Raw genomic sequence first — 55,852 nt, forward strand, 5'->3', positions numbered from 1 at the left:
TCCCAGGGCTCGTCCGTTTTGGCTGTAAGTGGAGGGGATCGCGGCGACGAGGTTGAGGCGGGTGTTGATGCCGGAGTTCACGAACGCTTCGTTCGTGCGGGTGACCTGCTGTTGCACGTCCGCCCGCACGTCACCGCCGGGCAGGGAGTCCGAGTAGCCGACGAGCAGGTCGATGACGGTAGGGGTTGTTTTCGGGGTCGGAATCGTCGTCGGCGGAGTCGCGGTCGCGGCTTCCGAGGCTGTCACGTCTTGTCCCGCACGCATCGGCAGGAGATCCGCGTCGATCTCGTCCAAACGCGCCGCGCGCCCGCCGGCCGGTGAGATCGCGACCGAGACTCCGTCACCGGGCGTGACATTCCCGTGGAGGGAATAGTGCCCGTTCTGGTCGGGGACGAAGGTGAAGGAGCTCGAGGCCACGACCCCGTTCTCGTTCGCCGTGTGGCCGATCACCTCAATTGTTGGGGCGGCACTCGAGAGTGCTTCCGCGTCGAGCGTCACCGCGACCTCGGCCACGGTGACCTCCAGCGTTTCGCCGTCGAAGAGGCCGAGCCGGAGGTCGCCCTGCTTCGGCACGACGATCCGTTCCCCGGGCTTCGCCCGCGCCAGCGATGCACTGGAGATGACCGCGCGGACCGCGGCGTCCGCGTCGAGCGCGACGAACCGGCTCCGCGTCACGCCATTTTTGTCGGTACTGGTGCCGGTGCCGACCCCGGTCGGTGGCACTTCGGTCGTGAACCAGGCCCCGGTCTCGTCCGTGGGATTCGCGTGTGCCGCTTCGACGGTGGTGAGCGTGAGTGGCAGGGTGAGGCCAAGCACGAGCGCCGGGCCGATGAGTTTTCGTGTTATTCGCACAGGGACAGCGTCCTTCGGGGAGGGGGATACGAGTTTCAAGATCACGGTATCAGGTAACATGTAACCGTGAATCTGTTTTCCTTGAAGCCTGCGCCCTCGAGAGCGCTTGCCGCGGCTGCCCTGCTCGCGGTCTTCGGCCTTGCGCCAACGACCCCAGGGTTCGTCGTCTCTGACGCGCACGAGGCCCCCGCGTTCGAGCCGGTAGACGCGACCATGGCGCCGTCCCCTGCTTCGAGGCAGAAAGTTGCGGACGTCATCGGCGATGTGACGGTCACCCCGATGGAGGCGCATCCCGGGGAGAAAGTCAGGGTGAGTGGGGAGTGTCGGTTCTATGGCCAGCCTGGAACCAGCCTCAGCATCGGAATCTGGGCGGATGCCGTGGGGAACTCATTTGACTTCGGCCCCGAGATCGTCACGGATAAAGGCACCTTCGACGTTGAAGTCTCCCTCCCGCTCGACACGCCACCCGGAGTGCACAAACTGAGTTGGGCTTGTGCGCTGAACGATGCATTCTTCGAGACCGGCCCCAAGGATTTGATATTCACGGTTCTGGGCGATCCGCCCACCGCTGAGGTAGACAGCGCAAGCGCCACCACAGCCAGTGCGGCGGTTTCCGCTAGCACGTCAAGCGACGCGAACAGTGGCGGAAGCGGGAACGATTCCGAGAGCAGCGGTCGCGACACCGCAGACCCCACGAACTCCGCAGATCGCGCACCTGCAGCGGTTGCTCCCGCGAATACGCCTGCTGAGCTCGCGGACACCGGCATGAGTCCCTCCGAAACGATCGCGGTCACGGCGCTCGCGAGTGCCGCCCTTGGTGCAGGGTTGTTGCTGCGCCGGCACAGGAAAGTGAGCGCAGAGTCGTGAGGCCAACACCCGTGAGAGTGCTTGCCGGGACCGCCCTGCTTGCGGTCTTCGGTCTGGTCCCCGCGGCCCCCGGGTTCGCGGTCTCTGACGCGTCCGAGACCCCCGCGGCCGAGTCGACACCGACCCCGGAACCAACTGAAACTCCGCTCCCTGCATCGGGGCAGAAGGACGCGGACGTCATCGGTGACGTGACGGTCACGCCGATGGAGGCGCATCCCGGGGAAAAGGTTCGGGTGATCGGCGAGTGCCGGTTCTATGGTCAACCCGGAACCAGCTTGTTTATTGGCGTGTACCCCGAGACATCGGAGAAGTCGTTCTACTTCGAGCTAGATATCACAACGGATGACGGTACCTTCGGCGCTGAAGTCTCTCTTCCGTCTGACGCGTTACCAGGTGGACACAAGCTCACTTGGGCTTGCGCCTTGAACGACGCCTATTTTGAACACGGGGTCCAGAAGCAAGTATTCACGGTGCTCGGTGACGCACCGACCTCGAACGCGGACAGCAGGAGCGCTGCGGCGGCCGGCGCGTCTGCGAACTCCTCTGCGAACGCATCCAGTGATACGAACGGTGCCGGAACGGGTGGGACGCCCGCGAGTGACAGCCGCGGCACAGCTAGCTCCGCCACTCCCACACCTGGAGCAGGCGCTCCCGCGAATACGCCTGCTGAGCTGGCGGAAACCGGCGCGACTCCCTCCACCGCGGTCACGATCACCGCGATCGCGGCCACCGGGGTCGGAGCCGGGCTGCTGCTGTGCGGGTACCGGCGGGCGCGCGGCTGAGCTCGGAGACGAGCACCGCACCGGGGCTGCGCCGACGATTCGAAGCCCGTCGCGGGCCCGCCCGCATGCCCCGTTCGCGGCCGGCTCCCCGTAGGGTGAGGGCATGAGCGAGTACCGGCACGTCGTGCGCAAGTGGGTCAAGCCCGAGGACCTCAACCAGCACGGCGCGCTCTTCGGCGGCCGGCTGCTGCAGTGGGTCGACGAGGAGGCCGCGATCGTCGCCGTCACGCAGCTCGGCACCGTCGACGTGGTCACGCGCCACATGTCGGCGATTGACTTCTCGGCCCGGGCCGACCGCGGCGACCTGCTCGAACTCGAGTACCGGGTGTTCGCGTTCGGGCGCACCTCCATCACGCTGAGCTGCCGCGTCGAGAACGCGGTCACCGGCGCCGAGGTGCTGACGCTCGAGCGGATCGTGTTCGTCGCGGTCGACCGCGAGGGGCTGCCGCTCGCGCACGGCCGCACTGAGGCCACCACCGGGACCGAGCGCCTGCGCGCCCGGATCGGTTAGGGGCTCGAACCGGCCGACACCGCCATCGAGTGGCGTCAAACCGGCCGAATCGGCCGAGGAAGGGCGCGTTTGCCGCCACTCGACGAGATTCAGCACGACACGATCCAGCCCGGGCGGCGACTCAGCCCGGGGCCGGCGTCGGCCCGGAGGCGCGGCGCCCGATGAGGTCGGCGTGCAACGCCAGGGTGAGATTGGTGACGGCGAACGCCGAAGCGATGGGCGCCCCGACCGCCGCCTCGATGCGTCCCAGCCGGTAGCGGACCGTGTTCGGGTGCACGAACAGGTGCTCGGCGGTGCGCGCGATGCTCTGCTCGGCGGCCAGGTAGACGGCCAGGGTCTCGCGCAGCTGCGGCGAACGGATCGGGTCCAGCGCCGCCGCGGTGCGCTGCTCCAGCTGGCGCGGGTCGACGTGCGCCAGCACCCAGGTCGCGAGGTCGATGCGATCCATGCGGGTGGGTTCCAGGAGCGACGGGGCCCCGGCGGAGGCGGCCCAGCGCCGGGCGATGCCGAGCGCGGTCTCCGCCTCGCGCGCGCTGTCGGCCACGCGCGTCAGTTCCGCGAACGGTGCCGATGCGCCGACGAGCAGGGTGCGGGTGAGCGAGTCGATCCAGCGTGCGCTCGCCTCGCTCTCGGGTACCAGCGCGGCGAGGGTCGCCGGCGCATCGGCGTCGGCACGGCGCAGCATGACGAGCAGGGGGAGTTCCTCGGCGCGGGCGCGCTGCGCCAGGTGGTCCAGGTGCGCCTCGGTCGCCGAGGGGCCGTCGAACGGCGCGAGCTCGAGCGCGCGGACCGGTGCGTAGGCGGGGAAGCGGAACTGGGCGAGCCGGGCCCAGAACCGATGCTCGCGGGCGGGGAGCACGCCGTCGTGCAGGCTCGCGAGCAGCTGCTCGTTATCGCGCCGGTCGCGTCGGCTCGCGCCGTACTGGATGCCGTGCACCGCACCGAGCAGCCGCTCCGAGGTGTCGAGCAGGATCTCGCCGAGGCGGACGAGGGTCTCGGGGGTGCGGCTCGCGAGCGCGATGACGTGCACGCTGTCGCGCAGCGAGACGCGTCGGGTGAGCACGCGCCAGCGCCCGATCGGGACGTCGAGCTCGCGGCGGTTGGTCTGCGCGATCTCATTCCAGATGAGCTGGATCGGGGCCTCGCCCGTGCTCGCGACGACCGATCCCTCGAAGTCGTAGACGATCGCCGTGCCGTGGCAGAGCGCGCTGATGCGGGAGACCAGCGCGGGCAGCGGATCGGTCGTCGAGATCGCCGACAGCAGCGCGTTGGTGATGTCGAGCGAGGCCGCTAGGCGCTCGGTCTCGGACAGCGGCGGCGGTGCCGGAACGTCCATGTTCGGCCTCCGATCGTGCGGTTCGGAAGTACGGTTTGTGCGAACGAGAGGATTCGCCCCCTCATCTTCGCCAGAATTTGGAGAATCCACAATGCGTTGCGTGGAATGCTGCGCATTCTCCAGTGACCTCGGTGCTGCGCCCCACGAAGGTGGGATGCATCCGGAACTCAACGACGAACTTCAGGAGGAAGCCCATGAGCAGTGTCCGTGTCGCGGTCGACGTCGGAGGGACGTTCACCGACGTCTGCATCTTCGACGACGAGACCCAGCAGATGCGAGTGACCAAGGTGCCGTCGACGCCCGGCGATCCGATGATCGCCGTGATGAACGGGGTCGAGCGGGGCGAGATCGACCTCGGCGACGTCGCGCTCTTCTCGCACGGCACCACCGTCGCGACGAACGCGCTCATCACCCGCAACTTCCCGGCGGCCGCCCTCGTCACCACCCGCGGATTCCGCGACGTGCTCGAGATCCGCGACGGCACCAAGGACGACCTCTGGGACGCCTACAACGACGTCTCGGAGCCCTACATCCGCCGCAGGGACCGCTTCGAGGTCACCGAGCGCATCGACTACAACGGCAGCACCATCACCCCGCTCGACGAGAGCGAGGCGCGCGAGCTCGCCGAGCTGCTGCGCCGCCGCGGGGTCAAGACCATCGCCGTCTGCTTCCTGAACTCCTACGCCAACGCCGCGCACGAGACCCGCATGCGCGAGATCCTCGAGGAGACGATCCCCGACGCGACCGTCTCGACCTCCGCCGAGGTGCTGCCCGAGATCTTCGAGTACCCCCGCTTCAACACGGCCGTCGCGAACGCCGTGCTCGCACCCCTCGTCTCGGGGTACGTGAACCGCCTCGCCGAGCGGCTCCGCGATGGCGGCTATGCGGGAGACCTGCTCCTGCTCCACTCGGGCGGCGGATCCATGACCCCGCGGCTCGTCGAGAAGTTCCCCGTGCGGCTCGCCGCCTCCGGCATCGCCGCCGGCGCGATCTCGGCCAAGCACATCGCCCAGCAGTGCGGCTACGACAACGCCGTGAGCCTCGACATGGGCGGTACCTCCACCGACATCGCGCTCGTCGCCGACGGCGAGCTGCGGGTCTCGCAGGAGTGGCAGGTCGAGTACGGCCACCCCATCATCTTCCCGTCCATCGAGGTGCTCACCATCGGTGCGGGCGGAGGATCCCTCGCCCACATCGATATCGCGGGATCCCTGCGCAACGGTCCGCAGTCCGCCGGCGCCGATCCCGGGCCCGCCTGCTACGGCACCGGCGGCGACCAGCCGACCAACACCGACGCGAACGTCGTGCTCGGCCGGCTCGGCACCTCGCTCGCGGGCGGCGTGAAGCAGCTCGACCGCTCGCTCTCCGAGCAGGCGATCGGCCGGGTCATCGCCGAGCCGCTCGGCATGGGGCTCGAGGAGGCCGCCCAGGCCATCGTCTCGGTCGCGAACGCCAACATGGCCGACGCCGTCCGCCTCGTCTCGATCCGCCGCGGCTACGACCCCCGCGACTTCGCCCTGCTCGCCTTCGGCGGCGCGGGCGCCCTGCACGGCGCGGACGTCGCCCGCGAGCTCGGGATCCCGACCGTCGTGGTGCCCCCGAGCCCCGGCGTCACCTCGGCCATGGGCTGCCTGCTGGTCGACATCCAGCACGACTTCGCCCAGATGTACACCGGCCTCGCATCCGGCGCCGACGAGGAGGGGATCGAGCAGGCCTTCGTCGAGCTCGAGACCGAGGCCTCCGCCCGGCTTCGGCACGAGGGCGTCGCGAGCGAGGACGCGATCCTGCAGCGCAAGATCTCGATGCGCTACCAGGGCCAGTGGCGCTCGCTCCAGGTGCCCATGGGCACGGGCCCCGGCGCCATCGCCCGGGCGGTGCGCACCTTCCACGAGCAGTACGAGCGCGAGTTCGCGTTCCGCCAGGACGACGCCCCCGTCGAGGTCTACCAGCTGCACCTCGGCGCGGTCGGCAAGATCCCGAAGCCGTCGTTCCGCCCGACCGAGCCCGTCCCGCAGGCGCCCGGGGCGCCCGCCGAGCGCCGCCCCGTTTACTTCGGCGGTGACGGCTGGATCGACACCCCCGTCTACGACCGCGACGCGCTCGCCGCGGGCACCGCGTTCGCCGGCCCCGCGATCGTGAACCAGCTCGACTCCACGACGGTGGTCCCGCCGCACACCCGCGCCGAGATCGACGAGTGGCTCAACATCCGCATCCACCTCGAGGAGGTCACCCGATGAGCATCACCACCGCACCCGAGACCCGCGCCGGCGAGGCGCGCCGGACCGCGCTCGACCCCGTCACGTTCGAGGTGCTGAAGAACGCCTTCGCGACGAGCGTCGACCTCATGAGCGAGCAGATCCTCCGCACCTGCTACTCCTTCGTCATCTACTCGCGCGACTTCTCGTCGGCGCTCTGCGACAAGCACGGCAATACGGTCATGCAGGGATCCGGCGACATCGCGGTGCACGTCGGCACGCTCCACTTCCAGGCGAAGGCGGTGATCGAGGAGTTCGGCGACGACATCCACCCCGGCGACGTCTTCGCCATCAACGACCCCTACCGGGGCGGCACCCACTTCAACGACGTGTCGTTCGTGCGGCCCGTCTTCTCGGACGGCCGGATCATCGCGTTCGCGCAGAACAAGGGCCACTGGGCCGACATCGGCGGCAAGGTGCCCGGATCCTTCGACGTCTCGGCGGCCGAGCACTTCGGCGAGGGCCTGCGCATCACACCGATCCGCGTCTGGTCGCAGGGCAAGTTCCTGCACGACGTGGCGCAGCTGCTCGTCGCCAACACCCGGGCGCCCGAGCAGGCGCTCGGCGACCTGCACGCGCAGTCCGAGGCGACCGCGGTGTGCGAGCGCGAGGTGCTGCGGCTCGTCGAACGGTACGGCACCGAGACCGTCGAGCTCGCGATGCAGGAGACGCAGGACTACGTCGAGCGCACCGTGCGCCGTCGCCTCGAGGAGCTCCCGCGCGGCCGCTGGGAGACCGTCGACTACCTCGACCTCGACCCGGGCAAGCCCGAGGGCCTCGTGCCCGTGAAGATCGTCATGACCCTGGACGGCGAGGGGATCCACTACGACCTTGAGGGGAGCGCCGAAGTCGTCGACACGTTCCTCAATTCGGGCTACGGCACCACCTTCTCGGCGATCTACGCGGGCACCAAGACCTTCTTCCCCGATGTGCCGCTCAACTCCGGCTTCTACGCCGCCGTCACGGCCGACATCGGGCCGGAGGGGACCGTCGTGAACGCCGGCTGGCCCTACGCGGTCACCGGATTCTGCTCGGGCCCGTACGAGAAGCTCATGAACGGGATCTTCGAGATCTGGTCGCAGATCATGCCCGAGCGGGCCATGGCCTGCGCGTTCAACCTCGAGTACCTGCTCGTCGGCGGGCGCGACGCCCGGCGCGAGGAGAACCCGTACTTCATGTGGTACGACTGGATGGCCGGCGGCTGGGGCGGCCGCTCCTCGAAGGACGGCTCGAGCGCCACCGCGCCCGTGTTCGGCGTCGGCCTCGCCGTGCAGGCCTGCGAAGGGCAGGAGCGGCTCACGCCCGTGCTCACGACGATGCACCAGATCGGCACGGACTCGGGCGGCCCCGGCCGGTTCCGCGGCGGCTGCGGCGTCGAGAAGGGCGGCATGCTCACCGACGCCGACGCCTCGGTCATGAGCTACTGCTGCGACCGCGCGCGCTCGATCACCTGGGGCATCGAGGGCGGCCTGCCCTCGATCCCGCACGGCGTCTGGCTCAACCGCGACACCGACAGCGAGCGATTCCTCGGCTCCATCTTCTCGTCGGTGCCGGTGCAGCCGGGCGACACTTTCTACCGGCCCTCGGCGGGCGGCGGCGGGTTCGGCGATCCGCTGCAGCGCACCCCGGAGGAGGTGCTCGAGGACGTGATCGACGACTACGTGTCGATCGAGCGCGCTGCCGCCGACTACGGCGTCGTGATCCTGCCGGTCGATCCCGAGCTCGACCGCTACGAGATCGACCGCGAGGCCACCGCGACCCAGCGCGCCTGGATCCGGGCCAACCGGGCCGACTGGCTCGAAGCCGACGCCGAGTCGATCGCCGAGCGGTACCGCTCGGGCGAACTCGACCTGCTCGATGTGATCCGCCGCCACGGCGTCGTCCTCGACTGGGGCACCGGCGAGCTGTTCGCCGAGACCACCCGCCAGCACCGCGAGCAGATGCAGCGCCGCTCCGCCGCGCACTGGGGAGCCTGACCCCGCACGTCGGGGCCCGGCGATCCCTCAGCGCCGGGCCCCGACCCCACTCCGTTCCCCGGAACGGTGCAGTTGCCCGAAATGATCCGGATTCTTCCGGCATCTGCACAGTATTCGCACGCTTCGCGCCACCCCACGATTGAGGGTGTCGCGCGAGACCGGGCCCCGAGGGTCCCGTCCTCCCGACTTCGACGCGGCACGGTCCGCCGGCGAAGAACCCTGCCGCGATGCGGCGGCCGCGCAGCGACGCGTCGGCCTGCGCAGAAACGGCGCACCCGAATACCAATGGAGGTATGAACCGTGAGCCTGAACCTCACCGGGAGCAACGACGATGTCGAAGCGACCGACGCACTCGCCCGCGAGGGCAACGACGACGATCAGATGAGCCGCGGCTCGCTCGCGCTGGCCTGGTACGGCGTCGCGAGCGCGTTCTTCTTCGTCTACATCGGCGCCGCCATGGCCGCCGCCTACGGCACCGCGAACGCGATCATCGGCATCGTCCTGACGATCATCGTCTACGGCGCCATCAATGCCGTGCTGTCGAAGTACGCCATCAACAACCGCACGACGGTCGCGCAGTTCTCGCGCACGATCCTCGGCACCGCAGGATCCTCGATCGCGACGATCATCTTCGCCCTCGTCGCGATCTACTACGCCGTGTTCGAGGGATCGATCGTGGCCTACGCGCTCATGGCGGCGTTCGGCGGCCCGATGTGGCTGTGGAGCCTCGTGGTGGTCGTCTACTCGACGCCGCTCATCATCGGCGGCGTGCGCCGCTTCCTCGACAAGCTCAACGGCTGGCTCATGCCGCTGTACTTCTTCGGCCTGATCGCCGCGGTCATCTGGGCGGGCGCCGTGTACGGCTTCGGCGACGCCTGGCTCACCCACGCGCCGAAGGTCGAGCTGCCCTTCGTGTCGGGCGGTCCCGGCTGGCTCGCGACCTTCGCCGGCTACATGGGCATCTGGATCATGATGATGTTCACCATGGACTACGCCGCCCTCGGCAAGCGCAAGGATGTGAAGTTCCACCAGCGCTTCACCTTCGGACCGCTGTTCTACGTGCTCGCCTACGGCTTCTCGGCGTTCGTCGGCATCTTCCTCACCTTCACGATCCCCGGTATGGAGGTGTCCGAGACCGGCGTCGCCGGCGGCATCGTGAACCTGATGGGGATCTTCGGCCTCATCGTGATCATCGCCTCGCAGACCCGCATCAACACGGCGAACTACTACCTGGGCGCGGCGAACCTCCGGGCGTTCGGCGAGCGGGTGCTGCGACTGCGGCTGCCGAACATCGCGTGGGTGCTCATCTCGTCGGTGATCATCTTCCTGCTCATGCTGCTGCCCATCGTGCAGTACCTGCTGCTCGCCCTCGCCTGGCAGGGTGTGCTCGTGACTGCCTGGGTCGCGATCGCGCTCACCCACGTGCTGCTCGACGGCGGACGGCACCAGGAGCACGCGGCGATCGGCGACCGGCACTACCGGGCCTTCAACAGCAACGGCCTCATCTCGTGGATCGTGGGCACCGTGATCGGCCTGATCATGCTCCAGCTCGGCACGTTCGACCCGGCGCTGGCCGGAGTCGGGTCCACCTGGGGTCCGATCCTCACGGCGGTGTCGGCCGCGGTGGTCTACGCCCTGCTGTGGCGGGTGCGCCCCACCAGCCGCACCGGCCTCATCCCCGTCGTGGGAGCGGGCGCCTCGCGCTGATCGCCCCGCTCGTCAGGCACCCGTCATCCTGCGACTCCTCCGTCGCGCAGGATGACGGGTGCCTCGCGCTTCCGTCCGCGGGGCTGCCCGCGCCGGCGCGACCTAGTACGGCTCGAGATCCACCAACCGGAGGGCGAGCAGGCAGGTCGCCTTGCCGTCGAGGGTGTCGAGGGGGAGCCCGAGCAGCTGCTCGATGCGGCGCAGCCGGTAGCTCAGCGAGTTGCGGTGGATGAACAGCTCCTCGCAGGTGCGCGAGGGCTGGGCGTCGTTGCGCAGCCAGACCCGCAGCGTCGGAAGCAGCTCGGTGGTGCGCTGCTCGTCGTGCTCCAGGAGCGGGGCGAGGAACCGTTCCGCGGACTCGCGCGCGCCGCGCCCGGCGGCGGCCGCGACGACGGCGCCGAGGCCCAGTGCGGGCGCGGTCACGGGGTGCTCCACGTGGCGCACGAGGTCGAGCGCGTGCACGAGCGCGATCCGCAGCTCGTCGATGGTGCGGGTCGGCGGCCGGAACACGAGCGGCAGGTTCGGCTGCAGCTGCTCGAGCCGCTCGGTGAAGCGCAGGGGTTCGTCCCGGGGGAACTGCGCGAGGGCGATGAGCCGGTCGTCGATCTCGGTCACGCGGACGTCGTTGAACGCGTCGTGAAGCGCGATCCGGAGCTTCCACGCGGCGGCGGCGTGCTCGCCGCGCAGGTCCGCGACGACGAGCGAAGTCTCGGCCCGGCGACTCAGGCCGAGCTCGTGGAAGGCGTCCGCGACGTCGCTGCGCGTGGCCTCCGACCAGGCGATGCACCGGTTCACGAAGCGCTGCATGTCGTGGTGGCTGTTGGCGTCGACCGCCACCGATCGATTCAGCTGGAGGGCGAGGATCGAGCTGACGGGCGCGAGCAGCGCCTCGATCTCGGACGCCGAGCCGTAGAGACGCACCGCCAGTCGGCAGGGCTGGCTGAGCCCCATCGGGAGGGGCATCGCGAGCACGTCGGGCTGGGCCGCGCGGCTCTTCCCCTCGCGCCAGGTGATGCTCTCGGGGTACTGCGCGATCAGCGAGTCGAAGGCGTCGTAGACGGCGACCGGCAGTTCGAGCGCGGCGTAGATCGCCGCGAGCAGGGTCGCGACCTCGGCACCGCGGCTCGCGAGCCTGGCGCACTCGTCGGCGAGCGACCATCCGCGGTCGTAGCGGGCGATCTGCTCGGCCTCGAGCATGCCCTCCACGTACTGGTCGATCTTGAGCAGCGGCACCGACGCCGGCACTTCGAGCAGGGGCAGGTCGTGGCTCGCGCACGCCTCGACGAGACCACGGGGGAGTTCCGCGTGCGCGATCCCGACCGCGAAGCCGAGTGCGGCGACCGGGACCCGGGCGAGGCGCTCGACGTAGCCGTCCCAGATGCTCTGCTCCGAGAAGTTCATGCCGATCCCAGCGGTGAGGAGCAGCACGTTGGGGTCGAGGAACGGGGTCGGGTCGAGGTGCTCGGTCGGCGCGCAGCGCGTGATCTCCTGCGCGAGCCGCTTCGGGCCGGTGGGGGTCTCGAGGCGCAGCTGCAGGCTGTGCTCGATGATCAGATCGGAAACGCGCATCGCTTCGGCCTCTCGCATCTGCCTGAAATTCGCAGGGACATTCGTGCAGTTGCATAATAACCACGCTCCGGGCGCTCCGCGTAGCTTGGTCCGCATGACCACACAACGTCGTGACATCGCTCTCGTGAACTCGGACATGGGTGAGGCCTTCGGTCTCCACACCTTCGGCAACGACCCGGCGCTCATGCCGATCATCGACGTCGCGAACGTCGCCTGCGGGTTCCACGCCGGCGATCCCACGGTCATGGAGGCGACCGTGGCGCTCGCGAAGCAGCACGGGGTCCGCGTCGGCGCCCACCCCGGCCTGCCCGACCTCGTCGGCTTCGGGCGTCGCGAGATGAAGCTGAGCCCTGCGGAGGTCGAGAACCTGATCCGCTACCAGGTCGGTGCGCTCACCGGATTCCTGCGCGGGCACGACCTGCCCCTCAACCACATCAAGCCGCACGGCTCGCTCTACGGCATGCTCGCCCGCGACGAGGAACTGATGCTGGGCGCGGTGCGCGTGGCGCGGGACTACGGGGTGCCGGTCTTCGGCATCGCCGGGTCCGCCCACCAGCGGGTCGCCGAGCGCGAGGGGGTCGAGTTCGTCGGCGAGCTCTACGTCGACCTCGACTACGACGCCGACGGCGGGCTCATCATCCTCCGCCAACCGCACGCGACCGACCCCGCGGCCGCCGCGGAGCGCACGCGCCGCGCGGTGCTCGAGGGCGTCGTCGCCGCCGAGGACGGGACCGACATCCCCATGAGCTTCGGCAGCATCTGCGTCCACTCCGACACCCCGAACGCCGTCGAGGTCGCCCGCGCCGTGCGCGAGGCCCTCGCGTCGCTCTGACACGCCCCACCCACCGAACACCAGTCGCCGGCCCGCCGCATCGACGCGGCCCGCAACACCCACCGAGCAGAGAAAGAGACCGCACAGCCTCATGAGCACTCAGATCATCGCCCCGATCCCGGGAATCTTCTACCGCCGCCCCGCCCCCGACAAGCCCGCGTTCGTCGAGGTCGGCGACGCGGTCGAGGCCGGCCAGACCATCGGCGTCATCGAGATCATGAAGCAGTTCACCGAGATCCGCGCGGAGGCCGCCGGCACGGTCACCTCCTTCGGTCCCGAGGACAACGGAATGGTCGGCCCCGGCGACGTCATCGCGACGATCGACTGAGCCGGCCCGCCGAACGCAGACGCAGAGCAGCACCGAAGGAGCGACGAGTGAAGAAGCTGTTGATCGCCAACCGTGGCGAGATCGCGGTCCGGATCATCCGGACCGCGCGGGAGATGGGGATCGCGACCGTCGCGGTCGTGAGCGAGGGGGATCGCGGCTCCAACGCCGAGCGCCTGGCTGACGAGTCGGTGGTGATCGGGCCGGCGCCGGCCGGCCTCAGCTACCTCAACCACGACGCGATCCTCGCGGCCGCCGCCGAGACCGGCGCCGACGCGATCCATCCCGGCTACGGCTTCCTCTCGGAGAACGCGGTCTTCGCGCGCCGGGTGCGCGACGCCGGCCTCACCTGGGTCGGGCCGACCCCCGAGGCCATCGAGCTCATGGGCGACAAATCCCGTGCCCGTCAGGCGGCCATCGAGGCGGGCGTGCCCGTGCTCGCCGGCACCGACGGCGCGCTCGACACCGACGGCGACATCGAAGCGATCGCCGACGGGATCGGCTACCCCCTGGTGGTCAAGGCATCGGCCGGCGGCGGCGGGCGAGGCATCCGCCGCATCGCCTCGCGCGCGGAGGTGCGCAGCACCGTCGAGGTCGCGCAGGCCGAGGCGCTCGCCGCCTTCAACTCCCGCGAGGTCTACTTCGAGCGCTTCGTCACGGCGGCCCGCCACGTCGAGGTGCAGGTCTTCGGCGACGGCGAGACCTGGGTGCACCTCGGCGACCGCGACTGCTCGATGCAGCGGCGGCAGCAGAAGGTGATCGAGGAGGCCCCCGCGCCCGGACTGCCTGACGAGCTGCGGCAGCGGATGCGCGACACCTCGGTCGAGCTCGCGCGGCAGTCCGCCTACGTGGGCGCCGGGACCATCGAGTTCCTGTACGACCCGCAGCGCCAGGAGGTCGCGTTCATCGAGATGAACACCCGCCTGCAGGTCGAGCACCCGATCAGCGAGGCGATCACCGGGATCGACCTGGTGCGCGAGCAGCTGCGCATCGCCTCGGGCGAGAAGCTCGGGTACACCCAGGACGACATCTCGTTCGAGGGCCACGCCTTCGAGTTCCGGATCAACGCCGAGGATCCCGAGAACAACTTCATGCCGAGCCCCGGCCGGATCGAGCAGCTCGACCTCTCGGGCGGCCCGGGCGTGCGCGCCGACTTCGGCTTCTCGGCCGGGCAGACCGTGGTCCCGTTCTACGACTCGCTGCTCGGCAAGCTGATCGTCTGGGCGCCGGACCGGGAGCAGGCGCTCGCACGCGCCGCTCGCGCGCTCGACGAGGTCGAGATCAGCGGGATCAAGTCGACCGTGCCGCTCATGCGCCGGCTCGTCGCGCTCGACGACTTCGCAGCGGCGACGCACCACACGACCTACATCGAATCGGTGAGCGGACTGCTGGAGGGAAGCGCATCATGACCCTGCCCGAACAGGCCCGGTACAGCTGGGGCGGCGACGAGTTCCTGCTCGTCGAGATCGCCCCCGACATGTCGCTCGAGGCGAACTTCGTCGCCAACACCATGGCGCACGGGCTCGAGGATCAGCGGCTCGACGGCGTCATCGACATCTGCCCCGCGAACGCCTCGCTGCTCGTCCGCTTCGACCCCGACCGGCTCGCGCACACCGAGCTCATCGAGCGGCTCCGCGCCCTCGAGGGCGAGGTGCGCCGGGCGACGGTGCAGGAGCTGCCGACCCGGGTGATCGAGGTGCCCGTCTGGTACGCGGATCCCTACACCCGCGAGACCGAGACCCGGTTCCGCGAGGGGTTCCACCAGCGCCCCGACGGCACCGACCTCGACTACGCGGCCGAGGTGAACGGGCTCGCCGACGCGGACGAGTTCATCCGCCGGCACCACGAGACCCCGTGGCTCGTGTCGATGGTCGGCTTCGTCGCGGGCCTCCCGTTCCTGTTCCAGCTGACCCCGCGGGAGCGGCAGCTCCAGGTGCCCAAGTACCTGAGCCCCCGAACCGACACCCCGCCGCTCACGCTCGGCATCGGCGGCTGCTTCACCGCGCACTACTCGGTGCGCGGCGCGGGCGGCTACCAGATGCTCGGGATCACGCCGACCCCCATCTTCGATCCCGAGCAGCGGCTCGCCGATTTCAGCGACTTCATGGTGCTGTTCCGCACGGGCGACATCGTCAAGTACCGCCCCGTCGACGAGGCCGAGTACCGCGAGATCGAAGCCGCCGTCGCCGACGGGAGCTACCGCTACCGCCAGGCCCCGGTCACCTTCTCCCTCTCCGAGGCGCTCGCCGACCCCGAGGCCTCCAACCGTGCGCTCCTGGAGGCCCTCGATGCCGCTTGAGATTCAGACCCCCGGCCTCGCGACCACCGTGCAGGATCGCGGCCGCTTCGGCTACTACCGCTTCGGGATCCCCCAGGGCGGCGCGATGGATCAGTACGCCGCGACCCTCGCGAACCGGCTCGTCGGCAACGGGCCCGACTCGGCGGTGCTCGAGGCGACCTACCTCGGGCCGACGCTCACGACCGACGAGGACGTCGTCGTCGCGGTCACCGGCGCACCGGTCGACGTGCTCGTGAACGGCGCGCCCGCCGAGCAGAACGTCCGCCTCTCGCTCTCCGCAGGCGATCAGCTGTCGTTCGGCATGATCCGCGGCGGCACCAAGTACTTCATCGCGGTGGCGGGCGGGATCGACGTGCCCGAGGTGCTCGGCTCGCGCTCCACCTACCCGATCGGCAAGCTGGGCGGCTTCGAAGGGCGCGCGCTGCAGGCCGGGGACCGGCTGCCGGTCGGCGCCCCCGCGCCGAGCGATCGCGCGGTGCTCGATCGGATCCCCGACGCCTGGCTGCCGAGCTACGAGCGCCAGGTCGAGGTGCGGGTGCTGCTGGGGCTCTACGACCACAAGCTCACCGCGGAGGGGCTCGCCAACCTCACCGAGGCGGAGTGGACCCTCACCCCGGTCGCGGACCGCATGGGCCTCCGCTTCGACGGCCCGGGTGCGCCCTGGAAGGCCGAGGAGCAGCCGTTCGGCGCCGGACAGGATCCGTCGAACATCACCGACGCGGGCTACGCCGTCGGATCGATCCAGATCCCGGGCGGCACGCAGCCGATCGTGCTGCACTGCGACGCGGTCTCGGGCGGCGGCTACGCCCAGGCCGGAACCGTCATCAGCGCCGACATGGACCTGTTCGCCCGGATGGCGCCGGGGGTCACGGTGCGCTTCGCACCCGTGACGATGGAGCAGGCGCTCGCGGCGCGCGCCGAGCGGCGCTCCCGCATCGAACGAGTCTGGGCGTAGGAGGAACGCATGCCACTGGTCACCGTCAAACTGTTCGAGCACCGGCTCCAGGAGGATCCCGAGCTCGCCCGCCGTCTCGCGGTCGCGATCGACGAGGTCGTCGCCGAGCACTGCACTCCCGCGAACGGGGCGCGCCCCGACACCTGGGTGACCGTCGAGGGGGTCCCGCGCACGCAGTGGACCTTCAACGGCGAGGTCCGCTGACCGCTCCGCACGTCGCGTCGGGCCGGCCGCTCTCGCGGCCGGCCCGACGCTTTTCGGCGGGGGCTCTCCCTCCCGGTGAGATCCTCAGACACAATGGGGGCAGGTCCGGTGCCGCACAGGCGTCGGCTTCCCGCTGCAAAGGAGACTCCATGTCCACCCCCGAAACCTCCACCGAGCGGCACGCGGTCGACGCGATCCGCGTCATCTTCGGTCTCGGCGGCCTGATCGCGCTGATCGTCGGAATCCTGATCCTCGTCAACCCGCTCAAGTCGGGCGCGATCGCCCTGCAGGTCACCGCCGTGATCCTCGCGGTCTACATGGTCGGCGCCGGCGTGGTGTCGCTCGGCACGGCGATCTTCTCGAAGACGCTGAGCGGCTGGTCGCGCACCGGCAACATCGTGCTCGGCATCCTCTACGTGATCGCCGGCATCGTCGTGATGGCGAACCTCGCCGCCTCGGCCGCGTTCCTCGCCCTGTTCGCGGCGATCGCGATCGGCATCATGTGGCTGTTCGAGGGCATCTTCGCCCTGAGCACGCTGAAGAAGAGCGGCAACAGCGCCTGGACGATCATCTTCGCGATCATCAGCATCCTCGCCGGTTTCTCGCTCATGCTCACCCCGATCTGGGGCGCGGTCTACCTGTGGATCTTCGGCGGCGTCTCGCTCGTGATCCTCGGCATCATCCAGATCGTGCGCGCCTTCAAGGTCAAGGCGGTCGAAGCGGAGTAACCGCTCGCAGCCCCTCCGCGCTGAGAAGGAGATTCGGGCTCGGACGGAGATCCCCTGAGGGAGCCTCCGCCCGAGCCCGAATCTCCTTCTGCGCGTTCGGGGGCTGCCCCGCCTACCGCATCCCCTCGAGCGCGGCCGCGTCGATCGGGGTCTCCGAGAGCGCCAGCTCGATGTACTTGCGGAGCACGACGAGCTTCGCGGTGCCCGCGTCGAACTCGGCGGCCACGAAGCGGTCGGAGCGGATCAGGTTCAGCGCGCCCAGCGCCGGCATGACCGCGCCCTTCGCCGCCTCGCCGTTCGAGCCCTTCGGCACGGCGGTGCGCAGCTCGGCCATCGAGGTGAAGAGCGGCAGCACGAGCTGGCCCTTGGTCGAGCGGATGGTGCGGATCCGGGTGCCGCTGCGCTTCTGCTTCTTCGAGCCCTTCGCGCCGCCGACCTGCCCGGTCACATCGGCGACCAGGTACCCCTCGCGCAGCGCCGAGAGGAACGCGGCGAGGCGCTCGTAGTCGGGCGTCGCCTGCAGCGCATCGAGCGCTTCGCGGGCCCCGGTGTTCTCGTAGTCGGCGGTGAGGCCCTCGGGAACCCGCGGGTCTGCGGATGTCTCCTCGGGGGCCTCGGGGGTCTGCGAGTCGGGGTTCGGGGCGTCGGCCATGCCCTCGATTCTACGTTCGCCGATCAATCGTCGCCGAGCCCGCGGGCCTGCATCGCGGCTCCGGTGGCACGGGCGTGGGCCACCATGCGGATCACGAGCGGGGTCGCGTAGGCGCGCGGGTTCCGCGAGAGCCCGCGCGCACGCGCGGCGTCGCGCGACTCGGCCGCGATACGGAACGCCTCCGGCAGGGCGCGGAACGCGAGCGAGAACGCGAGCCCGACCCGATCGGGATCCACGGCGAAGCGGCGGAATGGCCGCAGGCCGCGGGTGATCGCGTCGACCATCTCCTCCGCCCGGGTGGACGCGGTGATGGCCGACGCGGCGATGACGAGCGCGAACAGCCCGCTCGTCACGGTGAGCGCCCGGATCGGGCCGTGCTGCCACGCCTGGAATGCGAAGACGAGCACGCCCACCACGGCGAAGCCCAGCGCCACCCGGAGGAGTCGGCGCCCCCGCAGGCCTGCGATCACCGCAGCGAGGAGGCCCAGGGCGAGCGCGGCGAGGCCGCAGACGAGCGCCGGGGTCGGGGCGAGGGCCTGCTGCGTCGCGACGATGCCCACCGCGAAGACGGCGAGCGCGAGCAGTTTGACCCCCGGGGAGAGCCGGTGGAGGGGGCCGCTGCCGGGCACGTAGCTCCCGATGGGGGAGCCGGCGGGAGCGCGGAGGCCGCGTCGTCGGGTCACGGTCTCACACCGTCGCCCGGTAGCGCGCGATCACGTCGGCGGGGTCGCCGTCGGCGACCACGCGTCCGCCCTCGACGAGCAGGGCGCGGTCGCACTGCGCCGCGAGCTCGAGGTCGTGGGTGGCGACGACGAGCTGCTGATCCAGCCCGAGGAGCAGCTCGCCGATGCGGCGCGCGTTGCGCAGATCGAGCAGGGTGGTCGGCTCGTCGGCGACGAGGATCCCGGGGCCGGCGGCGAGCACGCTCGCGATCGCGAGGAGCTGCTGCTGGCCGCCCGAGAGCGTGTGCACGCTGCGGTCGGCGAGCGCCGCGAGGCCGAAGCGCTCCAGCACCGCGAGCGCGGCGGCGTCGCGTTCGGCCCGCCTGCGGTGTTCGCGGCGCAGCGAGAGCGCCACGTCTTCGAGCACGGTCGGCATGACGAGCTGCGCGGCCGGCTGGGTGAAGACGAAACCGACGCGGCGGCGGACCTGCGCCCCGTCGTCGATCGTGTCGAGCGGCGAGCCGGCGGCATCGTGCACCCGCACCGCGCCCGCGGTGGGGAGCACGAGCCCGTTGACGAGCCTCGCGAGCGTCGACTTGCCCGAGCCGTTGGGCCCGATCACGGCGATGCGGCGCTCGGCGAGCACGAGGTCGAGCGGGTGCAGGATCCGGACCGGCTCGTCGCCGGTCCGGTCCGGATCCAGTGCGACCTCGGCGCCGTCGAACTCGATCACGGTGCGGCGGGTGCGGGGGTCGTCGTGCTCGCCGTGCGGCGGGCGCGGCGGGGCAGCAGGTCGGGGAACGCGCGGTGCACGCCGGTGGCGACGGCGGCCATCAGGAGGTTCTTGATCACGTCGCCGGGCCAGAACACGAGGTCGGTGGCGAACGCCTGGTCGAGCGCCATGGGGACGCGGAGCGTGAGGCCGAGGATCCCGAGCGGGTGGATGAAGACGAAGCTCGAGACGAGGCCCGCGAGCAGGATCAGGGGAATGCTCGTCGCGATGCTGCGCCGGGGGAGCCGCTCGACGATGAAGCCGGTGAGGAACGCGGCGAAGGGGAACGCGACGAGGTAGCCGACGGTCGGGCCCGCGAACACGCCGAGGCCCGCGGCGCCGCCCGAGAACACGGGGAGGCCGATCGCGCCCAGCGCGAGGTAGAGGAGCACGGCGAGGAAGCCGCGGCGCGCGCCGAGCACGGCGCCCGCGAGCATCACGGCGAAGGTCTGGAGCGTGATCGGGACGGGACCGATCGGGATCGCGGGGAGCAGCGCGCAGGCGGCGATGATCGCGGCGAAGCCGGCGATGAGGGCCAGGTCGGTCGCGGTGCTGCCGCGACGGCGCGACTGCGCGCGCTCGCGCGTCTCGGGTGCGGTGCGCGCGGCCTCGGGCTGCGGTGCGGGCTGGGTCATCTCGGCTCCGATCCTACGGTTCGCGGCGGTGCCGTGCGCGCCGCCGTCGGTGCCGCGGTGGCACCTGAACAGTGTTCACCTTACCTGAACGGTGTTCAGGTGTCGGCATGTAGCATTCGGGCATGCGCAACTCCCGCTCCGACGTCGTCGCCGCCGCCCTGCGCGTGCTCGACGCGCAGGGGCTCGAGTTCTGCTCCATGCGGCGGGTCGCCGCGGAGCTCGACGTGCAGCCGAGCGCGCTCTATCACCACGTCGCCGACAAGCAGACCCTGCTCGCGCTCATGGCCGACGAGATCGTCGGAACGGTCGACCTCGGCAGCGAGAACCCCGCCGGAATCTGCGCGGACCTGCGGCGAGCGCTGCTCGGGATCCGCGACGGCGCCGACGTGGTCGCGACCGCGTCGGCCTTCCGCCTCGGCGCGTCGGCGGTCGAGGCCCGGCTCGGCGAGCTCCTCGGCGAGGACGGCGCGCGCACGCTGCTGCTCTACGTCTTCGGCCATGCCCAGTCGACGCAGACCCAGCTGCAGGCGCGCGAGCTCGGCGTGCTCGCCGACGGGCCATCGCCGGTCGAGCTCGACGCCTCGTTCGCCCGCGGCGTCGGAATCATCCTCGACGGGGTGCGCGCGGACTGAGCGCGGCGCGGGCCGAGGCGCCGCTACTGCGCGAGCAGCAGGATCCCGGCCACGGCCGAGACCGCGGCGATGACGAGCGCGATGCCGATCAGCACGGCGTGCACGGTGAGGAACTTCGTCGCCTTGCCCTGCGCGTCGCGAGCGCGGGGATCCTGACTGACGCGCTTCCAGAACCGGGGCCAGACGACGGCGTTGTAGAGCGCGTTGATGAGCAGCAGGATTCCAGCGAAGACAGTCATGCGTCCAGCCTAGGAGCTTGGCGCGAGTCCATGTCCAAGCCCTCGGTCGAGGTTGCAGTTGTGCGCGGAATAGACCGCTATTCCATGGACAACTGCAACCTCGATGTCCGGATCGGTTGAGCGGTCAGAACAGCGTGTTCTGGTCCTCCATACCGCGCATCGCGTCGTAGTCGAGCACGAGGCATCGGATCCCGCGATCCTCGGCGAGGGTACGGGCCTGCGGCTTGATCTCCTGAGCCGCGAACACGCCCTGCACGGGGGCCAGCACGGGGTCGCGGTTCATGAGCTCGAGGTAACGGGTGAGCTGCTCGACGCCGTCGATCTCGCCCCGCCGCTTGATCTCGACCGCGACCGAGGCGCCCGCCTCGTCGCGCGCGAGGATGTCGACCGGGCCGATCGCCGTCATGTACTCGCGACGGACCAGCGTGTGACCGTCGCCGAGGAGCTCGATCTGATCGGCGAGCAGCTCCTGCAGGTGCGCCTCGACACCGTCCTTGATGAGGCCGGGGTCGACACCCAGGTCGTGGCTCGAGTCGTGGATGATCTCGAACAGCGAGACGACGAGCTTGTCGGCGGTCTTCTTGTGCACGACCTGCCACTGCTCGACGATGCCGGCGTCGCGGCGCTCGTCGTCGAGTTCGAGCTGCTCGAGCGAGCAGGGCGGGCTCATCCAGTTGAGCGGCTTGTAGGAGCCGCCGTCGGAGTGCACGAGGATCGAACCGTCGCCCTTCAGCATGAGCACGCGCGTCGCGCGCGGCAGGTGCGCCGAGAGTCGCCCGGCATAGTCAACAGAGCAGTCAGCAACCACGATTCGCACCGGAACAGCCTACCCGTCGATCACCGGTCGGCCGCGCGGGGTTCGCGCGCGGCGGAGGCGACGAGGCCCGAGAGCAGCACGATCGCGGCGAGCGGCCAGAACGCCTGCAGCAGACCGAAGTGCTCGCCGAGGAACCCGATCATCATCGGCCCGAGCAGGAATGCCGTGTAGGCGATCGCCGACACGGTCGCGACGTCCCGCACAGCGGTCGCCGGACGGTCGGCCGCGGCCGACATGCCGACGGGGAAGCCGAGCGCGCAACCGATTCCCCAGAGGGCCGCGCCGATGACGGAGGCCCAGACGGCGGGCGCGAGGATCACGATGATCACGCCGACGGTGCAGAGCAGCGCGCCGCCGCGGAGCACGGGGACCCGGCCGAAACGGGTGAGGAGCGCCGCGCCGGCGAAGCGGGTCGTGGTCATGCACACGAAGAAGACACCGAGCACCAGGGTGCCCGTCGCGTTGGCGATGCCGCGGCCGTCGACGAGCCCGAGGGGCATCCAGTCGGCGGCGACGCCCTCGGCGAGGCTCATGCTCAGGGTGATGAGACCGATGAGGAGGATCCTCGGGTCGCGCCACGGGCTGCGGCGCGGCGCGGGCTCGGCGGCGGCGTTCGCGGGGATGACGGGGATGGATCCCGTGACCGCCGATGCCGCGGTCACCGGCTCGGTGGCGCGCAGCGCAGCGTGCTCGTCGTGCGGCACGAACCGCACCGCGACGAGTGCGACGACGAGCACGAGCGCGAAGATGATCGACACGTGCACGGGCACGGGGATGCCGAGCTTCTCGGCGAGCGCGCCGAGGCCCATGGCGCTGACGCTGCCGAGGCTGAAGCCGGCGTGCAGGGCGGGCATGCGCGGGCGGCCGAGCGCGCGTTCGGCGGCGGCCCCGCTCACGTTCATGGCCACGTCGGAGGTGCTGAACGCGAACCCGTAGATGAAGAGGCAGATGACGCCCGGCACGATCGACTCGGTCCAGAAGAGCACGGTCGCGAGCGGCATCGCGACGGCCTGCACGACCGCGCCGACGGTCAGCGTGCGGCGCGGTCCGAGCCAGGTGACAGTGCGCCCCGAGATGAGGAGGCCGATGACGGAGCCCGCGGCGATTCCGAGGCCGATGAGGCTCATCTCGAACGTGCTGGCACCGAGGTGGTCGCGCGTCGCGGGGAGCCGGCTCAGCCAGGACCCGAAGCCGAGCCCGAACACCGTGAAGATCGCGAGGACGCCGCCGACCCACGCTCGGGGTGAGTGGGCGTAGTGCGGTGCGGTCTGGGACACGGCGGGACTCCTGCGTTCGGGGCCGCCGGTGGCATGGAGGGCCTATGGCGGGCAGTCTTCCGATGCTAGTCGGGTGCGCCCCTGCCGGACTAGCCCGCGTAGTGCATGAGCTGGATGAGATTGCCGCAGGTGTCGTCGAGCACCGCCGTGGTGACGGGGCCTGCGGCGGCGGGGTCCTGGGTGAACCGCACGCCGAGGGCGGTGAGGCGCGCGTGCTCGGCCGCCACGTCCTCGACGGCGAACTGCGCTGCGGGGATCCCGTCGGCCAGGAGTGCAGCGGTGTACGCCTGGGCGGCCGGGTGCTGGTTCGGCTCGAGCAGGAGCTCGGTCCCTTCGGGATCGGCCGCCGAGACGACGGTGATCCATCGGGCGTCGCCCACGGGGATGTCGTGCTTCGGCAGGAAGCCGAGCTTCTCGGTGTAGAAGGCTTTGGCGCGCTCCTGGTCGGTGACGAAGACCTGGGTGAGGCGGATCTGAAGGGTCATGAGGGCTCCTGCCGTTCGGGGTGGGTGCTGCGCAGCGGTGGACGGGGACGTTTCGAGTATGCGCTCCGGTAGCTCAGACGCCCAGGACGATCCAGCGGCCGCCGCGGGCGCGCAGCCACAGCGTGAGCGCTCGTGCCGCCATGAACACGACGGTGAACCCGGCCGTGAGCGCGATGAGCGCCGGAGTGCCGGTGGGCACGGCGACGGTGAGCAGCCAGAGCACCGGGAGGTAGACGGCCAGGTTCACGAGGCTGGTCCACGCGAGATAGCGGGCGTCACCCGCGCCCATCAGCACGCCGTCGAGTACGAAGACGAGGCCGCCGAGCGGCAGCGAGAGCCCGAGCACGATGAGGGCGGGCGGCAGGATCTCGAGCACGCGCGGATCGCTGCTGAACACGCGGCCGAGCACGGGGCTCGTCGCGATGAGCACGAGGCCGACGATCGCGCCGCAGAGCACGCCCCAGAACAGGGTGCGGCGCACGACCGCGCGCGCAGCGGCCTCGTCCCGTCGCCCGAGTGCGTCGCCCACGAGCGCCTGGGCGGCGATCGCCAGGGCGTCGAGCGCGAAGGCAGCGGTCGAGAAGACCGTGAAGACGACCTGGTACCCGGCCGTCGCGATGGTGCCGTGGCTGGTGGCCGCGGCCACGGTGAGCAGCAGGGCGGCGCGGAGGCCGAGCGTGCGTACGAAGAGCCACCCGCCGCTGCGCCCGGCGTGCCCGAGGCCGTCGCGGTGCGGCAGCAGGCTCGCGCCGTGCGCCCGCGCGTGCCGCGAGACCACCACGACGTAGACGAGGACCATGCCCCACTGCGCCGCGACGGTGCCCCACGCGCTGCCACCGATGCCCCAGCCGAAGCCGTAGATGAACAGCCAGTTGAGGCCGGCGTTGACGGCGAACCCGATGGTGGCGACCGCCAGCGGGGTTTTCGTGTCCTGCATGCCGCGCAGCAGACCCGTTGCGGCGAAGACCACGAGCATGGCGGGGATGCCGAGGCAGGAGATCGCGAGGTAGGTGCGGGCCTGCGCCGCGGTGTCCGGCGAGGCGCCGAAGGCGTCGACGAGGGGCCCGCCCGCCGCCCAGAGCAGCGCGGCGACGACCGCGCCGATGGCGAGCGCGAGCCAGAGGCCGTCGACGCCGGCCTGCACCGCGCCCCGCAGGTCGCCGGCGCCCCGTCGCCGCGCGACCAGGGGAGTGGTGGCGTACGCGAGGAAGATCATGAGGCCGACGGCGGTCTGGAGGATCGCACTCGCCACGGCGAGGCCCGCGAGGGATCCCGCTCCGAGGTGTCCGACCAGCGCGGAGTCGACGATGAGGAACAGCGGCTCGGCGATGAGCGCCCCGAGCGCCGGGATCGCGAGCGAGGCGATCCGACGGTCGATCGTGCGGTGCCCTTCGCGGGGCGCGCTGCTCGGATCGGGTGCCGTGTCTGACATGGGTCCACGCTAGCGCCGGGCACCGACATCCGGATCGGGCCGCTTTGTCGGCGGCTGTGGCTAGGGTGGTCGCATGAGCAACGCAGCCCCCATCTCCGGCATCGACCTCACCGAGCTCGATCCTGCGGTCCGTCCGCAGGACGACCTGTTCCGCCATGTCAACGGCAAGTGGATCGACCGCACCGAGATCCCGGGCGATAAGGCGCGCTACGGCTCGTTCGCCGTGCTCGCCGAGAACGCCGAGGAGGCGGTGCGCGACATCATCACCGGCACCGAGGCTCCCGCGCCCGGCCTCATCGAGGGCGGCGCCGACACCGAGGCCGACAAGATCGCGGCGCTCTATGCGAGCTTCATGGACACCAGCCGCGTCGACTTCCTCGGCGCCGAGCCCATCTGGGACGACCTGGCACGGGTGCTCGCCGTCTCCTCGATCCCCGAGCTGGTGCGGGTCACCGCCGAGCTCGAACGGCAGGGCCTCGGCGGGTTCTTCGGCATGTACATCGACAACGATCCGGGCGACCCGACGCGCTACATCGCGTTCGTCATGCAGGGCGGCATCGGCCTTCCCGACGAGTCCTACTACCGCGAGGAGCAGTTCGCCGGGATCCGCGATCAGTACGTCGCCCACATCGAGCGCATGCTCGACCTGGTCGGCGTGAGCGAGGCCGATCGCCTCGCGGGTCTCGCGTTCGACCTCGAGCGCCGCATCGCCGCCTCGCACTGGGACACGGTCGCGAGCCGCGACATCCAGAAGCTCTACAACCTGCGCACCTTCGAGGGGCTGCAGCAGATCACGCCGCAGCTCGACTGGTCCGCGTACCTCGCCGCGATGGGGGCGCCCGAGAGCGCGTTCGCCGAGGTGGTCGCCGCTCAGCCCGAGGCCCTCGCCGGCCTGGCCGCACTGCTCGTCGATGAGGAGCTCCCGGCCTGGCGCGCGTGGCTCGCCTGGGCGCTCGTCCGCGGATCCGCCGCTCTGCTCTCTCAGGAGATCTCGCGTGCCAACTTCGAGTTCTACGGCACCGCGCTCACCGGTGCGCCCGAGCAGCGCGACCGCTGGCGTCGCGGTGTCTCGTTCGTCGAAGGCGCGATGGGCGAGGCCGTCGGCCGACTCTACGTCGAGCGTCACTTCGACGAGAACTCGAAGGCGGAGATGGACGTCCTCGTCGGGCACCTCATCGAGGCCTACCGCGACTCGATCCAGCAGCTCGCCTGGATGAGCCCCGAGACCCGCGAGCGCGCGCTCGACAAGCTCGAGAAGTTCACGCCCAAGATCGGCTACCCCGTGAAGTGGCGCGACTACTCGTCGCTCGCGGTCGATTCGGGCGACCTCATCGGCAACTCGCGCCGCGTCTCCGAGTTCGAGTTCGCGCGCGAGATCGGCAAGCTCGGCAAGCCGATCGACCGCGACGAGTGGTTCATGACCCCCCAGACGGTCAACGCGTACTACAACCCCGGTTTCAACGAGATCGTGTTCCCCGCGGCGATCCTGCAGCCGCCGTTCTTCGACGCGACGTGGGACGCGGCCACCAACTTCGGTGCGATCGGCGCCGTGATCGGGCACGAGATCGGCCACGGATTCGACGACCAGGGCTCGCGCTACGACGGCGAGGGTCGCCTCACCGACTGGTGGACCGAGCAGGATCGCAGCGCGTTCGAGGAGCGCACGAAGGCGCTCATCGGCCAGTACAACGCACTCTCGCCCGAGGGTGCCGAGGGGCAGACGGTCAACGGCGAGCTCACCATCGGCGAGAACATCGGCGACCTCTCGGGCCTCGAGATCGCGTGGAAGGCGTACCTCCGGGCGCTCGACGGCGCCGAGTCGCCGGTCATCGACGGGCTCACGGGAGCCGAGCGCTTCTTCCTCGCCTGGGCCCAGGCCTGGCAGCAGAAGTCCCGCCCCGAGGAGGTCGTGCGCCTGCTGACCATCGACCCGCACTCGCCCAACGAGTTCCGCTGCAACCAGATCGTGCGCAACCTCGCCCCGTTCCACGAGGCCTACGGCACGAAGCCGGGCGACGAGCTCTGGCTCGACGCGGCCGATCGCGTCAGCATCTGGTGAACTGAGGCGCGGCGGTAGTGAACAGCTTCGTCGGCGGCTTCCTCCGGGGGATCGGACTCCCGGAGGACGCCGCGGCGCGGCTGTCCGGCCCGCGGCCGCCTCTGCCGGCCCGGCTCCCCGTGGGCGATCTGGCGTGGGGCGCCGTCGGCGCGTTCGCGCTCGCTGCGGAGACCGCGCGCGACGCCGTGCGCGGAGCTGCGACGGGCGGGCCTCCGGTGCGCGCGCCGGACCGCGCGGAGCCGGTGCGGCTCGACCCGATCCGCATCGCCGCATCGTTCCGCAGCGACCAGCTCGGCCGGCTCGACGGTCAGCCCCCTGCGGTCTGGGCGCCGCTCTCCGGGTTTTTCCGAGCGGCCGACGGGTGGGTGCGCACCCACGCCAACTATCCGTGGCACGCCGCCGCGCTGCGCGCCGTGCTCGGCCTCGGACAGAACGCCGACGATGACGCCGCAGCCGCGGCGATCGCCGAGCGCGACGCGCGCGAGCTCGAAGCCGCGGCGTTCCGGGCGGGCGGCCTCGCGGTCGCCGTGCGCGACCCCGCGACCTGGGCGGCGGAGCGCGGGGCGCCGCAGGCACCGATCCGCGTGCGCCGAGGCGGGAACGGCCGGGCGGCACCCACTGGGGATCCGCTGCGCCCCCTCGCCGGGATCCGCGTGCTCGACCTCACCAGGGTCATCGCCGGTCCCGTCGCGACGCGCGCGCTCGCGGGCCTCGGCGCCGATGTGCTGCGCATCGATTCGCCGGTGCGAGCCGAGCCGCTCTGGCAGTGGCTCGACACGGGGCGCGGCAAGCGCTCGAGTCTGCTCGACCTCGAGGATCGCGCCGGCCGATCCCGGTTCGCCGAACTCCTGGCGGAGGCGGACGTCGTGGTCACGGGGGCACGCCCAGGCGCGCTCGCGCGCTTCGGACTCGAACCCGAGCAGATCGCCGAATCCCACCCGGACATCGTCACCGCGCGGGTGCGTGCGTGGGCGCCCGGCGGCGACTGGGGCGAGCGGCGGGGGTTCGACAGCCTCGTCCAGGCGGCCTGCGGCATCGCCGCCGTCGAATCCGCCGACCGCGAGGCTCCGGGGAAGCTGCCGGCGCAGGCGCTCGACCACTCCGGCGGTGCGCTGCTCGCGGCCGGGGTCACCGCGCTCCTCGCCGAGCGGAGCGCGGGTGCCGTCGAGGTGACGCTGGAGGGCATCGGGCGGACGCTGCTCGCAGCCGAACCGGCCGCGAGCAGCAGCGCGGGTTCGATCGATCCCGACCTGCTCGCCGCGGTCGGCGGCTTCGTGCCTGAGGCCGCGCCGAGCTGCTGGGGCGCTCTGGGAATCGTCGGCGAGGCGTATTTGCCGAGCTGGCAATCGGATCCGGGACCGTGGGCCGGGCATGCGTTCGGTGAGGATCCACCGCGGTGGCGCTGAGTGCCGCCGGCGACGCGCGCGGCCGGGAATGCCGCTCACCCGCCGCCGGTTACGACACGTGTCGCCCGATTCGCGCGGGTGGACCGCCCTGGCACATACTGAAGTGTTGCGAATGCGAGACATTCGCAGACTTCGCATGTTGCATCGCACCGGGCAGCGCCGGATCACTCCGGCGGACGATCAGATTGGACGGATCATGACCGAGCACCCGCAGTCCACGCAGAGCACGGCCGCGGCCGCCCACGCCGCCTGGCGCGAGGCGCGCCGCGAGGCCGTCACCTCGGCCACCGGCAACCTCAGCCTGGTCGAGACCCGCTGGTTCCCCGCGGGTACGACCGCGCAGGAAGCGGGTATCACCGCCGAGGCCGAGCGCTCCGCGGCTCGCGCCGAGGGGCGCGGCGATCGCGTCACCGTGACCGAGCTGCAGCGCCGCGACCTCGCCACCGGCGAGCCCGAGTACGGCATCCGCGTGTGGGACGCCGATTCGGCGGCGATCCGCGCCTTCGACGGCACCGCGACCTTCGACTACGACCCCTCGTGGGTGATCGAGGCGGAGTTCACGCCCGTCGCCTCGGACCGTACGATCCCGTTCGAGCACATCCGCGACGCCGGTCTCACCCGCGACCTCGTCGTGCCGGGCGATATCTCCTTCGAGCGCGACGGCGAACGCTTCACCCTCTCGGCGTTCGACGACGACGGCCAGCTGCTGCTCGTGTTCGGCGATCCGACGAATCGCGCGACCGACGGCACGCAGAGCTACGGCGCGGGCCGCTTCCTCTTCGTGCCGCGCGACGCGGGCGCCTTCGGCGAGCCGGGCCGGGTGACGCTCGACTTCAACCGCGCCTTCGTGCCGCCGTGCGGCTTCTCGGCGCAGTACAACTGCCCGATGCCGCCGGCGCAGAACCGCCTGCCCTGGCCGATCCTCGCGGGCGAGCGCCTGCCCGAGTTCCGCGACGGCTTCGACATCTACACCGTCTGAGCCGGCTCTCCGCCAGCCGGCGGGACCCCGTCCGTTCTTCTCCACAGCCCGACCCGAAGGAATCCCCATGATCTCTCTGAAGCGGAAGGCCCTCGTCGCCGCTGCCGCCCTCACCGTCTCGGCCCTCGCCCTGACGGGCTGCGCGCAGGGCGGAAGCGCCGGAAAGGGCGGAGCCGACGCGACGATCCGCATCGGATCGCTCTACGAGCCCGTCAACCTGAGCAATGTCGCGGGCGGCGGACAGGGCGTCACCGAGGCGCTCAGCGGCAACGTCTACGAGAGCCTCTTCAAGCTGAACGACGACGGCACCATCTCGCCGCTGCTCGCCACGAAGCACGAGATGAGCTCGGACGGTCTCACCTACACCTTCACGCTGCGCGACGGCGTGAAGTTCCACTCGGGCAAGGCGCTGACCTCCGCCGATGTGAAGGCGAGCATCGAGGCGGTGCTCGCGCCCGACTCGCAGTCGGCTCGGAAGTCGAGCCTCGAGGTCATCAAGAGCATCGAGACTCCCGACGCGCACACCGTGAAGGTCGACCTCAAGCAGCGCTCGATCTCGTTCCCCTACCTGCTCTCGTACATCTGGGTGGTGAACGCCGACGCCAAGGACCTCGCCAAGAAGGAGGACGGCACCGGCCCGTACACCCTCGGCGAATGGAAGCGCGGCAGCACGCTGACGCTGAACCGCTGGGGCGGGTACTGGGGCGAGAAGGCGAAGAACGCCAAGGTCGTCTTCTCGTACTTCACCGATGCCACGGCCGAGGACACGGCGCTCACGAGCGGCCGCCTCGACCTCATCACGAGCGTGCAGAACCCCGACGCGCTGCCGCAGCTCGAGAAGAGCGGCAAGTTCACGATCAACGACGGCAAGTCGACCACCAAGGAGCTGCTCGCCTTCAACGACAAGGCGAAGCCGTTCACCGATGCGAAGGTGCGCCAGGCCATCTACTCGGCCGTCGACCGCAAGAAGCTGCTGAACGCGCTCTGGGGCGACTACGGCACGCTGATCGGTTCGATGGTGCCGCCGAGCGACCCCTGGTACGAGGACCTCACGAGCCTGAACCCCTACGATCCCGAGCGCTCCAAGACCCTGCTCAAGGAGGCCGGGCTGGCGAACGGCTTCTCGTTCACGCTCGATACCCCGAGCTACGATCCGCACCCCGCGGTCGCCGAGTTCCTGCAGTCCGAGCTCAAGAAGGTCGGGATCACCGTCAAGATCAACACGATCAGCGCGGACGAGTGGTACACGAAGGTGTTCAAGAACCACGACTTCGAGGCGACCCTGCAGGAGCACGTGAACGACCGCGATGTCGTCTGGTACGGCAACCCGGAGTTCTACTGGGGGTACGACAACCCGCAGGTCACGAAGTGGATCGACGAAGCCGAGCAGGCGTCGAGCGAGGCCGAGCAGGTCAAGCTGCTGAAGCAGGCCAACCGGCAGATCGCCACCGATGCGGCGAGCGCGTGGCTGTACCTCTACCCGCAGATCGTCGTCGCGTCGAAGGATGTGAGCGGATACCCGGTCAACGGGCTGAACTCGCAGTTCCCCGCCTATAACATCGTCAAGAAGTAGCTCGATCGCGCGAGGGTGCCGGGGGCCGCGGGTTCCCGGCACTCTCGCGTTCTTCGGGCCGTGAGCCCGATCCCCGTGAAAGGAGTCCGCTCGATGCTCGGCTACGTGCTGCGCCGCGGCGCGCTCCTGATCGGGTCGCTGGTCGTGGCGATGATCGTCATCTTCATTCTGCTGCGGCTGCTGCCGGGCGATCCGGCGAATGCGCTGCTCTCGGTGAACGCGACGCCCGAGCAGATCGCGGCGGCGCGCAGGCAGGTGGGATCGGATCAGCCGCTGCTCGCGCAGTTCGGCACGTGGGCGGCTCAGATGCTGCGCTTCGATCTGGGCGAGTCCCTCATCACCGGCGCTCCCGTCGGACCCGAGATCTCGTCGCGGCTGCGGGTGACGCTGCCGCTCACGCTCCTCGCCTTCGGCATCGCGCTCGTGCTGTCGGTCGCGGCGGGGGTGACCGCGGCGGTGCAGTCGGACCGCTGGTACGGGACGCTGCTGTCGGGCGTCGCGCAGTTCGGGATCGCGGTGCCGGTGTTCTGGATCGGGATCATCCTCGTGTGGGTGTTCGGGCTCGGGCTCGGCTGGTTCCCGACGGGCGGCTTCCCGCCGGACGATTGGAGCGATCCCGCCGGGGCGTTCTCCTCGCTCGTGCTGCCCGCGCTCGCGATCGGACTCGTCATGGGAGCGTCGCTGACGCGGTACATCAGGTCGGCGACCCTCGACGTGCTCGGCAGCGACTACCTGCGCACCGCCCGCGCGCACGGCTCGGGCTTCGGCGAGGCGCTGTGGCGGCACGGCCTGCGCAACGGCGCGGTGCCGGTCGTCTCGGTGCTCGGCATCGAGCTCGCGACGACCCTGCTCGGGGCGGTCGTCGTCGAGAGCGTCTACGCGCTGCCGGGGCTCGGCAGCTACCTCGTCGACGGCATCGCGAAGCACGACTTCGCGGCGATCCAGGGAGTGCTCGTGGTGACCACGCTGCTGGTGCTGCTCGTCGGTTTCGCGGCCGATGTCGTGCAGCGGATCGTCGATCCGCGTCTGCGTTCGAGCGTGGGGGTCGCCGGATGAGCCGCCGGCGGTCGTCGTCGCGGCGCGCGACCCTGTGGCTCGGCCTCGCGCTCGTCGGCATCGTGGTGCTCGTCGCCCTCGTCTCGCTCGTCTGGTTGCCCTACGCGCTCGACGACACGTCGGGCGGCCGGCTCTCGGCGCCGTCGGCGGAGCACCTGCTCGGCACCGACAAGCTCGGGCGCGACCTGCTCAGCCAGCTCATGGTGGGCGCCCGGATCGCCCTGCTGGTCGGTATCGGCTCGGTCGTGATCGCGACGATCATCGGGGTGACCATCGGCCTCATCGCCGCGTTCGCGGCCCCGTGGCTCGACGACTCGATCTCGGCGCTGCTCGACGTGGCCATCGCGTTCCCCGTGCTGCTGACCGCCATGCTCATCGTCGCATTGCAGCCGCCGTCGCTGGGCTCGGCGATCCTGGCGATCGGGCTCGGCATGTCGGCGGTCATCGCGCGCATCGCGCGGATCCTCGCGAAGCGGGTCGTCGGGTCGCAGTACGTCACCGCGGCGCGTACGAGCGGTACGCGCACACTCGGGATCGTGCGGCGTCACGTGCTGCCGAACATCGCCCCGACGCTCGCGGTCACCCTCGCGCTGCAGTTCGGTGCGGCCGTGCTCGCCGAGGCGAGCCTCTCGTATCTGGGTCTCGGCGCTCCGCCGCCCAACGCGTCGTGGGGCCGCCTGCTGCAGGAGGCGCAGGGCACCGTGCTCGAAGCGCCGGTCGGGGCGATCGCACCGGGCATCGCGCTCGTGGTGCTCGTGCTCGGCGTGAACTTCGTGGCGGACGGTCTGCGCGATGCGACCGACCCCACCCGGCGCAGGAGGCGATCCGCATGAGCGTTCAGGTCGGCGATCGGGCGAGCACGGGTGCGCCGCTGCTCAGCGTCGACGGGCTCACCATCTCGGCGGGCGACGGCGCGGAGGCGACCGGGCTCGTGCGCGGCATCTCGTTCGAGATCGCCGCGGGCGAGCGGGTCGGTCTGATCGGCGAGTCCGGTTCGGGCAAGTCCCTCACCGCGCTCGCGATCGCGGGCCTGCTGCCCGCCGGGCTCACCGCGGGCGGATCCGCACTGCTCGGCGGCGTCGAGACCATCGGGGCGAGCGAGGCGGAACTGCGGCCGCTGCGCGGACCCGCTATCGGCTTCGTATTCCAGGAGCCGCTCACCGCGCTCGATCCGCTGATGCGGGTCGGCAAGCAGATCGCCGAGCCGCTGCGGCGGCACCGCGGGCTGCGCGGCGCCGAACTCGACCGTGCGGTCGCCGAGTCCCTCGCCGAGGTGCGGCTCGAGGATCCGCGCCTCGCGCGCGCCTACCCGCACGAGCTGTCGGGCGGTCAGCGCCAGCGCATCGCCATCGCGATCGCCCTCGCGGCCCGGCCGAAGCTGCTCGTCGCCGACGAGCCGACGACGGCGCTCGACGTGACCGTGCAGGCCGAGGTGCTCGGACTGCTCGACCGGCTCGTCGCCGAGCGCGGCATGGGCCTGCTCTTCATCAGTCACGACCTGGCGGTGGTCGCGCAGCAGACCTCGCGCGTGCTCGTGCTGCGCGGCGGTGAAGCCGTCGAACGGGGGGCGGTCGCGGACCTGGTGCGCGCCCCGCAGCACCCGTATACGGCGCAGCTCGTCGCGCACGCGCGAGCGCTCGACGCCGCGCTCGACGGGGCTGCGGGCGGCGGGAGCGCCGCGGAGGACGAACGCGGCCGGGACGCAGGAGGCGACGCATGACCGTGCTCGAGGCCGCGAACGTCGATTTCGCCTACGGCCGCCGCCCGATCCTGCACGGTGTCTCGCTGCGGCTCGGCGCGGGGCAGTCGGTCGGCGTCGTCGGCGAGTCCGGTGCCGGCAAGTCGACGCTGCTCTCGCTGCTGCTCGGCCTCGCCGCGCCCTCGGCGGGCGAGGTGCGGTTCGACGACGCACCGCTGCGGCTGCGCGATCGCGCGGCCATGCGCCGCTTCCGCTCGAGCGTGCAGGCGGTGTTCCAGGATCCGTACTCGTCGCTCGATCCCCGGCAGCGCATCGACCGGATCGTGGCGGAGCCCCTCGAATCGCTCGGGATCGCGCGCGGCGCCGACGCGTCGGCGCGGGTGCGCGCCGCGCTGACCTCGGTCGGGCTGCCCGAGGACGCCGCGCTGCGGTATCCGCACGAGTTCTCGGGCGGGCAGCGGCAGCGGATCGCGATCGCCCGGGCCACGGTGGTGCGCCCGCGCGTGCTCATCGCCGACGAACCGGTGAGCGCCCTCGACGTGAGCACGCGCACCCAGGTGATCGACCTGGTCAACGAGCTGCGCGCGACGACGGGCCTCGCCCTCGTCATGGTGTCGCACGACCTCGGGGCCGTCGCCGCGACCTGCGAGCGAACGATCGTGCTCGAGGGAGGACGCGTGGTCGAGGAGGGCCCGACCGCGGGGATCCTCACCGCGCCGCGCGAGGGCTACACGCGCCGCCTCATCTCGGCGATCCCGCGCCTGCCGGTGTAGGTGCTGCCCTCGTCAGTGAATACGTCACGCCTGCATTACATATCTGCGATGTTACGTCAATGACGCTTTGTATGTAGGTCAAGCCGAAAGCGCCTCGAGGGCGCTGCTTCGGCGCAAGAACGCGGCCTGCCGGAACTGGTCCACGACTTCTGTCTGAAACTCCGGTTCGAGCGAATCGATCGCGGCGTTTACGGCGGGCATCAGGCTTTCAGCGGCGGCCGTTCCGTACTCGACGAGAGTCCCGCGGGGAAGGCTGAGGATCTCCTCCAGCGCGTTCCAGTGCGCGCCAGTGAGGTCACCGATGCGTGACGCTCCCCTGATCGAAAAGGAGAGTTCGACCTCGTGCGCGTAGCTGAGGTCTCGGCCGCGGATACGGCCGCCGGCATCCGCGTATGGGAGGTATGAGTTGAGATCGTACAGGGGGGTGAGTTCGATCTGTCGGGGGTAGAGGCGGAGCGAGTAATTCTTCGAATGGCCATCATTGTGGGCGAGCAGCCAGGAGAATACGAGACTGGCGCCATAGGTTGCGAGCGAGTTCCCTACGAGGGCGGGTTCGGCTTCCCGTCGCAGGACCCGGGCGATGTCGGCCGGGCTCGGCCCACCATCTTCCTCGTACTTCCGAGCTGGGGGAGTCCCTGTCGCCTGCGCGAAGTCCTCCTGGTGGATTCGGAATACGGTGCCGTCAACTTCGGTTCGGTCGAATCTCTCAACGCACAGTATCCTCTGGTCCTCAAATCGGAGAATGGAAGTTTGTGCGACAGGGAGGCCCAGCCCGGCAGCCGTTCGCATGACCACGTGCTCCAGGATTTCGGAGTCCGGGTACTGTTCGATCCCGGGTTTCAGGATATGAGTCGAGGGCTCGGCTCCGCTTGGCTCGAGCCACTGGCCGTTTCGCAAGGCGAGGGCGAACTTCCCCTGCATCCCTGCAAGTGAGAAGCGGTGTTCCCGGTGTTTCTCGATCCATGCGCGCGGGTCTTCCCGGATTCCGCGAATCCGGTTGGCGACGGTCGAGTCGTCGATGGTGGTCGCCTCTCGCTCGGCCAGAGGGTCCTTATCCTCTGGCACGAATACTGCTGCCCCGGCGACATCCTCCCCGTAGTGTTCGAGCAGGCCGAATGGTTCCGTGTCCGCGAGTCTGGCCTCGCCGGCCCATCGAGCAAGGACTTCTTCGCGATCGGGCAGGAAGCCCGAGAGGACTCGGAGGAGCGGATCTCCGGTGTAAGGCTGTGGACGGAGCGGGAGCTGAGTTGAGAGCGGCACGGCCTGAGAATGGCTGAGCCAGTCGGGCGTGTACTTCAGGCGATAGGAGGAGTGCCCGAGACGCTCTAGTTTCGCCGCAAGTTGCCCGTAGAGATAGACGTCAATCGTTGGCATCTTCGGGCCCCTCCGGGGAACGGTCAATAGCCTGATTCCCGGCTTCGGGGCGAGGTTCTTCGTCAACGTGGTCATGACGGGCATCGAGCGGTGGGCGCGGGGTGACCGCCGTGGGGAGGTTTGGGATAAGACCTGCTGGTAGGAAGTTTCTGGGATCGATCGTCGGCAAAGCGATGCGTTTTGCTACATCGGGAAGGAGGGGGTTCCCGATGAGAGAGAGGTACTTCCCGAGTAGATCAGGGGCTGGCGGAAGAAGCGGCAGACGATAATGCTCGCTTGCTGGGGCCGTTGTGAGCGACACACCGAGAGCTGCGAGGACTTTCAGTGTGTTTGAGAGAGAGGGGTCCCCGGTGCCGTTCTCGAGACGTGCGACGAGCTGACGGGTTACCCCCGCGCGATCGGCAAGGTTCTGCTGCGTGAGGTGGAGTTCGTGGCGCTTCGTCTTGACGATGCGGGAGAAATCTCCGGGGCGGTCCGCGCGCATGTGCACCTCCTCCTGGGTGTCATCTCAACATAACATCTTGCGGATGTTATGTATAGCGAACTTCTGAGTGGGAGCGTTCGCGGAGTCATCGCGTCGCGCTCAGGTCGCGACGTGCTCCTCGCAGGAGGCGCCCGCGTGCGATGCGCAGAGCACGAGGCGCTTGCGGCAGGCCGGATCGGCGCAGTTCGCGAGCTGCTTCGACGCCTCGCCGCAGACGGCGCAGCGCCCGAGCACCGCGGCCCCCGGAGCGAAGTCCATCGACTCGCGGCCGTCGAACACCGCGAGGGATCCCTCCCAGAGCCCGTCGTTGCCGAAGGCCTCGCCGTACTTCACGATGCCGCCGTCGATCTGGTAGACCTCGCCGAAGCCCCGCTCGACCATCGCGGCCGACAGGATCTCGCAGCGGATCCCGCCCGTGCAGTACGTCACGACCGGGCGGCCCTTCAGCTCGTCGAACGCGCCGCTCTCGATCTGCTCGATGAACCCGTGCGTGGTGCGCACGTCGGGCACCACCGCATCCTTGAACCGGCCGATCTCGGCCTCCCAGGCGTTGCGTCCGTCGAAGAACACGACGTCCTCGCCGCGCTCCGCGACCAGCTCGTTGACCTGCTGCGGCGACAGGTGCGTGCCGCCGCCGACCACGCCGTTCTCGTCGACGACGGTCTCGTCGGGGATCCCGAACGCGACCAGCTCGTCGCGCGCCTTCACGCTGAGCTTCGGGAAGTCGGCGATGCGTCGCCAGGGCGCGCGCCGATCGACGCCGTGCAGCGGTTCGGCGGCGTCGGGCTCGAACGCGGTGCCCTCGCTCCACTTCGGCACGAGCGAAGCGAACGGTGCGTACTCCCTGGTACGGCGCAGGTACTGCTTGCAGGCGTCGAGCTCACCCCCGACCGTCAGATTGATGCCGTGCTTCGAGACGATGATGCGGCCGCGGAGGCCGAGGGACTCGCACAGCTCGCGCTGCCAGAGGCGCACGGCCTCGGGGTCGGCGACGGGGGCGAAGGCGTAGGCGAGCAGGATCTTGGGCACGGGCACCCGTCAATGGTAGGCGACGTGCCCGGAACAGGCTGGACCGGTCCAGAGTGAAGCGGGCTTGTGCGATTCCCGCCGCAGGATCGAGACTTGCGATGCACACCCGTCTGCGCACGACCCGGGAGACCGTCATGACCGCCGAAGCCGACCCGAACGCCCACACCCGCATGCACTCGGTCTCGGAGGAGACCCGGAGCATCGTCGACCTGGTGCTCGACTACTCCCGGCGCCGCCTGCTGGCCACCGACACCCCGCTCGACCACGCCTCCTCACCGAGCGAGCTGACCCGCCTCGCGGGTCGCACCATCAGCGAGGAGGGCATCGGCGCGAGCCGAGCGCTCGCCGCCTTCGAGATGGTGCTGGCGCCCGCCTGCATCACGACCGATCATCCGCAATACCTCTCGTTCATCCCGAGCGCCCCGTCGAAGGCCGCGATGGCGTTCGACCTCGTCGTCTCGGCGAGCGCGCTGTACGGCGGGTCCTGGCTCGAGGGTTCGGGCGCCGTGCACGCGGAGAACGAGGTGCTGACGTGGCTCGCCGGTGAGTTCGGCCTGCCCGCCGGAGCCGGTGGCGTGTTCGTGCAGGGCGGCACCATCGGCAATCTCTCCGCGCTCGTCGCGGCGCGGGACACCGCGCGCCGCGCCCGCACCGCGGCGGGCCTCCCCGCGCGCCCCGAGGGCGGCTGGGCGGTCGTGTGCAGCGCCGAAGCGCACTCGTCGGTGAAGTCGGCTGCGGAGATCATGGACGTCGACGTGATCGCGGTGCCCGGCGGCGACACCGGATCCCTCTCGGCCGCGGCCGTGCGCGAGGCCCTCGAGTCCGACGGCGAGCGCGTGTTCGCCGTCGTCGCGACGGGTGGTTCGACCAACTTCGGCATCGTCGACGACATCGCGGGCGTCGCCGCGCTCAAGGACGACTTCGACTTCTGGCTGCACGTCGACGGCGCCTACGGTCTCACCGCCATGCTGTCGCCGCTCGCCCGGCACCACTTCGCGGGCGTCGAGCGCGCAGACTCGGTGATCGTCGACCCGCACAAGTGGCTGTTCGCGCCCTACGACGTCTGCGCGCTGATCTACCGCGATCCCGAGAACGGCCGGCTCGCGCACACCCAGCACGCCGAGTACCTCGACGTGCTGACCGAGCAGGCGGCGTACGATCCCTCCGACTACTCGATCCAGCTGACGCGCCGGCCGCGCGGCCTGCCGCTCTGGTTCTCGCTCGCGACCTACGGCGCGGCCACCTACCGGGACGCGGTGACGCACTCGATCGCGCTCGCCCGGCGCATCGCCGACGAGATCGAGCGGCGCCCCGGCTTCTCGCTCGTGCGCGACCCGCAGCTCTCGGTCGTCGTGTTCGAGCGCGACGGCTGGTCGAAGGCCGACTACGAGCGGTGGTCGGATCAGCTGCTCGAGGACCAGCAGGCGTTCGTGGTGCCGAGCTCGCACGCGGGGCGCACCAACGCCCGCTTCGCGATCGTGAACCCGCTCACCACCTTCGAACAGCTCACCGCGATCCTCGACTCCATGGAGTAGCCGCCCAGGCGCTCTGCGGCGTCATCCTGCGCGAGGAACGAGTCGCAGGATCCCACTCTTGACCTTGACGCTACGTCAAGTTCTAGCGTTGAATCGTCGGGATCGGAGGGGCCACGAACGGCCCCGTCCCGACGACCGGGAGGAACCGTGGAGTACTCGATCCAGGAGGTGGCGAAGGCCGCGGGCACGACCTCGCGCACCCTGCGCCACTACGGCGAGCTCGGCCTCGTGCCGCCCAGCCGGGTCGGTGCGAACGGCTACCGCTTCTACGACGACCGCGCGCTCGTCCGGCTGCAGCGGGTGCTGCTGCTGCGCGATCTCGGCCTCGGGCTGCCGCGCATCGGCGAGGTGCTCGCGGCCCAGGACGCGGTGGCTTTGGATCCGGGCCGCGCGGCCGTGTCGGATCCCGTGGCGAGCGCCGCGGACGCTTCGCGAGCCGAGGCCGGGATCCTGCGCGGGCACCTCGAGCTGCTGCGCCAGGAGCAGCGGCAGCTCGACGCGCGCATCGGCGCGGTCGAACGCACGATCGCCGAGCTGGATCGTCGCGGGAGCGGCGACGCGGACCCCCCGGGAACGGAAGGGAACGGAGGAGACCTCATGTCTCGGAACATCTTCGACGGATTCGATCACACGCAGTACCGCGAGGAGGTCGAGGAACGCTGGGGCGCCGACGCGTACGCGAAGTCGGACGCCTGGTGGAACGGCCTCGGCGCCGATGGGCAGCAGGCGTGGAAGGATCGCGTCGCCGCGTTGAACGCCGACTGGGTCGCGGCCGCCGAGCGCGGCGAGGATCCAGCCGGGGAGGCGGCGCAGGCGCTCGCCGAGCGGCACGTCGCCTGGCTGACCGGCATCGCGGGAACGCCCGCGGCGGCCCCGGGCGGCGACGTCGTCGGGTACGTGCTCGGCCTCGGCGAGATGTACGTCGCCGACGAGCGGTTCGCCGCGAACTACGGCGGTGCCGAGGGTGCCGCGTTCGTGCGCGACAGCCTGCGCGCGTGGGCGGAGCGCCGGTAGGAGGCTCGAGACGCGGGTGGGCCCGGCGGACTAGGCCCGGCTCGCCTCGCCTGCGCGTACCTGCGCGATGCGCTCCTCCTGCTCGGGGGTGCGCGGCAGCGGCTGCTTGACCTGGTTCTCGCTCACGATCACCACGTCGTGGTCGACGTGGTCGGCCATGGAGTGCACGGCGTCGATGAAATCGCGGCGGCGGATCGCGTCGAGCACGCGGGCGTGATCGCGTTCCATCTCGGTCGCGGTCGCAACGTTGGCGAGGCGGCCGCGGTGCTCGGGGCTGCGGAGCTGTTCGTTGATGCCAGCGTAGAGGGCGGCGAGCAGTCGGTTCTTGGCGGCGTCGAAGAGCAGCTGGTGGAACCGGCTGTCGAAGGCACTGGACTCCGCACCGCGGGTGAACACGGGGCAGCGGTTGCAGCCGAGCTCGTCGGCCGCGGCCTGTTCGAGCGCCTCGAGGTCGTCGTCGCTGCGATGCAGCGCGGCCTGCTGCGCGGCCTCGATCTCGAGAGCTCGGCGGTAGCTGAGGATCTCCTCGAGCGTGAAGTCGACGAGGAACTCGTTGAGGAGCGTGCTCGTGGGGGTCGAGGAGCGGACGAAGGTGCCGCGCCCCGGCAGAGTCTCGAGCATGCCGATGCTGGCGAGCGAGCGCACGGCCTCGCGCACGGTCGAGCGGCCGACGCCGATCTGCTCGGCGAGTTCGGGCTCGATCGGGATCCGTTCGCCGACGGGCCAGTCGCCCGTGGTTATCTTGCGACGCAGGTAGGCGAGCGTCGCGCGGGCCCGTTCGGATCCGGTCGTCACTGCCATGTCTGTTTCTCCGCCTCAAGCACGGCCCGAGTACTCGTTGGCGCACTCGCGCCGAGCCGTGCACCGAGTATATCGACTGCGCGGCTGACGGTAGCCCTCGCGGTCACCTGCTCCTAGGCTGGGAACCGCAGACAGGATCCCGGCCGCCCGGCCCGGACGAGGAGGTCCCCGATGACGCAGCCGACGCAGGGGCGAGGCCCCATCAATCCCTACGCCGCCGTACGGGAGGTGCCCGAGTTCGCGCTCGCGAGCACCGAGATCGAGGCGGGGGAGCCCCTGCCTGCCGAGGTCTACGACGGGGAGTCGGGCGGCAGCAACCGTTCACCGCAGCTCAGCTGGTCCGGTTTCCCCGCCGAGACGCGGAGCTTCGTCGTCACCTGCTTCGATCCCGACGCCCCGACCGGTTCGGGCTTCTGGCACTGGGCGGTCGCGAACATCCCGGCGACGGTGACGGACCTTCCTGCGGGCGCCGGTGCAAGCGGCTCCCCGCTGCTGCCCGCGGGCGCGATCACGATGCCGAACGAGCTGCGCGAACCGGCGTTCGTGGGGGCGGGACCGCCCGAGGGCACCGGCGTGCACCACTACTGGTTCGTCGTGCACGCGCTGAGCGTCGAGCGCATCGATATCGATCCGCAGGCCACGCCCGCGGTGCTCGGCTTCCTCATGCGCGACGCGGTGCTGGCGCGCGGCGTGCTCGTCGCGACGGGCGAGTACGGCCAGGCCGACTGACCCGCTGCGCACGCCCCGTTTCGCGGCTCGCCGTGCGGCGGATACCATGCTGAGCAAGTTGTGCGATCTCGTGCGGCTTCCCCTGCTCGAAGGCATCCGGGTCCCGTGCACACCGCGCAGCGGACCCGACCGGCGTCTCCGGGCCCTATTGAAGGACTCAACACCCATGCGACAGACTTCGCTCCGCCGTCGCGCGCTCGCCCTGGTCGGCATCGCCGCCGCCTCGGCCCTCGCGCTCTCCGGCTGCTCCAGCTCGGCTTCGAAGGACTCCGACTCCGATTCGGGCGCCAAGAGCGTCAAGATCGGCATCAGCCAGCTCGTGCAGCACCCCGCGCTCGACGCCGCGACCAAGGGCTTCAAGCAGGCCCTCGAGGATTCGGGCATGAAGGTCGCCTTCGACGAGCAGAACGCGCAGGGCGAGCAGGCGAACGCCGTCACCATCGCGCAGAAGTTCGCGTCGAGCGACGTCGACCTCGTGCTCGCGGTCGCGACCCCCGCGGCGCAGGCCGCCGCGCAGGCGGTCACGACGAAGCCCGTGCTCTTCACCGCGGTGACCGACGCGGTCTCGGCACAGCTCGTGAAGTCGAACGAGAAGCCCGGCGGCAACGTCACCGGAACGAGCGACGCGGCCCCGATCGACAAGCAGCTCGAGATGCTGAAGCAGATCGTGCCGGACGCCAAGACCGTCGGCATCGTCTACAGCTCGGGCGAGGTCAACTCCGAGGTGCAGGTCAAGGCCGCCGAGGAGGCCGGCAAGAAGCAGGGCCTCGCGTTCAAGACCCAGACCGTGACCACGGCGAACGACATCGCGCAGGCCGCCGAGGCGCTCGGCGACGTCGACGCGATCTACGTGCCGACCGACAACATGGTCGTCGCGGGCATCGCCTCGCTCGTGCAGGTCGCCGAGAAGAAGCAGATCCCGGTGATCGGCGCCGAAGCCGGCACCGTCGAAGGCGGCGCGGTCGCGACCCTCGGCATCGACTACGAGAAGCTCGGGTACCAGACCGGCGAGCTCGCCGTGCAGATCCTCAAGGACGGCAAGAAGCCGGCCGACCTGCCGGTCGAGACCGCCAAGGAGTTCAGCTACGTGGTGAACGAGGGCGCGGCGAAGCGCATGGGCGCCACGATCCCCGCCGACATCCTCGACAAGGCCGAGAAGGTCAAGTAGTCGATCTCCGGTGCGCCGGGGCGCCTGCCCCGGCTCACCGGACCGAAGAACAGGAAAACTCCATGATCGGCGCGATCGAACTGGGCCTCATCTACGGTGTGATGGCCCTCGGCGTGTACCTCACCTTCCGCGTGCTGAACTTCCCGGACCTCACGGTCGACGGCAGCTTCACCACGGGCGCTGCGACCGCCGCCGCGCTGATCACGCTCGGCCAGAGCCCCATCGTCGCCACGCTCGCCGCGGTGGCGGCGGGGCTCGCGGCCGGAGCGGTCACCGGCCTCCTGCACACCAAGGGTCGCATCGACGGCCTGCTCGCGGGCATCCTCACCATGATCGCCCTCTGGTCGATCAACCTCAGGATCATGGGCACGACGAAACCCGACAGCGCGGTCGCGGCGAACCTGCCGCTGCTGCGCGCCTCGACGGTGTTCGATCCGCTGCGCGAGAACATGCTGCTCGGCACCTGGGGGTCGGTCGCGATCCTCGCCGTCGGCGTCATCCTCGTGAAGCTCCTCGTCGACTGGTTCCTCTCGACCAACCTCGGGCTCGCGATCCGCGCGACCGGCGACAACGGCCCCATGATCCGCAGCTTCGGCGTCAGCACCGACCGCACCACGATCCTCACCCTCGCCCTGTCGAACGGCCTCGTCGCGCTCTGCGGCGCGCTCGTCGCGCAGTTCCAGGGCTTCGCCGACATCAGCATGGGCATCGGCCTGATCCTCGTCGGCCTCGCCTCGGTGATCGTCGGCCAGGCGATCCTCGGCCAGCGCTGGATCTGGCTCGCGAGCCTCGCCGTCGTGATCGGCGCGGTGCTCTACCGCCTCATCATCTTCTTCGCCATGCAGGTCGGCCTCGACCCCAACGACATGAAGCTCGTCACCGCCGTGCTCGTCGTGCTCGCGCTGCTGCTGCCGCGCTGGGGCTTCCTCAAGCGGGTGCCCTCGCTGCGGGGTCGCGGCGGCCGCGTCCCGCCGCGCGATCCGGCACCGGATCCCGCGCCCGTCGCAGCCGAGGCGGCCCCGGTGGCCGCCGCGACCCCGACCGCTCCGAAGGAGGCCTGAGCCGTGCTCGCCATCACCGACATCGAGAAGACCTTCTTCGCCGGGACCGTCAACGAGCGCCGGGCGCTCGCCGGCCTCAGCCTGCGGCTGGAGGAGGGCGACTTCGTCACCATCATCGGCTCCAACGGCGCCGGCAAGTCCACGCTGCTCAACGCGATCTCGGGCCGTTACACGGTCGACTCCGGCAGCATCGAGATCGACGGGCGCCGGGTCAACCGCCTCAAGGAGTTCCAGCGCGCGAAATACATCGGTCGCGTGTTCCAGGATCCGATGGCCGGCACCGCGCCGACCCTGACGATCGAGGAGAACCTGGCCCTCGCGCTGCGTCGCGGCAGGGCGCGCGGCCTCGGCCCGAGCCGCAGCCGCGCCCAGCGGGAGCGGTTCCGTGAAGAGCTGCGCACCCTCGAGCTCGGCCTCGAGGATCGCCTCAGCGCCAAGGTCGGCCTGCTCTCGGGCGGCCAGCGCCAGGCGCTGTCGCTGCTCATGTCGGGCTTCACCCATCCCAGCATCCTGCTGCTCGACGAGCACACGGCGGCGCTCGATCCGCAGCGCGCCGCGCTCGTGACCGATCTCACCGAGCGGATCGTCGCGCAGGGCGGCCTCACCACGCTCATGGTCACGCACAACATGGAGCAGGCGCTGCGCCTCGGCAACCGGCTCGTCATGATGCACGAGGGCCGGATCGTGTTCGAGGCCGGCGAGGAGCAGAAGAAGGGCCTGACCGTGCCGGCGCTGCTCGCCGAGTTCGCGAAGATCAAGGGCGCCCAGCTCGACGATCGCGCGCTGCTCGCCTAGCGTCCCGACCCAGCGCGCCTCCCGGGGCGCGCATAGGGGCCAGCCCTACAGTGGGCGTATGGCAGAGGAACGCGGCGGCGTCGGCGGGTCGGAGAGCATCGCTCGGGCGGCTGAGGCCCGCGCGGCCGACTGGGCGCGCGCCCTGCAGCCGCACGCGGATCCCGAACACGGCGAACGCGCCCCCGAACTGCTCGCCGGCGTGCGCGCCGACGCCGGCGGACTCGACTTCACGCGCCGCCTGCTCGAGCATCTGCTCGGGTCCGCGGATCCGTTCGCGGCCGCGCTCGGCCTGCGCGAGGTCGCCCACGAGATCCCCGACTCGATGCCGGTGCGCGACCGGCTGGCGGTCCGGGCCGGCGGCATCGCCGCCCTCGGTCTGCCGTGGGCGGTGCTGCCGCTCGCGCGGCGCTGGTTCCGGGATCGCGTCTCGTCGATCGCGTTCACCGCGAAGTTCCCCCAGGAGCCCGCGCGGCCGATCGATGCGTCCGGGATCGCGGATCGTCTGCTCGCGAAGACCGAACCGGGGACCTCGACCCTCATCGCGCTCGGCGGCGAGCCCGTGCTCGGAGCCGACCGGGTCGAGCTCGAGGTCGCGCGCCTCGTGGCCCTCGCCGAGCAGGCCGGGATCGATCAGCTGCTGGTCGATCCGCTGCGACTGCTGCCGGGCGGCACCGACTGGACCTTCGACGCCGACGTCACCCGTGCGGTGGACGCTCTACGGCCGGTGCTCGAGGCCGCGCGCCAGGGCGGCACCGCGATCCTGCTCGACGCCGTCGGCTTCCGAGGGGCCAGGCTCGCACCCGAGGTGCTGCTGCGCGCCGCCGGAGACGCCCGTCTCGACGGCGTGCGCATCGGCCTGGTCGTGCCGGCGGAACTGCCCGAGTCCCGCCGCGTCGTCGAGCGGATCGGCCGGTGGGCGGTCCAGCGGGCGAGCGACGGCGGAACGCCGACCGAGATCGTGCTCGCCGACACGGGCATGGCCGGCGCCGAGCGCATCGCGTCGATCCGCAGCGGCCTCCCGGTGCCGACGCTCGACGGGCGCACGGCGGTCGCCGCGCAGCTGCTGCGCCTCGCGCACCTCGCACTCGGCTACGGGCCGTCCGTGCGCCTCGTCGTGCAGAGCGAGGAGCCCCGGCTCCTCGCCGCCGCGACCGTGCTCGCCGAACGGCACGGCACCGGCGAACTGCTGGGCCTGCAGTTGCGCGCCGGAGCGGACCCGGCACTCGGGCGAGTGCTCGCCACGGGCGCGCACGAGGTCCGGATCCGCCTCCCGCTCATCCCCTCGGGAGAACCGTCGGGTCTCGCCGAGCCGCTGCTCGCGCTCGCCGCCCACGCGGCGGACCCCGACCGCATCGACTTCGCGGGGGCCATCACCGAGGCCGCCGAACCGTTCCCGGACTCGCACCGCACCCAGTTGCGCGCCCGCGAGTGGGATCCGAGCGAGCGCGACAGCGCCCTGTTCTACCGACCACCGGCCGATCCCGGACGATTCGATACCGGGGGCCTCACCGCCGCCGTCCTCGGCCTCACCCGCGGATCCACCGGCGAGATCACCCTCGAAGCCGCGGGTCCCGCGCTGCGCATCCCCGTGATCTCGGAGTCCGGCCTCGCCGCCGAACCCGCGACCGATGCGTCGCGCACCGACAACCGGGAATGGGTCCGCTCGCTCGTCTCGCTCGTCGCCGAACCCGGTTCGGAAGCCGCGTCGGCGGCGCCGTCCGGCGCCTCGGACGCTCCGAGCGGATCGGGCGGATTCGATGCCGATTCCGTGGTCTCGGCGGCATCCACCGCCGCGGGGATCTGGCAGGCGCCGCGCCACGGCGACCGCGCGACACGGGTGCGCAGGCTCGCCCTGGGCACCGTCGCGGCCCGCGACCGGCTCATCGCCGCGCTCGCCGCCGAGAGCGGCGACCCCGTGGGGCTGCTGGACGTCGCCGTCGGCGATGCGGTCGATGCGGCGCGCTGGCTCGGACGCCTCACGGAAGACCTGGGGTCCGTGCGCGGCGCCGAGTTCCATCCCGACCGCGTCGCGGTCGTGGTCTGCGATGCGGGCGCGCCGTTCGCCGAACGCGCCGAAGCGATCCTCTCGGTGATCGCGGCGGGCAGTGCGGCGATCGTGGCCGCCCACCCCTCGGTGGTCCGTTCCACGCGGGTACTGCTCGAGGAATGGCAGGCGGCGGGCCTTCCCGCCGAGGTCGTGACACTGATCGAGCCCGGACCCGAAAGCGACGGTGCCGGCGAAGCCGCCGTACCGGAGCACCTGGCTCTGGCCACCGAGCTCGTCGCCGATCCGCGCGTCGACCGGGCTCTGGTGCTCGGGCGTCGGGAGACCGCCGCGGCGCTGCTGCGCCGGCGTCCCGACCTGCGGATCGAGGGACGATTCGAAGCCCGCGCCTCCGTCCTCGTCACGGGCGGCGCCGACGTCGACACCGCGATCCCCGACGTGCTCGCCTCGGCGTTCGGTGCTCCCGCTGCGGATCCGCTCCGCGCCCGTCAGCTCGTGCTGCTCGGCGGTATCGCGCGCTCTCGTCGGTTCCGCGCCCGCCTGGCGGACGCCGTCCGTTCGCTCCGCGCCGGTCACACCGGGCGGGCGGGATCGAGCGACCCGCTCGACCTGCAGCTCGGCCCGCTGCCGGAGCCGCCCGGGGCGGCCGGCCTGCGGGCGCTCACCGAGCTCGACCCGGGCGAGGAGTGGCTCGTCGAGCCCGAGCGCCTCGACGACGGGGGGCTCCTCTGGCGGCCCGGCGTGCGCTGGGGCGTCAAACGCTCGGCGCGATTCTGGCGCGACTCCATCGGCATGCCCGTGCTCGGCGTGACGCACGCGCGCAGCCTCGACGAAGCGATCGCGATCCAGAACGACGCGGGCAGCGGGGCCGTCGCCGCGATCCACTCCCTCGACGCCGACGAGATCCTGCCCTGGCTCGAACGGGTCGAGGCGGCGTCGCTGGCGGTCTGCCGCCCGACCACGGGCGCGCGCATCGAGCAGCGGCCCGTCGGCGGCTGGAACGACGCCGGGCTCGGCATCGGATCCCTTGCGGGCGGCCCGAACCGACTGCTGGCACTCGGATCGTGGAGCGTGCGCGAGGGGACGCAGAGCTCGACCCTGCATCTGCGCGGTCTCGATCCCGAGGTGCAGCTGCTCATCGAGGCGGCCCAGGAGGCGCTCGACTACGTCGCGTTCGACCGGGTGCGGCGGGCCGCGCTGAGCGACGCGCTGACCTGGCGCACCTCGCTCGGCATCGCGCGCGACACGGTCGGCCTCGGTATCGAGCGCAACCTCGTGCGGCACTGGCCCGTGGCCACGCAGATCCGGCTCGCCGAGGCGGGGGAGCTCGCCGAACTCATCCGGGTACTCGCCGCGGCGCTCATCGTGCGGGCGCCGATCACCGTCTCGACCGGGGTGGTGCTGCCGGCTCCGGTGGTGTCGCTGCTCGAACGGCAGGGCATCGAGGTCTCGCTCGAGCGCGACGACGACTGGCTCGAGCGCATGTCGGTGCTCGCCGCGGTGGCCGACGCATCGAACACTGCGGATGCCGGTTCGCGGGGGAGCGATGGCGGTACCGCGCTCATCGGCGTGGATCCGAGCGCGGCGCGACGGATCCGGCTCATCGGCGGCGACCGGGTGCGCGCCGCGGAGTGGCTCGGCCACGGCGGACGCGTGGCGCTCTGGGCGGAGCCCGTCACCATGGCGGGGCCGGTCGAGCTGCTCACGCTGCTGCGCGAGCAGTCCATCTCGATCGCGACCCACCGGCACGGGCTCGCAGCTCCCATCCCCGCGGTCGAGGACCGGGTGATCGAGCTCGGTCGATAGGCGCGACCCGCTCGGATACTAGGCCGCGGCTCGCGGCTCCCGCCGCATCGGCGTGTGGGGGATCCCGTCCTCGACGAACTCCTCGCCGTGCTGCACGAATCCGAAGCGGGCGTACCAGCCGGTCAGGTACGACTGCGCATCGAGCACCATCGGGCGCTCGGGCGACGCGACGTCGTGCGCGTCGATGGCGGCGCGCATCAGCGCCGCGGCGAGGCTGCGCCCCCGCCAAGCGGGCGCTGTCGCGACCCGGCCGATGCGGGCGGCATCGGAGTCCTGCAGCACGCGCAGGGTCGCCGCGACTCGCGCCTCGGGCGCCGCGTCCGCGGCCTCGACCCAGAACTGCTCGGCGCCCGGTTCGAGGTCGCGCCCGTCGAGGTCGAGGTAGGGGCAGTCCTGCTCGACGACGAACACCTCCGAGCGGAGTCTTGCGATCGCGTAGAGCGCGGAGGCATCCAGCTCCGCGAAACGGGCGCTGCGCAGCGCGAGGCCCTGCGGGAGCGCGATGGCGGGGCTGCGGGGGTCGTGGAGCTCGCTCATGCTCCGATCCTGCCACCGGATGCCGCCGCGGCATGCTGGGCGACGCGCCGCGCGGGCCGAATCCCGGCCCGATTTCGGATCCGTGACGAATCCGGGTAGAGTGGTCTCTCGGTCGTGTTCGCGCGACCAACGGCGGGTTACCCGAGCGGCCAAAGGGGGCTGACTGTAAATCAGCTGGCACTGCCTACGGGGGTTCGAATCCCTCACCCGCCACCACCAGAAAAGCCCGGTCAGGATGAAAATCCTGACCGGGCTTTTTGCGTTTCCGGGGTCGGTCGGTCGGCGGGTCCGGCTGTCCGCTGATCGCTCTGCGGAGATCCGCACGATTCCGGATCCGGGCGGTCCCATGCGTCCGCGATCCTGAGGATCTCCGCGAGGCGCGCCGAGGCCCTCGCGCATTCGAATTACAGAACTGTAGTTCGCCGGTCATCAACAGTTTGTCCACACCCTGGGGGAAGTATGCACGCGTTTTCCCCCGGTTCCCCACAGGGTTATCCACAGCTGTGGATCGTTCGTGCGGGCAATCCGGTGGCGAAATAGCGCGGATCGAGCGCGCGGATCGAACTCGTGTTCGACGCGACACGCCGCTCATCACCGCGCGATTCGAACATCCGCGGTTCAGCCGCGCGAATCGGCGAACTTGCGCGACCACTGGCCGACGCCCATGCGCGGGTGCAGGTAGACGGCGTCCCCGATGCGGGCGAGCATCTGCTGGTAGACCTCGACGGCCTCCGAGACGACCCCCAGGTCGTGCGCCATGGACGCGACGTGGCCGTCGCGGAGGGTCTCGACCTCGCGGTAGCGCTCGGGGTCGATGAGTCGCATCGCGGCCCACTCGTCGGCGCGGCGCTCCATCTTCGCGTCGAAGTGGGGGAAGAGCGACGGGACATCGCCGTTGAGGGCGTGGCAGGTCTCGTGCCCGAGTTTGAAGGTGTGCAGGCGCGGCGCCATGCCGTGCTGGAGCCGGACGAGCTTCAGGTCGTGGTCGTACTCGCCATCCCGGTCGAGGTGCTCGAGATTGACGTACTCGACGGTCACGCCGAGCGAGTCGAGGATGTCGAAGAAGACCAGGTCCATCAGTCGTACTCGCCGTCCTCTCCTCGGTCGCGCGACCGCTTGCTCGCGGCCCGGCGCTGGGATGCGGCGAGCTCGTCGGCGATCGACTGATCCTCATCCTGACCGAAGCGTCCGACAATGAGGTTCGACTCTACGGTTTCGGCGGCGTTTCGGCGGCGTCCGCCGAGCGCCTGCACGATCGCGGGCTTCGGGGTGTCGTCGGTGGCGCGGGGCGAGCGGAGCGCGACGCCGTGCTCGGCGAAGATCAGGCGCGCGGGTGGCCGGCGATCGTGCGCGGCGAGGAACTCCTCGGCCTCGCGCACAAGCACCCAGGACTCGACTCCCAGGGAGGCGCACATGGCGTCCAGCTGGTCGATGGAGATCGGGCGGGTGCCACGAACCATCTTCGACAGCTGCGACTGCGAGGTGCCGACGGACTCGGCCATCTGGCTCTGGCTGACGCCGTATTTGGCCATGAGGGCCCGCACCTGGCCGGCGATGTGCCGGGTCAGATCGAGCGTGTCGTAGTCGTTCATGGGATCCATCGTGCCAGTTCTGGCACGAGTAGTCCATAGAGCTTGATTCATAGTTGTGAGAGCGTGAATATAGTTCACATGAACTACGCAACACCCAGTGCCCAAGCCGCTCTGGCCGTGCGAGCTCTCCTCGTCGATCGCACCGAGACGCAGGAGCGACTCGCGGACTCGATCGGCATCTCCCTCTCCACCCTCAAGCGACGAATGCTGTGCGCCAGCCCCTTCACCATCGACGAGCTCTTCGCGATCGCCCGGCACTTCGACGTCCCGCTCCCGCACGTCCTCTTCCCTCAGGCCGCACGATCCCGAACGGAATCGACCGCGAGGGACCGGATCCCAGACTTCTCGAGGCCCGCCTCCCGCACTGCGGTGCGGCGCGCTTCGGGCGCATCGAGGTCGCCGCGGTAGGGGTGCCGCAGCGATCCACCAGTTGGCCCTGCTCAGGCGGGGAACCGAAGGCGTCGGGGTGATGACGCGTGGCCGCCCGTGGTGGGGCGGAACCGGCACCGGGTCACGTGCGGCCCGTGCGTGCGCTCGCAGATCGGCGCACGGGCACGGTCGCCACTCCGGCGATCCCCGGGACTCCGGCCGCGAACCGGCCGAAGCCCCGGGACCGAAACCGAAACAACGAAGGAGAAACATGGCGCTACTGACAGTGGACCAGTGGGCGAACTCCGTGAACGGGAAGTACATCGACCACGATGGCTTCCCCGCGGGGAACATCTACCAGTGCCACGACCTGTGGATCGACTACCTCATGCGGGTCGCCGGCGGCACGCAGGCGATGGGATACGCACCGTCGGGCCTCACCGACAGCGTGTTCACGAACTTTCCCGTGAACGGGCTCGACGCGAAGGTCACCCGGACCTCGGGGACTGCGGGCATCCGCAAGGGCGACGTCGTCTTCTGGGCGAACGGATCCGCGAACTACCCCTACTCGCACGTCGCCGTCGCACTCGCATCGCCGTCCGGCGGAAACGTGCTCTGCATGAGCCAGAACCCGGGTCCGGCTCAGCAGCTCAACCTCACCCTGGCAGGTGCTCTCGGCTACCTGCGCCCGAAGAACATCACTGCACCCATTACCCCTACTCCCCGAAAGAAGAACAACGAAATGCTCATGATCCACAAGCCTGCCACCTCCACCACTGCGACCCAGTACGCCGTGTTCGGTCCGAACTTCTGGCTCGAATTCGCCGGGCAGACCGCCGCGAACGGTTTTGCCGCCCAGGTCGGTGCCAACTCCGTTGAGGCGTCCACCCACTTCTGGGATCACTGCAAGGCTGCTGCGGGGAAGTAGCGGCTCCGCGGAGTGCAGTTCCTGTTGGTTGCGCTCCGGGTGAAGCGTCCCATGAACGCAATCCGCGCACAGCTCAATTATCCGCTCCCGCCGGAGCGCGTCATCGAGTGGCCCGGGACCCGACCGGCCGGATGGGCACCGCACTGGGGGACCGACTGGCCGACGCCGGTCGGGACCCCGGTGGCCGCCACGAGCGACGGCACGATCGTGTACGTCGGTGACGACGGCCTCGGCGGCATGACCGTCGACCTGCTGCGCGACGACGGCCTGCTGCAGCGCTTCGGCCATCTCTCGGAGTACCGGGTCGGAGTCGGGCAGCGCGTCGCCGCCGGGCGGACCATCGCGCTCTCGGGCAACACCGGCGCCTCGACCGGCCCGCACCTGCACTGGGAGCTCCGCTGGGACCTGCTCTGGTCGGCCGGCGCCTGGATCGATCCCCGTTCGCTCCGACCCTCGACATTCGGCCGTGCGGCCCGTGCGGTTTTCCCCGCCCGCTCGGCTCGACCGGCCGCCACCGCACTCAAGGAGGTGCTCCCCATGGCCAACCCCATCGGCATGTACATCGGCACGACCCGCCCCAGGACCGCGGCGGAGGAGCGGTGCGTCATCTACGACCTCGACTCGGGGTTCTACACGACGTTCTCCGGTGTCTCCCAGTCCTACATCAACGACATGGCCCGAGCGCACGGAACGCGATCGTTCGGGCGGATGACGGTCAACCACTGGAACCAGATCAAGGCTCGGCTGGACGAGGTGAGGCGCTCGTGAGCTCACCGGAATCCCTGATCGCCGAGGGCCTGGCGAGGGTGAACTGGGGCACCGTGCTGACCGCGCTGCTCGGCGCCTCCGGCGGTGCCTTCGCGGCCCTGAACCGGGCCCGTGGCCGGCGGCGGACCGATATGCAGGCGTTCATCGATCAGCTCCAGGAGGAGCGCAACCAGTACGCCGAGCTCCTGCGCGAGGAGCGGATGGCCGACCAGGCCCGCATGGAGCGGATGTGGGCCGACAAGGCGGCATCCCGCGAGTACGTCGCGCGGCTCCGCGCCCATATCCATCGGGGCGACCCGCCCCCGCCGCCGAACGCCCCCGATGGCTACATCGAATGACCCGACTCCGCTCGCGAAAGGAGCGCACGTGTTCAGATCCACTCCGGTCCTCCGCCTGGTCGTCTACGGCCTGGCCCTGCTCGCCATGGCGACGAGCTTCTTCATGACCGCCGCCGAGTCCCCGCTCGCACCCGCGTTCGTGCAGACCGCGAATCTGCTCGGCGCGGTCGCCGGGGTCGGCGCGATCTCCAATCTCGGCACGCTCTCGCGCCGACCCGGTGATGTCGGGATCGTCCTCGACGAACCCGCCGCGGAGGGCTTCGGGACCGCGGACGGATCCGGTCCGATCCTCGAAGCACCGCTCGGGCGGTTCGCCGAGCGCGAGGCATCTGAAGGGGCGGGCGGTACCGCTGCCGCGGCAGAGGCGCCGAGGCACGCTCGGCGTACCTGATCCCCGGAGTAGGCTCCAGGCATGACGGCCGCCGCGCTCTCCTACCTGTTCGTGCCCGCTTCTCGGCCCGATCGCTACGCCAAGGCGATCGCCTCGGATGCGCATCGGGTGGTGATCGACCTCGAGGACGGCGTCGCTGTCGCCGATAAGGCGGCCGCGCTGGGGCACGTGATCGCGGCCCTCGAGGCTGAGCCCGGATCCGACCGCGCGCTCGCGGCACCGGTGATCGTGCGCGTCGAAGGCCCGGGGACCGAACGGTTCGAGCCGCAGCTCGCGGCGCTCGCCGGGCTCTCCGCTGGCGCTCGCGGCCGCCTCGCCGGCATCGCGGTGCCGAAGGTGGACGATCCCGCGGCGCTCGCGCACGCGATCGCCGTCATGCGATCGAGTGCGGGATCGGGGCCGGACGCCGCGCCGCGCGAGGTGCTCGCGCAGATCGAGAGCGCGGCCGGCCTGGCCCGGGTGCGCGAGATCGCCGCGGTCCCGGGTCTGACCCGGCTCGCCATCGGAGCGGCCGACCTGTCGTTCGACCTCGACGCCGAACTCGACTCGGTCATGATGGACTTCGCCTACGCCCGGCTCGTGCTGGAGTCGCGCGTCGCGGGTCTCCTCGGCCCGATCGCGTCCCCGTCGTTCGAACTGGCCGATCTCGACCGGGTCGAGGCGGGCGCGCGCCGCCTCCGCGCACTCGGCATCACCGGGCAGTTCGCCGTCCACCCGGCGCAGCTGTCCGCGATCCACGCGGGCTTCGGCCCGACCGCCGAACAGGTGGCGTGGGCGCGGACCATCGTGGACACGGGCGACGGCGCCGTGCGCGTGGGGGAGCAGATGGTGGATGCGCCGATCCGTGACCGCGCGGAGCGGATCCTCGCGCAGGCCGGCTGATCCCGCCGCAGCGACACCCCGCGCGGTTTCGCGTACGCTGGGGGCATGGCAGATTCTTCGTTTGACGTGGTGAGCAAGATCGACTCGATGGAGGTCGACAACGCGGTCAACCAGGCCCGCAAGGAGGTCGAGCAGCGCTACGACTTCAAGGGCGTCGGCGCCGACATCTCGATGAGCGGCGAGACGATCCTCATCAAGGCGAACACCGAGGAGCGCGCGAACGCCGTGCTCGACGTGCTGCAGTCCAAGTTCATCAAGCGCGGGCTCTCGCTCAAGGCGCTCGACTCGGGCGAGCCCTTCGCCAGCGGCAAGGAGTACCGCATCGAGTCGAAACTCAAGGAGGGCATCGACCAGGCTGCCGCGAAGAAGCTGAACAAGCTGATCCGCGACGAGGGTCCGAAGAGCGTCAAGTCGCAGATCCAGGGCGACGAGTTGCGCGTCTCCTCGAAGAGCCGCGACGACCTGCAGGCGACCATGGCGCTCCTCAAGGGCGCCGACGTCGACGTCGCGCTGCAGTTCGTCAACTTCCGCTGAGACCTCCGAAACGGCCCGGTGCCGCGGGCCACTGCTCCGCGGCACCGGGCCGTTCTTCGTTCCCGATTCCGGCTGTTCGGCGCTGCTCGATCACGGTGTCGAAATCGTTATTACGGAGATACGAATTGTGATAATTCGGAGACCTCGGGATCACTAATCTTCAGGCTATGAGCCTCTTCTCCTCCGCCCGCCGATCCGGTGGGATCCTCCTGATCACCGCAACGATTCTCGCGTCGGCCCTGGCCGGTTGCGCTGCTGAGCCGGCGCCGGAGCCCTCTCCGAGTCCGAGCTCCTCGCCGAGCAGCACCCCGAAGCCGAGCGCCACGCCCACCGAGACCCCGGCAGCCTGGACGCGATTCTCGGATCAGCGATTCACTGCGTCGTTCGAGCTGCCCCCGGGCTGGAAGCTCGAGGAGCAGGAGACACCGTATGCGGACCAGGGGATCTTCCAGCTCAACGTGCTCGACGCGGCGGGGAAGCGGCAGCTCATCTTCCTGAACGGCGTCACCGGGCTCGGCGGAGCCTGTTCCGCCGACAGCGTCCCCATGCAGGTGGAGGAGCTCGATCGCCAGGACGTGTCCCTCACCGGGTACGCTCCCGCCACCGAGCCCGCGGTCGCATTGACCGTGCCGCAGTTCGTCTACCGGGCCTGGAGCACCGGGGACGGTGCCGTCGCCGCGACCGTCGCGCTGGTCAACACTCCGCCGGCGAAGACCTGCTTCGACGTCAATCTGCTGCGAACCGCGGAGCGCTTGTACGTGCTCTCCGACGGGATGCAGGTCGGCACGCACGAGGATCTCCGTCCGCGGACCTTCGCGACCATGGACGAGGCGAAGGCGTTCATGCAGACCCCCGAGTACGCCGCGCTGAAGCGGATCATCACCTCGTTCCAGCTCTGAGACGGGCCCGGTTCCACGAATCGCGGTCACCCGCCCGGTACACTGGGCGGGTGATCGGCGAGAACCTTCTCGGTCCCGAGCCCACGCGGCTCCCGGCCGAACCGCATGTCTCTGACGCTCTCGACCGCGGCGAACCGATCGAGAGCGTGGTTCGCGCGAACCCGGATTCGCCGCTCGCCTGGGCGCTGCTCGCCGACGGCGCGTACGCCGACGGCCGCGAGATCGAGTCCTACGCGTTCGCCCGCGTCGGCTACCACCGGGGGCTCGATGCGCTGCGCCGGGCCGGGTGGCGCGGCGCTGGTCCGGTGCCGTGGACGCACGAGCCGAACCGCGGCGTGCTGCGCGCGCTCTTCGCGCTGCGCCGCGCGGCCGGCGCGATCGGCGAGACGGGCGAGGTCGAGCGCCTCACCGAATTTCTGAACGGGGCCGACGCGACCGCGATCGCCCAGATCGAAGCGAGCGGAACG

At 70.6% G+C, this 55,852-nt stretch carries 56 protein-coding genes and 1 tRNA gene (2 of these 57 cut by a window edge); 39 read left to right on the forward strand and 18 right to left on the reverse strand.

Translation table 11 applies throughout. The features are described from left to right. Positions 1–1,143, reverse strand: the beginning of a protein-coding gene (locus BMH31_RS07585; protein WP_099724649.1) for a cell wall-binding repeat-containing protein. 1,410 nt of this gene lie to the left of the window's left edge; 1,143 of the gene's 2,553 nt are visible here — the first part of the coding sequence; the start codon lies at positions 1,141–1,143; its stop codon lies off the left edge, out of view. On the opposite strand from BMH31_RS07585, the gene BMH31_RS15340 reads away from it, so the two are divergent. The 3 genes from BMH31_RS15340 to BMH31_RS07590 all read left to right on the forward strand — a co-directional run bounded on the left by BMH31_RS15340 (position 1,117) and on the right by BMH31_RS07590 (position 3,012). Beyond that, positions 1,117–1,719, forward strand: coding sequence for an LPXTG cell wall anchor domain-containing protein (locus tag BMH31_RS15340; protein WP_143469807.1), 603 nt, complete (start codon positions 1,117–1,119; stop codon positions 1,717–1,719). The genes BMH31_RS07585 and BMH31_RS15340 overlap by 27 nt on opposite strands. 188 nt (positions 1,720–1,907) lie before the next feature. After that, positions 1,908–2,501 (forward strand): hypothetical protein, encoded by a 594-nt coding sequence (locus BMH31_RS15345; protein WP_143469808.1) that lies wholly within the window; start codon positions 1,908–1,910, stop codon positions 2,499–2,501. 103 nt (positions 2,502–2,604) lie between these two features. After that, positions 2,605–3,012: an acyl-CoA thioesterase gene (locus BMH31_RS07590; protein ID WP_099724650.1), complete on the forward strand. Its 408-nt coding sequence runs from the start codon at positions 2,605–2,607 to the stop codon at positions 3,010–3,012. A gap of 121 nt (positions 3,013–3,133) precedes the next feature. Here BMH31_RS07590 and BMH31_RS07595 read toward each other — a convergent pair whose 3' ends face one another. Then, complete coding sequence (locus tag BMH31_RS07595; protein ID WP_099724651.1) at positions 3,134–4,348, reverse strand: helix-turn-helix domain-containing protein; 1,215 nt, start codon at positions 4,346–4,348, stop codon at positions 3,134–3,136. 194 nt (positions 4,349–4,542) lie between these two features. Between BMH31_RS07595 and BMH31_RS07600 the strand changes: the two genes are divergently transcribed. From BMH31_RS07600 to BMH31_RS07610, 3 genes are all read left to right on the forward strand, one after another. Then, entirely contained in the window at positions 4,543–6,585 is a 2,043-nt protein-coding gene (locus BMH31_RS07600; RefSeq protein ID WP_099724652.1) for a hydantoinase/oxoprolinase family protein, read from the forward strand. Next, positions 6,582–8,579 carry a hydantoinase B/oxoprolinase family protein gene (locus BMH31_RS07605; protein ID WP_099724653.1) on the forward strand — a complete coding sequence of 666 codons (1,998 nt, stop codon included), beginning with the start codon at positions 6,582–6,584 and terminating at the stop codon, positions 8,577–8,579. Before BMH31_RS07600 ends, BMH31_RS07605 begins: the two co-directional genes overlap by 4 nt. A 300-nt stretch (positions 8,580–8,879) precedes the next feature. Then, a complete protein-coding gene (locus tag BMH31_RS07610; protein WP_099724654.1) occupies positions 8,880–10,286 on the forward strand; it encodes a permease in 1,407 nt (468 codons plus the stop codon). A gap of 102 nt (positions 10,287–10,388) precedes the next feature. On the opposite strand, the gene BMH31_RS07615 is transcribed toward BMH31_RS07610, so the two are convergent. Further along, positions 10,389–11,855, reverse strand: coding sequence for a PucR family transcriptional regulator ligand-binding domain-containing protein (locus tag BMH31_RS07615; protein WP_158234900.1), 1,467 nt, complete (start codon positions 11,853–11,855; stop codon positions 10,389–10,391). Positions 11,856–11,949: 94 nt separating this feature from the next. Between BMH31_RS07615 and pxpA the strand changes: the two genes are divergently transcribed. From pxpA to BMH31_RS07650, 7 genes are all read left to right on the forward strand, one after another. Further along, positions 11,950–12,687: a 5-oxoprolinase subunit PxpA gene (gene pxpA, locus BMH31_RS07620; protein WP_241898192.1), complete on the forward strand. Its 738-nt coding sequence runs from the start codon at positions 11,950–11,952 to the stop codon at positions 12,685–12,687. 91 nt (positions 12,688–12,778) lie between these two features. Next, entirely contained in the window at positions 12,779–13,015 is a 237-nt protein-coding gene (locus BMH31_RS07625; RefSeq protein ID WP_099724656.1) for an acetyl-CoA carboxylase, read from the forward strand. Between the two features lie 47 nt (positions 13,016–13,062). Beyond that, complete coding sequence (locus BMH31_RS07630; protein WP_099724657.1) at positions 13,063–14,421, forward strand: acetyl-CoA carboxylase biotin carboxylase subunit; 1,359 nt, start codon at positions 13,063–13,065, stop codon at positions 14,419–14,421. Then, positions 14,418–15,311 carry a carboxyltransferase domain-containing protein gene (locus tag BMH31_RS07635; protein WP_099724658.1) on the forward strand — a complete coding sequence of 298 codons (894 nt, stop codon included), beginning with the start codon at positions 14,418–14,420 and terminating at the stop codon, positions 15,309–15,311. Before BMH31_RS07630 ends, BMH31_RS07635 begins: the two co-directional genes overlap by 4 nt. Then, positions 15,301–16,266 (forward strand): biotin-dependent carboxyltransferase family protein, encoded by a 966-nt coding sequence (locus BMH31_RS07640; protein WP_099724659.1) that lies wholly within the window; start codon positions 15,301–15,303, stop codon positions 16,264–16,266. The genes BMH31_RS07635 and BMH31_RS07640 overlap by 11 nt, the downstream gene beginning before the upstream one ends. Before the next feature lie 9 nt (positions 16,267–16,275). Beyond that, positions 16,276–16,470 (forward strand): tautomerase family protein, encoded by a 195-nt coding sequence (locus BMH31_RS07645; protein WP_099724660.1) that lies wholly within the window; start codon positions 16,276–16,278, stop codon positions 16,468–16,470. Between the two features lie 149 nt (positions 16,471–16,619). Beyond that, positions 16,620–17,198, forward strand: a complete 579-nt coding sequence (locus BMH31_RS07650) for a DUF308 domain-containing protein (protein WP_046456487.1) — start codon at positions 16,620–16,622, stop codon at positions 17,196–17,198. 112 nt (positions 17,199–17,310) lie between these two features. On the opposite strand, the gene BMH31_RS07655 is transcribed toward BMH31_RS07650, so the two are convergent. From BMH31_RS07655 to BMH31_RS07670, 4 genes are read right to left on the reverse strand one after another with little or no spacing between them, the layout of a single operon-like run. After that, a complete protein-coding gene (locus BMH31_RS07655) occupies positions 17,311–17,850 on the reverse strand; it encodes an SseB family protein (RefSeq protein WP_099724661.1) in 540 nt (179 codons plus the stop codon). Between the two features lie 23 nt (positions 17,851–17,873). Further along, positions 17,874–18,533 (reverse strand): energy-coupling factor transporter transmembrane protein EcfT, encoded by a 660-nt coding sequence (locus BMH31_RS07660; RefSeq protein WP_099724662.1) that lies wholly within the window; start codon positions 18,531–18,533, stop codon positions 17,874–17,876. A gap of 4 nt (positions 18,534–18,537) precedes the next feature. Then, positions 18,538–19,245: an ABC transporter ATP-binding protein gene (locus tag BMH31_RS07665; RefSeq protein ID WP_099724663.1), complete on the reverse strand. Its 708-nt coding sequence runs from the start codon at positions 19,243–19,245 to the stop codon at positions 18,538–18,540. Beyond that, on the reverse strand, positions 19,242–19,919 hold the full coding sequence (locus BMH31_RS07670; RefSeq protein WP_099724664.1) for a biotin transporter BioY: 678 nt from the start codon (positions 19,917–19,919) through the stop codon (positions 19,242–19,244). The genes BMH31_RS07665 and BMH31_RS07670 overlap by 4 nt, the downstream gene beginning before the upstream one ends. Positions 19,920–20,041: 122 nt before the next feature. Between BMH31_RS07670 and BMH31_RS07675 the strand changes: the two genes are divergently transcribed. Then, positions 20,042–20,551 (forward strand): TetR family transcriptional regulator, encoded by a 510-nt coding sequence (locus BMH31_RS07675; RefSeq protein ID WP_099724665.1) that lies wholly within the window; start codon positions 20,042–20,044, stop codon positions 20,549–20,551. Between the two features lie 23 nt (positions 20,552–20,574). Here the strand turns inward: BMH31_RS07675 and BMH31_RS07680 are convergent, their stop codons facing one another. From BMH31_RS07680 to BMH31_RS07700, 5 genes are all read right to left on the reverse strand, one after another. Continuing rightward, positions 20,575–20,790, reverse strand: a complete 216-nt coding sequence (locus BMH31_RS07680) for a hypothetical protein (protein ID WP_099724666.1) — start codon at positions 20,788–20,790, stop codon at positions 20,575–20,577. Positions 20,791–20,914: 124 nt separating this feature from the next. Continuing rightward, the gene (nucS, locus tag BMH31_RS07685) at positions 20,915–21,607 is read right to left on the reverse strand and encodes an endonuclease NucS (protein WP_099724667.1); all 693 of its coding nucleotides are present in this window, start codon (positions 21,605–21,607) and stop codon (positions 20,915–20,917) included. Positions 21,608–21,627: 20 nt separating this feature from the next. Then, a complete protein-coding gene (locus BMH31_RS07690; protein ID WP_099724668.1) occupies positions 21,628–22,884 on the reverse strand; it encodes an MFS transporter in 1,257 nt (418 codons plus the stop codon). 89 nt (positions 22,885–22,973) lie between these two features. Continuing rightward, positions 22,974–23,369, reverse strand: a complete 396-nt coding sequence (locus BMH31_RS07695) for a VOC family protein (RefSeq protein WP_099724669.1) — start codon at positions 23,367–23,369, stop codon at positions 22,974–22,976. A gap of 73 nt (positions 23,370–23,442) precedes the next feature. Beyond that, positions 23,443–24,801, reverse strand: a complete 1,359-nt coding sequence (locus tag BMH31_RS07700) for an MATE family efflux transporter (RefSeq protein WP_099724670.1) — start codon at positions 24,799–24,801, stop codon at positions 23,443–23,445. A gap of 73 nt (positions 24,802–24,874) precedes the next feature. Between BMH31_RS07700 and BMH31_RS07705 the strand changes: the two genes are divergently transcribed. From BMH31_RS07705 to BMH31_RS07740, 8 genes are all read left to right on the forward strand, one after another. Beyond that, a complete protein-coding gene (locus BMH31_RS07705) occupies positions 24,875–26,860 on the forward strand; it encodes a M13-type metalloendopeptidase (RefSeq protein WP_099724671.1) in 1,986 nt (661 codons plus the stop codon). 17 nt (positions 26,861–26,877) lie between these two features. Further along, the gene (locus BMH31_RS07710) at positions 26,878–28,266 is read left to right on the forward strand and encodes a CoA transferase (protein WP_099724672.1); all 1,389 of its coding nucleotides are present in this window, start codon (positions 26,878–26,880) and stop codon (positions 28,264–28,266) included. Positions 28,267–28,402: 136 nt separating this feature from the next. Continuing rightward, positions 28,403–29,245, forward strand: a complete 843-nt coding sequence (locus tag BMH31_RS07715; protein ID WP_306460335.1) for a DUF1684 domain-containing protein — start codon at positions 28,403–28,405, stop codon at positions 29,243–29,245. Between the two features lie 67 nt (positions 29,246–29,312). Further along, a complete protein-coding gene (locus tag BMH31_RS07720; protein WP_099724674.1) occupies positions 29,313–30,818 on the forward strand; it encodes an ABC transporter substrate-binding protein in 1,506 nt (501 codons plus the stop codon). Positions 30,819–30,911: 93 nt separating this feature from the next. Next, positions 30,912–31,874, forward strand: coding sequence for an ABC transporter permease (locus tag BMH31_RS07725; protein WP_099724675.1), 963 nt, complete (start codon positions 30,912–30,914; stop codon positions 31,872–31,874). After that, positions 31,871–32,707, forward strand: coding sequence for an ABC transporter permease (locus tag BMH31_RS07730; protein WP_099724676.1), 837 nt, complete (start codon positions 31,871–31,873; stop codon positions 32,705–32,707). The genes BMH31_RS07725 and BMH31_RS07730 overlap by 4 nt, the downstream gene beginning before the upstream one ends. Next, positions 32,704–33,594 carry an ABC transporter ATP-binding protein gene (locus BMH31_RS07735; protein ID WP_099724677.1) on the forward strand — a complete coding sequence of 297 codons (891 nt, stop codon included), beginning with the start codon at positions 32,704–32,706 and terminating at the stop codon, positions 33,592–33,594. Before BMH31_RS07730 ends, BMH31_RS07735 begins: the two co-directional genes overlap by 4 nt. Further along, entirely contained in the window at positions 33,591–34,346 is a 756-nt protein-coding gene (locus tag BMH31_RS07740; protein WP_099724678.1) for an ABC transporter ATP-binding protein, read from the forward strand. The genes BMH31_RS07735 and BMH31_RS07740 overlap by 4 nt, the downstream gene beginning before the upstream one ends. Before the next feature lie 78 nt (positions 34,347–34,424). Here the strand turns inward: BMH31_RS07740 and BMH31_RS07745 are convergent, their stop codons facing one another. Both BMH31_RS07745 and BMH31_RS07755 read right to left on the reverse strand, forming a co-directional pair. Further along, entirely contained in the window at positions 34,425–35,795 is a 1,371-nt protein-coding gene (locus BMH31_RS07745) for a HipA domain-containing protein (RefSeq protein WP_241898193.1), read from the reverse strand. Positions 35,796–36,303: 508 nt separating this feature from the next. Further along, on the reverse strand, positions 36,304–37,239 hold the full coding sequence (locus BMH31_RS07755; protein ID WP_099724681.1) for a rhodanese-related sulfurtransferase: 936 nt from the start codon (positions 37,237–37,239) through the stop codon (positions 36,304–36,306). Between the two features lie 128 nt (positions 37,240–37,367). Here BMH31_RS07755 and BMH31_RS07760 point away from each other — a divergent pair, with 128 nt between their 5' ends. Both BMH31_RS07760 and BMH31_RS07765 read left to right on the forward strand, forming a co-directional pair. Next, on the forward strand, positions 37,368–38,768 hold the full coding sequence (locus BMH31_RS07760) for a pyridoxal-dependent decarboxylase (protein WP_099724764.1): 1,401 nt from the start codon (positions 37,368–37,370) through the stop codon (positions 38,766–38,768). A 147-nt stretch (positions 38,769–38,915) separates the two neighbouring features. Beyond that, positions 38,916–39,782 (forward strand): TipAS antibiotic-recognition domain-containing protein, encoded by an 867-nt coding sequence (locus tag BMH31_RS07765; RefSeq protein WP_099724682.1) that lies wholly within the window; start codon positions 38,916–38,918, stop codon positions 39,780–39,782. Positions 39,783–39,812: 30 nt separating this feature from the next. Here BMH31_RS07765 and BMH31_RS07770 read toward each other — a convergent pair whose 3' ends face one another. After that, entirely contained in the window at positions 39,813–40,583 is a 771-nt protein-coding gene (locus tag BMH31_RS07770; RefSeq protein WP_099724683.1) for a GntR family transcriptional regulator, read from the reverse strand. A gap of 171 nt (positions 40,584–40,754) precedes the next feature. Between BMH31_RS07770 and BMH31_RS07775 the strand changes: the two genes are divergently transcribed. The 5 genes from BMH31_RS07775 (at position 40,755) to BMH31_RS07795 (ending at position 48,147) form a co-directional block, all read left to right on the forward strand. After that, on the forward strand, positions 40,755–41,312 hold the full coding sequence (locus BMH31_RS07775) for a YbhB/YbcL family Raf kinase inhibitor-like protein (RefSeq protein ID WP_099724684.1): 558 nt from the start codon (positions 40,755–40,757) through the stop codon (positions 41,310–41,312). Positions 41,313–41,478: 166 nt separating this feature from the next. Further along, positions 41,479–42,480: an ABC transporter substrate-binding protein gene (locus BMH31_RS07780; RefSeq protein WP_099724685.1), complete on the forward strand. Its 1,002-nt coding sequence runs from the start codon at positions 41,479–41,481 to the stop codon at positions 42,478–42,480. A 62-nt stretch (positions 42,481–42,542) separates the two neighbouring features. Next, positions 42,543–43,541: an ABC transporter permease gene (locus tag BMH31_RS07785; protein WP_099724686.1), complete on the forward strand. Its 999-nt coding sequence runs from the start codon at positions 42,543–42,545 to the stop codon at positions 43,539–43,541. 3 nt (positions 43,542–43,544) lie between these two features. Continuing rightward, positions 43,545–44,336 (forward strand): ABC transporter ATP-binding protein, encoded by a 792-nt coding sequence (locus tag BMH31_RS07790; protein WP_099724687.1) that lies wholly within the window; start codon positions 43,545–43,547, stop codon positions 44,334–44,336. Positions 44,337–44,394: 58 nt separating this feature from the next. Continuing rightward, entirely contained in the window at positions 44,395–48,147 is a 3,753-nt protein-coding gene (locus BMH31_RS07795) for an aldehyde dehydrogenase family protein (RefSeq protein ID WP_099769559.1), read from the forward strand. Between the two features lie 18 nt (positions 48,148–48,165). Here BMH31_RS07795 and BMH31_RS07800 read toward each other — a convergent pair whose 3' ends face one another. Beyond that, a complete protein-coding gene (locus BMH31_RS07800) occupies positions 48,166–48,684 on the reverse strand; it encodes a GNAT family N-acetyltransferase (protein ID WP_099724689.1) in 519 nt (172 codons plus the stop codon). A 131-nt stretch (positions 48,685–48,815) separates the two neighbouring features. On the opposite strand from BMH31_RS07800, the gene BMH31_RS07805 reads away from it, so the two are divergent. Next, positions 48,816–48,900 (forward strand) — tRNA-Tyr (locus BMH31_RS07805). A 402-nt stretch (positions 48,901–49,302) separates the two neighbouring features. Here BMH31_RS07805 and BMH31_RS07810 read toward each other — a convergent pair. Further along, on the reverse strand, positions 49,303–49,761 hold the full coding sequence (locus tag BMH31_RS07810) for an ImmA/IrrE family metallo-endopeptidase (RefSeq protein WP_099724690.1): 459 nt from the start codon (positions 49,759–49,761) through the stop codon (positions 49,303–49,305). Beyond that, the gene (locus BMH31_RS07815) at positions 49,761–50,276 is read right to left on the reverse strand and encodes a helix-turn-helix transcriptional regulator (protein WP_158234898.1); all 516 of its coding nucleotides are present in this window, start codon (positions 50,274–50,276) and stop codon (positions 49,761–49,763) included. Before BMH31_RS07815 ends, BMH31_RS07810 begins: the two co-directional genes overlap by 1 nt. A 78-nt stretch (positions 50,277–50,354) precedes the next feature. Here BMH31_RS07815 and BMH31_RS07820 point away from each other — a divergent pair, with 78 nt between their 5' ends. The 9 genes from BMH31_RS07820 to BMH31_RS07860 all read left to right on the forward strand — a co-directional run. Beyond that, positions 50,355–50,684: a helix-turn-helix domain-containing protein gene (locus BMH31_RS07820; protein WP_099724692.1), complete on the forward strand. Its 330-nt coding sequence runs from the start codon at positions 50,355–50,357 to the stop codon at positions 50,682–50,684. A gap of 232 nt (positions 50,685–50,916) precedes the next feature. Next, positions 50,917–51,573, forward strand: a complete 657-nt coding sequence (locus BMH31_RS07825; RefSeq protein ID WP_143469810.1) for a hypothetical protein — start codon at positions 50,917–50,919, stop codon at positions 51,571–51,573. 51 nt (positions 51,574–51,624) lie between these two features. Next, positions 51,625–52,341 (forward strand): M23 family metallopeptidase, encoded by a 717-nt coding sequence (locus BMH31_RS07830; protein WP_099724694.1) that lies wholly within the window; start codon positions 51,625–51,627, stop codon positions 52,339–52,341. Then, a complete protein-coding gene (locus tag BMH31_RS07835) occupies positions 52,338–52,679 on the forward strand; it encodes a hypothetical protein (protein WP_099724695.1) in 342 nt (113 codons plus the stop codon). Before BMH31_RS07830 ends, BMH31_RS07835 begins: the two co-directional genes overlap by 4 nt. 28 nt (positions 52,680–52,707) lie before the next feature. Next, on the forward strand, positions 52,708–53,070 hold the full coding sequence (locus BMH31_RS07840; protein WP_099724696.1) for a hypothetical protein: 363 nt from the start codon (positions 52,708–52,710) through the stop codon (positions 53,068–53,070). 21 nt (positions 53,071–53,091) lie between these two features. Beyond that, positions 53,092–53,952 carry an aldolase/citrate lyase family protein gene (locus tag BMH31_RS07845; protein WP_099724697.1) on the forward strand — a complete coding sequence of 287 codons (861 nt, stop codon included), beginning with the start codon at positions 53,092–53,094 and terminating at the stop codon, positions 53,950–53,952. A 45-nt stretch (positions 53,953–53,997) separates the two neighbouring features. Further along, the gene (locus BMH31_RS07850; RefSeq protein ID WP_046454925.1) at positions 53,998–54,486 is read left to right on the forward strand and encodes a YajQ family cyclic di-GMP-binding protein; all 489 of its coding nucleotides are present in this window, start codon (positions 53,998–54,000) and stop codon (positions 54,484–54,486) included. A 167-nt stretch (positions 54,487–54,653) separates the two neighbouring features. Continuing rightward, the gene (locus tag BMH31_RS07855; protein ID WP_099724698.1) at positions 54,654–55,385 is read left to right on the forward strand and encodes a hypothetical protein; all 732 of its coding nucleotides are present in this window, start codon (positions 54,654–54,656) and stop codon (positions 55,383–55,385) included. A gap of 50 nt (positions 55,386–55,435) precedes the next feature. After that, positions 55,436–55,852, forward strand: the 5' portion of a protein-coding gene (locus BMH31_RS07860) for a DUF3151 domain-containing protein (RefSeq protein ID WP_046454927.1). The gene runs 18 nt beyond the window's last position; 417 of the gene's 435 nt are visible here — the first part of the coding sequence; its start codon is at positions 55,436–55,438; the stop codon falls past the right edge of the window.

Origin of the sequence: Leucobacter sp. OLIS6 (genome assembly GCF_002752355.1) — a bacterium.
Lineage (GTDB): Bacteria > Actinomycetota > Actinomycetes > Actinomycetales > Microbacteriaceae > Leucobacter.

What these genes read in the sequence shown, in the direction of transcription:
- BMH31_RS07855 (WP_099724698.1), top strand. Translation starts at nt 54,654, where the DNA reads ATGAGCCTCTTCTCCTCCGCCCGCCGATCCGGTGGGATCCTCCTGATC.
- BMH31_RS07635 (WP_099724658.1), top strand. Translation starts at nt 14,418, where the DNA reads ATGACCCTGCCCGAACAGGCCCGGTACAGCTGGGGCGGCGACGAGTTC.
- BMH31_RS07645 (WP_099724660.1), top strand. Translation starts at nt 16,276, where the DNA reads ATGCCACTGGTCACCGTCAAACTGTTCGAGCACCGGCTCCAGGAGGAT.
- BMH31_RS07795 (WP_099769559.1), top strand. Translation starts at nt 44,395, where the DNA reads ATGGCAGAGGAACGCGGCGGCGTCGGCGGGTCGGAGAGCATCGCTCGG.
- BMH31_RS07770 (WP_099724683.1), bottom strand. Translation starts at nt 40,583, where the DNA reads ATGGCAGTGACGACCGGATCCGAACGGGCCCGCGCGACGCTCGCCTAC.
- BMH31_RS07740 (WP_099724678.1), top strand. Translation starts at nt 33,591, where the DNA reads ATGACCGTGCTCGAGGCCGCGAACGTCGATTTCGCCTACGGCCGCCGC.
- BMH31_RS07655 (WP_099724661.1), bottom strand. Translation starts at nt 17,850, where the DNA reads ATGGCCGACGCCCCGAACCCCGACTCGCAGACCCCCGAGGCCCCCGAG.
- BMH31_RS07785 (WP_099724686.1), top strand. Translation starts at nt 42,543, where the DNA reads ATGATCGGCGCGATCGAACTGGGCCTCATCTACGGTGTGATGGCCCTC.
- BMH31_RS07775 (WP_099724684.1), top strand. Translation starts at nt 40,755, where the DNA reads ATGACGCAGCCGACGCAGGGGCGAGGCCCCATCAATCCCTACGCCGCC.
- BMH31_RS07825 (WP_143469810.1), top strand. Translation starts at nt 50,917, where the DNA reads ATGGCGCTACTGACAGTGGACCAGTGGGCGAACTCCGTGAACGGGAAG.
- BMH31_RS07595 (WP_099724651.1), bottom strand. Translation starts at nt 4,348, where the DNA reads ATGGACGTTCCGGCACCGCCGCCGCTGTCCGAGACCGAGCGCCTAGCG.
- BMH31_RS07625 (WP_099724656.1), top strand. Translation starts at nt 12,779, where the DNA reads ATGAGCACTCAGATCATCGCCCCGATCCCGGGAATCTTCTACCGCCGC.
- BMH31_RS07605 (WP_099724653.1), top strand. Translation starts at nt 6,582, where the DNA reads ATGAGCATCACCACCGCACCCGAGACCCGCGCCGGCGAGGCGCGCCGG.
- BMH31_RS07650 (WP_046456487.1), top strand. Translation starts at nt 16,620, where the DNA reads ATGTCCACCCCCGAAACCTCCACCGAGCGGCACGCGGTCGACGCGATC.
- BMH31_RS07815 (WP_158234898.1), bottom strand. Translation starts at nt 50,276, where the DNA reads ATGAACGACTACGACACGCTCGATCTGACCCGGCACATCGCCGGCCAG.
- pxpA (WP_241898192.1), top strand. Translation starts at nt 11,950, where the DNA reads ATGACCACACAACGTCGTGACATCGCTCTCGTGAACTCGGACATGGGT.
- BMH31_RS07820 (WP_099724692.1), top strand. Translation starts at nt 50,355, where the DNA reads ATGAACTACGCAACACCCAGTGCCCAAGCCGCTCTGGCCGTGCGAGCT.
- BMH31_RS07760 (WP_099724764.1), top strand. Translation starts at nt 37,368, where the DNA reads ATGACCGCCGAAGCCGACCCGAACGCCCACACCCGCATGCACTCGGTC.
- BMH31_RS07615 (WP_158234900.1), bottom strand. Translation starts at nt 11,855, where the DNA reads ATGCGCGTTTCCGATCTGATCATCGAGCACAGCCTGCAGCTGCGCCTC.
- BMH31_RS07705 (WP_099724671.1), top strand. Translation starts at nt 24,875, where the DNA reads ATGAGCAACGCAGCCCCCATCTCCGGCATCGACCTCACCGAGCTCGAT.
- BMH31_RS07700 (WP_099724670.1), bottom strand. Translation starts at nt 24,801, where the DNA reads ATGTCAGACACGGCACCCGATCCGAGCAGCGCGCCCCGCGAAGGGCAC.
- BMH31_RS07780 (WP_099724685.1), top strand. Translation starts at nt 41,479, where the DNA reads ATGCGACAGACTTCGCTCCGCCGTCGCGCGCTCGCCCTGGTCGGCATC.
- BMH31_RS07745 (WP_241898193.1), bottom strand. Translation starts at nt 35,795, where the DNA reads ATGACCACGTTGACGAAGAACCTCGCCCCGAAGCCGGGAATCAGGCTA.
- BMH31_RS07680 (WP_099724666.1), bottom strand. Translation starts at nt 20,790, where the DNA reads ATGACTGTCTTCGCTGGAATCCTGCTGCTCATCAACGCGCTCTACAAC.
- BMH31_RS07725 (WP_099724675.1), top strand. Translation starts at nt 30,912, where the DNA reads ATGCTCGGCTACGTGCTGCGCCGCGGCGCGCTCCTGATCGGGTCGCTG.
- BMH31_RS07590 (WP_099724650.1), top strand. Translation starts at nt 2,605, where the DNA reads ATGAGCGAGTACCGGCACGTCGTGCGCAAGTGGGTCAAGCCCGAGGAC.
- BMH31_RS07850 (WP_046454925.1), top strand. Translation starts at nt 53,998, where the DNA reads ATGGCAGATTCTTCGTTTGACGTGGTGAGCAAGATCGACTCGATGGAG.
- BMH31_RS07640 (WP_099724659.1), top strand. Translation starts at nt 15,301, where the DNA reads ATGCCGCTTGAGATTCAGACCCCCGGCCTCGCGACCACCGTGCAGGAT.
- BMH31_RS07800 (WP_099724689.1), bottom strand. Translation starts at nt 48,684, where the DNA reads ATGAGCGAGCTCCACGACCCCCGCAGCCCCGCCATCGCGCTCCCGCAG.
- BMH31_RS07670 (WP_099724664.1), bottom strand. Translation starts at nt 19,919, where the DNA reads ATGACCCAGCCCGCACCGCAGCCCGAGGCCGCGCGCACCGCACCCGAG.
- BMH31_RS07720 (WP_099724674.1), top strand. Translation starts at nt 29,313, where the DNA reads ATGATCTCTCTGAAGCGGAAGGCCCTCGTCGCCGCTGCCGCCCTCACC.
- BMH31_RS07830 (WP_099724694.1), top strand. Translation starts at nt 51,625, where the DNA reads ATGAACGCAATCCGCGCACAGCTCAATTATCCGCTCCCGCCGGAGCGC.
- BMH31_RS07675 (WP_099724665.1), top strand. Translation starts at nt 20,042, where the DNA reads ATGCGCAACTCCCGCTCCGACGTCGTCGCCGCCGCCCTGCGCGTGCTC.
- BMH31_RS07715 (WP_306460335.1), top strand. Translation starts at nt 28,403, where the DNA reads ATGTTGCATCGCACCGGGCAGCGCCGGATCACTCCGGCGGACGATCAG.
- BMH31_RS07695 (WP_099724669.1), bottom strand. Translation starts at nt 23,369, where the DNA reads ATGACCCTTCAGATCCGCCTCACCCAGGTCTTCGTCACCGACCAGGAG.
- BMH31_RS07730 (WP_099724676.1), top strand. Translation starts at nt 31,871, where the DNA reads ATGAGCCGCCGGCGGTCGTCGTCGCGGCGCGCGACCCTGTGGCTCGGC.
- BMH31_RS07845 (WP_099724697.1), top strand. Translation starts at nt 53,092, where the DNA reads ATGACGGCCGCCGCGCTCTCCTACCTGTTCGTGCCCGCTTCTCGGCCC.
- BMH31_RS07735 (WP_099724677.1), top strand. Translation starts at nt 32,704, where the DNA reads ATGAGCGTTCAGGTCGGCGATCGGGCGAGCACGGGTGCGCCGCTGCTC.
- BMH31_RS07600 (WP_099724652.1), top strand. Translation starts at nt 4,543, where the DNA reads ATGAGCAGTGTCCGTGTCGCGGTCGACGTCGGAGGGACGTTCACCGAC.
- BMH31_RS07810 (WP_099724690.1), bottom strand. Translation starts at nt 49,761, where the DNA reads ATGGACCTGGTCTTCTTCGACATCCTCGACTCGCTCGGCGTGACCGTC.